This window comes from Nostoc sp. ChiQUE02, from assembly GCF_034531305.2.
Taxonomy (GTDB): Bacteria; Cyanobacteriota; Cyanobacteriia; order Cyanobacteriales; family Nostocaceae; genus Nostoc.
On sequence record NZ_JAVRBN020000005.1, the window covers coordinates 230,686 to 288,356 of the forward strand.

Here is a 57,671-nt window from a genome sequence, read left to right on the forward strand (position 1 = left end):
TGCCATCTGGGCTGAAACTAAATCTTGAATAACCGCTAGATTCTTCTAGGTTTACCCTCTGACTACGAACTTGTATTGTTCTGATTGGCGTACCATAACGATTAACGAGTTTTACTTTATTAGTTCCTTCCACTGTCACCAAAGTTTGGAAATCAGGGCTATAAGCTTGTATAGTTGCTTTATCAAAAGTTGAAATTAGTTTGCCTTCACGACTCCAGAATTGCACTTTGTTTTGCTCGTTATAATAAGTAACTATTGTCTGACTATCACGCGTGAAACCTACGATATAAATTGATTTGTTCGCATCCTGTATTTGAAAGGTTGTGATCAAATTACCGCTCATCCGCCTGAGTTCTATTTTTTGTGTATCGCCATCTGTTTTGCGGATGGCTAATATTTCTCCGTCGGGACTGAATGTGACTGAATCATGATCATCAACCTTGAGAGTTCTTGATTTACCGTTTTGCTGCAAAAATTTTAAAGTTTGATTATCTTCGTTATCTTGATCCGAAACAACTAGTGTTTCGCCATGAAAACTGAACTCAATATTATTTATCGGTCTACTATAACCCTCAAGGGTTTTGATGAGGTCGCCATTCCGTCGCCAAATTTTGATAGTTTTATCATTACTGGCTGTGGCGAGAGTTTCTCCATCTGGACTAAATCTGATCAGATAGATTTCATCCTTATGACCGAGGAGATTTTTAATATGCTTGCCATCACTTGTTAATAGTTCTACACTGTTGTCATCTTTGACTAAAGCAATAGTTCGCCCATCAGTGCTAAAGCTTCCATCAATATATTTACCTTTAAGAGTAGTGATAAAACTACCATTGCTCCGCCATAGTTGAAGTGTACTATCCTGACTAGCGGAGGCTAACATTTGACTATTACCGCTAAAATTGAATTCTGAATTACTCCCTAGTATAGTTGTTCTCAAAGTACCGTCACTTTGCCAAAGGTGGAGCTTGTTATTATTACTAACAGAAGCAACTAGCTGACCATCTGGGCTAAAACTTAAGTTACTGACCCCACTATTATCAGAATTTGTAAAATTCCTAATTTTGAGACTCCAAAGTTTCACAGTTTGATCCTCACTTCCAGAAGCGATCATCTGGCCATCTGGGCTAATGCTGATGCTAGTTACCTTATCTTTATGCCCTTTGAGTTCAAAGTCAGTTGTGTATTTTGTTTGTAGATCGTAAAGCTTTGCAGATACGATATTTCTATTTTCGTTGTATGGATTATTATCAGATGAATTCGTTAATGTTATGGTATTACCAACAGGGCTGAAACTTATAAGCTCATCCCTCTGAGCAATTCTTTGCAACCTATAACCGTCACGACGCCACAATATAGTACCTTCTTCACTAGAAATTCCAGTTGCAGCAATTGTCTGACCATCAGGGCTGAAACTGACACTAGAAAAATAACAGTTACAATTAAATTTTTTAATCTCTTGAGTATCAAGATCCCACAGTTTCACGGTGGAATCTGCACTACTATAAACTATTGTTTTACCATCAGGGCTGAAACTGGCACTAATGATTGTATCTTTATGTCCTTTAAAAGTTTTGACTTCTTGAGTATTAAGACTCCAGAGTTTCATAATACCGTCTGCGCTGCCAGTAAGTAGCTTTTGACTATTGGGACTAAAGGCGACTGTAGTAATCTCAATATTTTGCTCTTTAAAAGCGGTAATTTCTTTTAAAGAGTTAATTTTTTTATCTTTTAAAGTCCATAGTTTCAGAGTTTTGTCCTCACTAACTGAAACTATCTTCTGACTATCAGGGCTGATACTAACGCTAGTTATCTTCCGCTCATGGGCTTTGAATGTGCTGATTTCTCTGCCATCGCTACTCCAGATTTTTACGGTGCCATCTGCTGTGCCAGAAGCTAGCATTTTCCCATCAGGGCTAAAACTCACACTGGTGACAGCATCGCTATAACCCTCTAATCTGTTACGCTCTTTTATGGTATAAACTGCATCTTGTAATACAGTCTTTACTTGCATTTCGGTTTCGGGCTTTACTCCAACTGACCACCACTGTTGCAGTCGTTTACCTGCTTTTATACTTTCGACCAGCGCCTCTAAATCTTGATTAGATTTCAGAAGATTGATTGATCTAGCACTTGTAGAAGCTAGTTGAAAATTATTTTGATTGATCCATACCAACGGTAATAATATTGCCAATCCTCCAGTAATAGTTCCTAATGCTACTTTCCAAACTAAGCCTCTACGTGTCTCTAAAAGTTGCTGTTGCAGAACCTCATTCAGCTTCGCTTCTGTTAACTTTCGTTGTTCTCTCTCCTTTTCTAACTCAGCAATTAATCTGGCTGATTGTTGCTGACGAACGAACGGCACTAAATAATCATGTACTAGTTGATAGCGGTCAGCAGGTGATGCTGGCACTCTTAACACTAATCCTGATTTGATTAATATTTCTAAAACTAAGTCTAGTTTTTGAGACTTTACATCTAACTCTAATTCCAAATCAGCACGAGTTTTTAAAGGGCGAGTATTGTTTTCATCGGTGAGTAAGTACAAAACTAGTTTGGCTATTTGTTCATTATCAGAACCACAGTCTTTGACAATTTCTTCTAGAAATCGCCCAACAAAGTTTTCTTTAGGTCCATGTTGCTGATATTGTTCTAGGTTTGTTATTTTTTCTGTTTGTAGTTGCGCTCCTACTACTTGCAATTCAATGGGGCGGACTTCCCCTAAATCTCTAGCTAAATCATTTACCAATTCATCAATTAATGATGTTTCTAGAACTAACTGGCTTTTTTGAGTTAATGTTTGAATAATTTGTTTAGTATCTTCTACTGAAAAGTTATCCAAATGGTAGAGAATATCCTTGTCTAAAATATTGTTATTAATTACTTCAAAGTTAGCAAGGCGATTGTTACATTCCAATAGATAATAAACATAATCTTCACGTAAAGACAAGATAACTTTTACGAAAGGTATATCCAGACATTCACGTAAAAATTCATAAAAAGGTTTTCTACTAGTTGGGTCTTTGTAAATGAAGAAAAATTCTTCAAATTGATCAAATATTAAAACTGTTAGCAGGTTGTAATCATCATGTTTTGCTAATTGCTTGAGGATAGCCCTTTGCCCTAAACCTTCTTCTAACAGAGGAGGAGAGTATGCTTCCCCCCTGACTTCGGAGCTTAGGTAACAGAGAGCATCTCTTAGCCGATTATTCAATTCTCCAATCCAATCTGGATAAACTTGTTGCAAAACAGGTACAACATCACGAGTTGCAATTGATTTTTGTTTCAATGCTGGGATTAATCCAGCCTGTAAAATTGAACTTTTGCCAACCCCTGATTGTCCATGAATTATTGTTAGTTTACGGTCAGATTGACCCATGCGTTCAATCAGGCGAATAATATCTTGCTGTCTTCCGGAAGCAGCAATTTCTGTAGCTACTGTTGCTTGTTGTTCAACTGCTGGTAAACCTGGGTTATTTACCATTTGTTGTGGCTGTAATCTACCTGCACCAATGAAAGCACGTAAACCATACTGCTGTTCAATTGAGCGCTGTTCTTGTTTAAGATGAAATGCAGTGAGATATTCACCTTTTTGAAAGTAGCTTGCTCGTAAGTCTGCCAAAATGTGAATGTAAAGCTCTGGATCGTATTGGGGTTTGGTTTGTGTTTTGGCAGTTTCTAAGGTTTCGAGTGCTGCTTCTGGTAGATTGAGTGCAGATTGCGATCGCGCTAACGCAAACAAATACCAACCCCGATGATACGACCTTTCCCAATCTAAATCTGCTTTCATCTCCTCTGAGATTGGGTTAGATGTATCTATTGAAACGCTATCCAGCAGAAAAAGCGCTTGTTGTGCCGTTTCCTTTGCCTTATGCCAAGCTGATTTGGCTATTGCCACTTCAGCCATAAAGCTATAAGCTCTGGCTAATTTAAACTGATCGGGATAGGTTTGATGCAAAGCCAATGCTTTGTTAGCAACAACCTCCAATTCCTCCCAACGCTGGAGACTTTGCAATACAGAACCCAAAGCGTTGATAAATTTAGCTACCAAGTCTTGGCGGTTAGCTTGCTCGAATACCTCAATAGATTGCTGAAAATAATCTTTGGCATGACTACGAGCCTGATCTCGTTCAGGATGATGCAATACTGCGTAGGTTCGCCACCATAATCCCATAGAGTAGAGTAAACAAGCGCGTTTCTCTAGGAACTGGGGAGATAGGGATTCCTGACCGAAAAGTGCTAAACTACGCTCGTAATGTTGCCCTGACAGTTCCAGTGAACTAGAAGTAGCTCGACCTAGCATAAATTCTAAACTCGCCTCTAGCTCTGGATTCAGGCTCAAACGACGATTTTGCAAATCATGCCATGCAGACTCCAATTCAACGCGACGCGGAGAGCCAATTTGTAAATTAAGCGCACTGTTGTCGAGATATCTGCCTGCACCAGCAGCTAAAACTTTGTCAAAAACTTCATTAGCAGTTTGCTGGATAAAATCGATTAAATCATCAGTGGCGATCGCAAATTCAACAGTTGTACTCCAACTGTGTAAATCTGGTGCTAATCGCATGAGTTTATGCAGTACCTCATCCGTTACCCACAGTACCAACGGAAAGTGGAAATTTTTTCTCAACTCTTCCCTTACCTGATTAGCCGCACTCAGAACTAGCTCAAGCTTAGTAACCGCCTCTAAACCAGACACGACTAACGCCTGGGGATGCTCCAAGCCTAGTGAGTCTTGAATAGTCTGAAAAAATGTCTTAATTGACTTATCCAAAACTATTTCCCGAATTTCTAAATCGCTGGATGCTTGCAAACTTTGCACCAAACGTTTTCGCAAATTAGCTGCATTACAAAGTGCCAAAATCAGGGAAAATTCTCCTTGAGAAGTAGCGATCGCCCATGCTAATTCTTGTAAAGAATTTTCGTTGTCGATTGCGAGTGGCTGTAAATCACTCATGACTAGACCTCGCTTGATAGATGGGGGGGAGCAGGGGGAGATTAAAAACTATTGTAGAGACGCGATTAATCGCGTCTCTACTGCAATCCTGGCGCTTCTGCCAAAATCGGATTAATTTCAAACCAAGACCCCTGAGTGTCTCGGTACTCATAGACGAACCGACTGTGTACCAAAACTCGGTATCCATTATCGCCGCTCACCCATTTTCGTTGTTGTACCTGACGCAGCAAGTCCCACTCATCATCTGTGATTGCTAAAGTCATTTGATTGGAATAGGCTCTAATTACAGTTTCTAACCCCGCACGAGATAGAGGCAGTCTTCTTTCCTTTTTGATCCAATCATTGAGCAGTCTGAGTAATTCTCGGACATGACCGCCACTGATTCGGCACAGTCGATTTAAGGTTTCCTGGGTATCAAAAATCTCTGTAATCAGGGCGAGGCGATCGCCTGGCTGTATATCAGGGTAAGCTCTTGCTAATACCATCTGTCGCAATAGTGCCATTCCTTCAGCACATTCACTGCCATCTCGTAACTGCGCTGGCACCATTGGCAACACTTTTGGATCTACCATAAATCGCTGTGTCAACCGACTCAAGTCATTGGAAAACATCAACTCTAAAGGCATGGTGTAAACCACATGGCACTTGAGTTGAGTTAATTGTTCCCCTCGGTCTACAAATAGATATTCTGGCTGGGGCCGTCCCCAAGACTTGGCAGCAGTTTCGACGCGATCGAGATTATCGACAATTACCACTAGTCCTTTTTTGCCCAGTTCTTTCAGTTTAACTATGGCAGGTTCAAGTAGTTCCTCGTTAATTACATCTATAATGCCTTTTGTGCGCGGCCCTAAATATTCTCTTAACTTGTTGCGAAGTTCAGGGCTATTTTTGGCTCTGGCTGTAATCTTGCCAATGCCTAGCGCCACCACTGATACACCTTCTTTTTCACTCGCTTTCAGTTCTCCAATACCTGGAATTTTCGCTTCAGCAGCAAACTTGCCCTCAGTACTAGCGGAAACTTTACCAATGCCAGGAATTAATGCTTCCGCAGAAACTTCAACTTCTGTCATCAACAGTTTAGCGGCTCCTTGAAGTATTTTTTTCAGACCTTGGGGTTCAGGGATTTCTAGTTTTTCTAAGCTATCGAGACTTTCACTAACTCGACGAGCTACGCTCAATAAAATATCACCGATATCGACATCACCCATTTCTAGGTCTTGACTGGACTCAAAATATACCACATGGAAGCCTGCTTGCTCTAATTCTGCTTTTAGTCTGAGCAATTCTGTAGATTTACCGCAGCCGATGTGTCCTGTAAATAATTCGCAGGTAGGGCCTTCAGGTGAAAAAAATGTAATATTTTCTTTTAACTCCTCAATGATCCTGCCACCGCGCACTGAGGAAAAATCAATATAGTATTTTCGATCCTCGGCATTTTCCACAGCCAAGGTCTTGCTAGGGTTGCAAGCCTGGTAAAACTTCTGTAAATCCAGTTTCATTAACTATTTCCCAACAAGGCTTTTCTTTATTGTCAACACAAAGCCTGTTACATATTCCGCAAAATTTTTCAGTAATTTCTGTAATTACAGCAATTTTTAGGTATTTAGAGACTGAGAGGGGGAGTGGGAAGTGGGGACTGGGGAGTAGTGTAGTTCAATTACTTAGCCTCCCCTAACTTCCCAACATCTGCAAGTTATGCAAAGTGGCATAAAGCCCTCCTTGTTGCAATAGTTGATCGTGACTTCCCTGTTCGATTAATTCGCCGCGCTTGAGAACAAAAATCCGGTCTACATTGCGAATCGTAGACAGGCGGTGAGCGATAATAATGGCGGTACGTCTGAGCAAAAGCTGGTTTAATGCCTCTTGAACCAAAGCTTCTGTGCCAACATCCAAACTCGCGGTAGCCTCATCTAATACCAAAATTTGGGGATTGCGAATGGCAGCCCGCGCAAAGGCTAAAAGTTGCTTTTGACCACTAGAAATATTTGTGCCCCGTTCTCGAAGTTGAGTATCATAACCTTGGGGTAGTTCTTCTATAAACTGGGCAATATTGGTTTCCTCGGCTGCTTGTTGAATCTGTTCAACGGTATAGCCATCTCCTAAAGAAATGTTGCTTTTAACATCGCCAGCAAACAAAAAGCCTTCTTGTAAAATTACTGCCATGTAGCGCCGCAGTTCTACTTGTGGTACTTCCCGAATATCGACGCCATCGATGAGAATGCGTCCTTGGGTGGGTTCGTAGAGGCGGCACAAAAGCCGGATAATTGAAGTTTTTCCCGCACCTGTGGGGCCGACTAATGCCACTTTTTCACCAGGATGAATGGTGAAATCTAAGTCTTTAATTACGTAATCATCATTTTTGTAAGCAAACCAGACGTGATCGAAACGAATTTCTCCCAGTTCTGGCGGGGAAGTGAGGTCTGGGGATTCTAGATTTGCAACTATCTCGTCTATGTAGCCGAATTTAGCATCAAATATTGAGAAGCGCACATTGGCGCGATCGCGGATTTCTATCGGTTCATCTAATATATCCCCGACGCGTTCAATGGCAGTAAAACCAGCTTGAATTACTGTAAATTTTTCGGCAAAGTCCCGTAAAGGGTCGAATAATTGCTGGGCATACAAAATAAATGTAGATAATATCCCAAAAGTCAAGTTTTTTCCCAATAGCAACCAACCACCCATTAGCAAAACACCTGCGATCGCAATCAGACCAATCCATTCTAAGGTTGCTGAAACAGCTGCATCGTAAAAGATGGTTTTATCCATTTGCTGAGTGTAGCGGCTGTTCGTGGCGCGAAACAATTCGGCATTAAATCTTTCTCTGCGGAACAACTGCACTACGTTAATGCCAAGGACATTTTCTTGTAGCTGTGAGTTCAGTATGGAAAGTTCTTCCCGACCTTTGTAATTGGCTTTGCGGTACTGTTTCTGCAAGTAGACAATTACCCAGCTAACTGGTACCAGCATTAATAGCAGTAAGCAAGCGAGTTGCCATTGGATAGAAAACATTAAAACCAAAGTCACCAGCATGGAAAACAAATTGGACACAATGCCAATCGCCCCAGTTGAAAAGACATCGCCTAACACTTCCACATCACTGGTGATTCTGGTGATTAATTTTCCTACGGGCGTGCGGTCAAAAAAGCGTACTGCTAGAGATGTCACATGCTGGAATAAGTCTTGGCGAATTGCTGCGGTGATTTGTTGCCCTAGCTTCTGTACTACATAACCCTGGAAACCTGTCAAAATCAATCGGATTGCGATCGCAATTACCAATAATCCCTCTAGGATATTTAGCCCTTGCGAAAAGGGACGATTCCTGAAAAATTCGTAAGCGCTTGGTTCATTGCGAATCAGGGAAATCACTTGACCGATCAAGAACGGTTGTACGGCACTAGCTAGTGCGATCGGTACAAGTAGGCACATCGACAGCGCCAATAGCCGTCCGCTACGACGGGCATAGGGCACTAGACGCAAAAACAACCGCCAGTCATTTTCACGCCGACGGTCTTGCGTATAAGATTTTTTCAGAGATTGATAGATGCTCATAGTAAGAGCATTATATTAATGTTTGTAAAAAAATACGCTTGTTTAAAGTAGCGTTTGGCCTGCTACTCTGATACCATGCCTGAGATAGAAACCGCAAGACTGCTACTAAAACCCTATATTCCTCAAGATTTAGATGAACTTGCTCCCATTTTGAGCAACCCAGCAGTTATGAGGTATTCACCCAGAGGGCCTATACCTAAAAATCAAGTCAAAGAAGTAACGCAGCAAACATTACAATTTTTTATTAGACACTGGCAACAACACCGTTTTGGTCTATGGGCTGTAGTGGAAAAAGCCAGCGCCAAATTAATTGGTCATTGTGGGCTGAATTTTTTACCGAATAGCCCGGAAGTCGAAGTTCTTTATCGGTTAGACGAAGCTTATTGGAATCAAGGAATTGCCAGCGAAGCCGCAAAGGCAAGTTTGAGGTATGGCTTTGAGGAAGTGAAGCTAGATCGCATTGTCGCTATTACTGCACCAGAACATACTGCTTCACGTCATGTAATGGAAAAATGCGGGTTGAAATACGAAAAAAATGCTCAATTTTACAACTTGGATATAGTGTATTATGCTCTGGCTCGTTCAGAATGGCGATCGGATGATTTTCTTTACATTTTGCAATCTTAAAACTATCAGTCCTCAACTTAGAAATTTTGCCACTGATTGATGCTGAGTTTGGCTTGCCTAATTTAATTTGGTGGATCAAAACGATTCGCAACCGCAGCCTACAGAATCATAGACGAACCAACTGCTAAACATCAAAACCACTGCTGCAAACTCAATGGAGCCGTAGAGAATACATGGTTTAGGTCTTTGGTAGGAGCGTATACCTGTGCGCTTCTACTAGGGAATTTGTATCAATTGCTTCATAAATATCACTGTAAGTATGAAACAATACCATACTTCTCTCTTTACGTCTTATATCTAAAGGTAGAAGATATAGATTAACTAAATTTTTGGGAAACCTATCCTAAGAAGGGTTCATTCCCAAGAGATGTCCTGCCTACTTATCGCAGAATGCAACTGAGGTCAGATGACGCAACCTTTAAATCAAGTCAAAGAGTGGGAACAACGTCGTGACGAAGCAAACCGCTATTACCAACGGGGAAAATTCCAAGAGTCTCTCGATCTGGCAATCAAGAATTTACACTTGGCTAGAGCAATTCCAGATCGAGCCAGAGAAGGTTATACATTAAACGACCTTGGTTTAGCTCACCTCAGTTGCTGGCAACCTCAAAGTGCATTAGAGCGCTTTCATCAGGCGCTTTCGGTTGCTGTTGAAATTGGCAACGTGCCAGCACAAGCAACTGCACTTAGCAATCTGGGTTCTACCTACAGCCGTCTTGGACGCTTTTCGCAAGCGTTGGAATATTTTGACAAAGCACTGCCAATCTTTAGGCGATCGCAAGATACTCAAAGTGAAGTTTCTACTCTTAATGATGTAGCCCTAATTTATACCCGCTTAGGAGAACCGAAACGGGCACTGTTGCTACAACACCAAATTTTGAGGATGCGGCGATTGCTAGGTGACTTTTCTGGTGAAGCAACAACGCTAAATGGCATTGGGTTTGCCTACAACGTCTTAGGCAAGTTTGAGGAAGCGCTAGAATTTTTTCAAGCAGCACTTCCAATTCAACGAGCTGTCAAGAATGTGCTTGGAGAAGCAACCACCTTGAACAATATTGCTTCTGTTTATCATGATTTAGGAAAACCTAAACAAGCACTGTTGCTCTACTATCAAGTTCTTTTGACACGTCAGGCAATTAGCGATCGCTCTGGGGAGGCAACAACCCTTCACAACATTGGTTTTACCTACAGCACCTTGGCACACCATCGGCAAGCAATGAAGTTTTACAAGCAAGCCATTGCAATTTATCAACATCTAGGCGATTCTCTGGGGGAAATTTCAACTTTGCTGAATATGGGAAGTCTTTACGCCATAACCAAACGCAAAAAAATGGCGCGATCGTGCTACCAAAATGCCCAAGAGTTAGCAAAGCAAATCGAACATCAGCCACTCATGGAAAAAGTACAGCAGTTTATAGATTCTCTGTAGCGTTAAAAACCGCCACGAGCCTTTACCCGCCAATGTAGGGGCGCACAGCTAGCTGTGTGCCCCTACCCTATGGTTTAATTACCTGTATTGTTAATGCATACTTAAGATTTACTCTTTGCGTCCCCGCACTCGTGGTTTTCGTACTGGATAATTGACGATAGCCTAGTCTTGTACCGTGGCGTTTAAAAGAAATTCTATGAAAGCTTACGAAATTCAAAGCAACGCCGGAATTGATGCCCTCGCATTAGTCGATCGCCCTGAACCAAAACCCGCAGATGGAAAAGTTCTGATTCAAATCAAAGCAACATCCTTAAATTACCGCGATTTGCTTGTCATTGAAGGAGCTTACGGGGCTGGACAGAAATATCCCTTAATTCCCCTATCTGACGGTGCGGGAGAAGTCGTGGCGGTGGGGGAAGGTGTGACACGGGTGAAAATAGGCGATCGCGTTGCTGGTATTTTCTTCCAAGATTGGATTTATGGCTCTTTAACCAAAGAGAAAATGAAATCCGATTTAGGAGGTGGTATTGATGGAATGCTGGCTGAGTATGTCGTATTACACCAAGATGGTTTAGTAATATTACCTGACCACCTATCCTACATTGAAGGCGCAACTTTACCCTGTGCAGCAGTCACAGCTTGGCATGGACTGATTACAAAAGGCAATATTGGCGCAGGTGATAGTGTTTTATTACTCGGTACTGGAGGAGTTTCAATTTTCGCTCTCCAGTTCGCCAAGATACATGGTGCAAGAGCGATTATTACTTCCAGCAGTGATGAAAAGTTGGCACGAGCGAAACAGCTTGGTGCTGACAAAACAATCAACTACAAAACAACGCCAGATTGGGAAAAGCAAGTTTACCAATTAACCAATCGCACGGGTGTAGATCATGTAGTTGAGGTAGGCGGTGCAGGTACTCTGCCAAAATCACTACAAGCAGTCCGCATTGGAGGACGTATTAGTTTGATTGGTGTATTATCAGGCAGAGGAAATGAAATTGACCCCATGCCAATACTTTTTAAGAGTTTAACAGTTCAGGGAATTTATGTTGGCAGTCGGGAAATGTTTGAGGCGATGAATCAGGCGATGCAACAGCATCAAATTAAACCGATTATTGATCGAGTTTTCCCCTTCACTGAAGCACGAGAAGCTTATCATTACCTCAAAAGTGCGGCTCACTTTGGTAAAGTCGTAATTAGTAATTCGTAATTTTAAAAAATTTAATTCTATGTTTCAAGTGGGAATTTAAACCCCACTTGAAACATAGTTATGAATTACGTTTAAACAGCAGCGAGAGTAGGTGCAGCGAATTTAGCATATCGCTCGATATAGAATTCCTTAGAATGAGCGATCGCTTTTACAGACTCACGCTCTTTCAAAGCATGTTTCCACTGGCGTAGACGAGTAAATTCCTCTGGTATTCCAAAACCGCGATACTGCTTCAGTGCAGCCCAGCGCTCAAACCAGGGAAAATAAGTAAAATCCACCAGACTGATGGATTCACCAAACCAGTAAGGACCTTCCCCAGATAACTTTGCTAAACCTTCGTTTTCAATAAATTCTAGGTGTTTGTATAGTTCCTGTTTAACTTCTTCTTGTTTTTGGGGATCTGAACTCCGCAGAAGGGTAGAAAAAGCAGGAACGAACCTGGTGTTAGCAAAATCGATCCAGATACGAGCTTGTGCCCTAGCAGTGGGACTGCTGGGTAACAGTGGTGGATTGGGGAATACCTCATCTAGATACTCATTAATTACTGCTGACTCCCAAACTCGCTCATTGCCGTGAGTTAGTGCAGGCACTTTCCCATAGGGAGAAACTTTGGTAAACCCTTCAGGCTTATTCTGCAAATCAATTTCAATCAAATCGAAGTCGATGCCCTTCTCTTGGAGTACCAAGCGGGTACGGTGAGCATAAGGACAAACAACTGCACTGTATACTTTGATTTCAGCCATGTTTAAGTTCCTTGGTAAATAGGACTTGTTAATCTGCATTGGGAATTGAATTTGAATCCAAAATCCCAAATCTTAAATTGTTAGTGTCACAAAACCTTTTTGAAGTGGGTGTAGCGTAAAAAATTCTCGACACTAACCAAACTTTTAAATTTGACTACTAGGTAAAGTTGGGGAATTAGGAAGAGGCAGAGGGGGACTTAGCAGGGAGCAGAGGGTAAAGAGGTAATTTTTTTTGTATTCTCCCCCCTGCCCCCTGCCCCCTGTCTCCCCTGCTCCCCTCCCTTCTCCTAAAGCCAGGGCACTTCTTCAGGTGCATAGCGAAAGGCGCGGAAGACTGTATTTTGCTCGCCACGAGTTACGGGCGACTTCTCACCTGGAATATTCCGAGATGCAAAGTGGGGATTGATGTATTCCCAAACAATCTCTCCTGCAACTGTCACCTCGAATATCCGGCCGTAAGCACCTTCTGTAATCAAGGTATTGCCATTGGCCAGACGTTGCGCTCCTGATATGTAGGAACTAAAGAAATTTTGGGGCGGGTTGTCGGTGTATTCCCAAACTATCTCTTTCGTTTGACGGTTTACCTCAATCACACGGGAAAAATTGAGAGCAATGTTACGGCGATGTGCGCCATTGTCGAAAATCAGGATATTACCGTTAGCTAGTTCGTTCGGGAAGTGCTGCTGTGCTAGCACGTCATCGCCCAACGTCCAGATGATTTCTCCGGTTTTGCGATCGATAATGACAACTGTGGAGATATTACGAAAGCTTACTATGATGTTGCTATCGGCGAGTTCCCCTACGGTATTCCCATGAGTCCATTCGTGCCGATGATCCTGGGGAGTAATCGTAAATATATCTGGATCAAGGTGTTCGTGGGCGTGCCAAGTCCAAACAATTTCACCTGCTGGAGTCACTTCATAAAGCACATCAGCATAGATATCACCATCTGGTTCTGTACCTGGTACGCCACCTTTGATCCGAGGAACCAAAGACTGAGGTATCTTTTCAATGGCTAGTAGAATTGTGTTGCCATTGGCTAGTCTGCGTCCATCGTGATGGTGGTCTGGATGCTTATACTCCCAGATAATATTTCCTTTAGGATCTGCTTCTAAAACAACGCCACTTTTGAATGCAGCCCACAAAGCAAAACGTAGTGGTTCTTCTGGTGGAGTCTTACCATTATAAAAAAGGTTGCCATTGGGCAAGAGATAACCATATAACCCTGGTGGATATGGCAAATTCCACTGGTGTACTACTTCTCCTTCTAGGTTCAGGAGGTAGACTTCACCTTGACCTGTCAGGGGTGTGAAAAGTGTATATCCTTTGAATGCTTTTTCGGGATTGTAAGCTCTTAAACCAGTACCCCGACGACGAATAGTATTCTGGTCAACCGATGTTGCTGTAAAAGTCATATTTTTCCTACTAAATATTTAGTTTTGAATCTAAGAGCTGGGACAGAGCGTATCGCACACTTCTACTCTGATAATGAGAGCCAGAGGTTCTAGGGAGGCATTACCAGGCTGGAGCCTGGTAACGAGGCGAACTGTCTTTAATTTTTAATTGTTTAAGGTGCTGGGTTTGGAGACTGAGCATGAACTATATCCAACTCTTCCAAAATGTCTTTGTTAAGAACTACATTCACACTTTCCAAATTCTCTTTGAGTTGTTCAAGTGTCGTCGCACCAATAATTGTGCTAGGCACAAACCAACGACTCCGCACAAATGCTAAAGCTAGATGCGCTGGACTCAGTTGATGGCGCTTGGCAATTTCTACATAAGCTGCTACTGCTTGACTTACTTTTGGCTTGAGATAGCGCTGACCAAAATTTTCAAACAAACTGACTCTTGCTTTCTCTGGTTTGCCATTTAGGTATTTGCCAGTCAAGAAGCCAAATGCCAAAGGACTATAAGCTAGTAATCCAATTTCTTCGTGATAAACAACTTCTGCTAAGGCTCCGTCAAATACTCGATTCAGCAAGTTATAAGCATTTTGAATCGAAACAACTTTGGGTAATCCTAACTGTTTAGCAGCGTTACTAAACTGGGCGACTCCCCAAGGTGTTTCATTACTCAAACCGATATAGCGAATTTTCCCTGCCTTAATTACGTCGTCAAAAACTGCTAACTGTTCGGCAATGGGAACCGTTTCTCCCACTTGAGTCGGATCGAATACCGTTTGTCCAAACCGTGGCACGTAACGATCAGGCCAGTGGATTTGGTACAGATCAATATAATCTGTTTGTAATCTTTTTAGACTATCATCTACAGCTTGTTTGATATTATCACGGTCAATTGCTTTGGCTCCACCACGTACCCATTTAAAGCCTCGACCAGGTCCAGCAATTTTTGTTGCTATAATAAGTTGATCTCTTTGTTGACGCTTTAACCAGTCGCCAATGTAAGTTTCAGTTAATCCATAAGTTTCGCCGCTTGTTGGAACTGGGTACATCTCCGCTGCATCAATAAAGTTGACTCCTTGGGCAATAGAATAATCTAACTGAGCATGGGCTTCTTCAATAGTATTTTGCTGTCCATAAGTCATAGTGCCCAGACAAATTTCAGAAACTTTTAAGTCACTCTTACCAAGCTGGTTATACTTCATGTTTTCGCGTTGTTATTCTGTTTAATTTAACAGTGATATTTTTATTGGGAATTTTACATTTTGTCAAGTCTGCTATTATTTTTAATTAACTTAGCTTCAAACACCACTTAGTTTGGCACCAAGCCAATATAAATTTTTCAGCAAAATAATATTCTGCCGGTACTATTAAAAGTCGATAGATAAATCGTAGTTAATGCATGCAGTTGCTTATTATTGTATAAAGCAACCCGATAAGTAAGCTAGCTTGTGGAGTCATAAAAATCTAAAGTTGTAGTACAAAGTACTTGCTTTTATTGGGTTTTTGTGGAATGGACTATTTTAGCTTTAGTATATACTACGATAAATCAGTTAACTTACCGTAGTATACCAAAAATCTTAAGATTATTCTGGAATTAAGTCTTAATAAATGTTCATATTAAGATGCTTCTGAAAAAGTATATTATTTTCGTGAACAATCAAAATATACCGAGTTTATCGGGAAAGGTCACAATATCCGATCGCAACGACAAAGACTTAGGGTTGTAAGAGCTTGCTTGTGTAACCAAGAATTTTTTGCTGCGATCGCTGACAAAGATGCTCGTGTCTATATGATTAATGAACACAATTTGACTTAACTATGCGATCGCAAATGCAATTCCAGTGGAATTTAACAATTATAATTGTTGGGATTGCTTACCTTTTAACCAACACTACTGATTTTTTCCTACTTCCTAATGAACCTTGCTAAAGTCAGGATTTAACAACGCCAATATAGTTGTTTCCTGTGGCTTATACTTAATAGTTTACTATTGATTGTATTATTTTATTGTCAGCCTTGATATACATACTTGAGACACTTGTACCAAGTTTTTTGGTTTATATTTGGATTTTTTTGTTCCTATAAATAACTATTTTAGTTATGTTATATTATAAATATAAGTATAAAAAGCTCAATTTCCTATTATAACTTTTTTAGGGAATACACCTTTTGACATTTAGGATGAGACTCTTGATTTTCTCCCTATGCCGCAAGTTGCCTTTTCTAAAGACGGCTACATTCAGGAGAATCCCAATGTCATTAAACAAAAATACTCTTGAGAAACCAGCGAATAAGCTGCTTGCATCTCTACCAGCCAATGATTATGAGCGTCTTGTTCCCCACCTGAAGCTGGTTCCGCTCCCACTTCGGAAAGTGCTTTACGAACCAGGCGAAGCGATCGCACAGGTCTATTTTCCTAATAAGGCAGTGGTTTCTATAATCACCACTATGAAAGATGGCTCGACTGTAGAAGCTGGTTTAGTGAGCAATGAAGGTATGGTGGGTATCTCAGTAATTTTAGGAGACAACATCACAACCACAACAGCATTAGTGCAGATTCCAGACAGTGCTATGCAGATGGATGCGGATATACTTAGAAACGAGTTCAATCGGGGTACAGCCCTTCAGAGCGTGTTGCTGCGCTACGTGCAAGGTATGTACACTCAAATAGCACAAGGATCTGCCTGCAACCGTCTTCATAAGCTAGAAAGGCGGCTGGCTCGGTGGCTGCTAACAGTTTCTGACCGTCTGGAATCAGAGGAATTTCCACTCACGCAAGAATTTATCTCACAGATGCTGGGTGTACGTCGCGCTGGTGTCACCGAAGCAGCTAACATCCTGAGCGAAGCCGGAATCATCACCTACCACCGTGGTCAGATTAACATCTTGAATCGAGAGGCTTTAGAAAAAACCTCTTGCGAATGTTATCAGATTATAGAAGATGAATATGTCCGTTTATTGGGCAAATTGCCCAATAAACGGTCAAAATAATTTTTTTTGAAGCTGCTACGTACGAAACCGTACAGACTTTATGAAGTTTATTCATTTAAGATTTATTTAGATTGCCCCCGTGTTTCTTTAGCGAATACACCTTTTGACATTAGGATCAGAACCTTAATCCTTTCCTTGTGCCCTGAGTTGGCTTTTCTAAAGTCACCTACCTTTAAGGAGAGTGACTTTTAATGTCATTAGATAAAAGCCTTTTTCAGCAACCACCAAATAAGCTGCTGGCAAGTTTGCCAGCCAGTGATTATGAACGTCTTGTCCCCCATTTAAAGCTAGTTCCGCTCCCACTTCATCAAATTCTTTACGAAGCAGCCGAACCCATCGCACAGGTCTATTTTCCTGATAAGGCAGTGGTTTCTATAGTCACCACTATGGAAGATGGCTCAACGGCGGAAGTTGGGATAGTAAGCAATGAAGGTATGGTGGGTATCCCGGTAATTTTAGGAGACAACACCACAACCACAACAGGCTTTGTGCAAATTTCGGGCGCTGCTATGCAAATCAATGCAGATGTACTTAAAGCCGAGTTCAATCGGGGCGGAGCTATTCAAAGCGTGCTGCTGCGCTACGTACAAGCTGTATACTCTGAACTGGCGCAAGGAGCAGCCTGCAACCGTCTCCATACATTGGAAGAACGGCTGGCTCGCTGGCTACTGACAGTTTCTGACCGTTTGGAATCAGAAGATTTTCCACTCACGCAAGAATTTATCTCCCAGATGCTAGGTGTACGTCGTTCCGGCGTGACAGTAGCGGCTAGCACCCTCAGCCGAGCCGGAATGATCAGCTACCAACGTGGTCATATTAGCATCCTGAACCGAGAGGATTTGGAAGCAACTTCTTGTGAGTGTCATCAAGTCATCCAAAAGGAATTTGCTCGGTTACTGGGCTTCATGCCCAGTAACCGAGCCAGAAAATTTTTTTGAGTTAGGTGTACGAAACCGAACAGACTCGCAAAAGTAACTTAAATTAAAATATCATAAGCAAATTTCTCATTTAATGTTCAGTGAGCGACAACCCTCTTAAGCCGCAAGTAAATAAGTTACTCGCGGCTTTGCCAACTAGTGATTATGAGCGCCTTATTCCGAACCTGAAGTTAGTTCCGCTTCCGACTCGGCAAGTCCTTTACGAACCAGGAGAACCCATCACACACGTCTATTTTCCCCAACACGCAGTGGTTTCTATAGTCACTAGTATGAAAGATGGATCGACGGTGGAAGTTGGGATAGTGAGTAATGAAGGCATGGTGGGTATCCCAGTAATTTTAGGAGGCAAGACAACAACCACAAAAGCGTTTGTCCAAATTGCGGGCGCTGGAATGCAAATGGATGCAGATGTTTTGAGAACCGAGTTCAATCGGGGTGGAGCTATTCAAAAGCTGCTGCTGCGCTATCTACGAGGTATATATACCGAACTTACACAATCATGTGCCTGCAACCGTCTTCATACACTAGAAGAACGGCTGGCTCGTTGGCTTCTGACAGTATCTGACCGTTTGGAATCAGAAGAATTTCCGTTGACGCAAGAATTTATTTCCCAGATGCTGGGTGTACGGCGCTCCGGTGTGACAGTAGCTGCTAGCAGCCTCAGCCGAGCGGGGATGATTCGTTATCAGCGTGGTCAAATTAACATCCTCAACCGAGAGGATTTGGAAGCAACTTCCTGCGAGTGTTATCGAGTCATCCAAAAAGAATTTGCTCGGTTGCTGGGGAATTAGCTAAGGCGCGTAGGCGTAGCCCGTCGTAGACATCGCTAGTGGATAATTTTAACCTACTATGTCTGAAACCGGACAGACGCTTGCTAGTTAGTTCCATTAAGATTTAGTAAAGTAGGCATCAAATGGCATTTACAAATACATCCCATTTGATGCATTTGCAATTCAAAGTGTTCTAGCTACACGGCGGTGAGAATAATGTCTAATCAGTCGATGTCTTTTAAAGGTCTGCGATTGCTCGTTGTGGATGACGACGCTGATACGAGAACCTTACTTACCTTCCTATTTGAATTAGACGGAGCAGAAATTATTACAGCTGCTTCGGCAGGTGATGCTTTAGAAATAATCTCATTTTTTAAACCAGACATCCTGATTAGTGACATTTATTTACCAGATGATAACGGCTGTTCACTGCTGATAAAGCTCAGAAAGCTGGAAGCAATGCGAGGGAGAAGGATTCCAGCTATTGCTCTAACAGCATCTGCTTTCGACGAAGACCGGAATCGCGCATTATTAGCAGGTTATGATATATACCGATGCAAGCCGATAGACTTAGATGATTTATCTTCTACAGTTGCTAGTCTAGTTATGCTCAAAGAATACGCTTGACACATTTGGATGCTTAAAGTAAGAGCCACTAAGCAATAAAGCTTTAACTAAATTTAATTTATTTTGAAAATGCGATGTCTACCGAGGATTATACCAACGCCTGGTGATTTTTATACTAAATCAGCGCGTTGGCGTAATCCTTCGTAGACATCGCATTTTTTTTAGGAATCTTTTGACTAATTTTATTCTTTCTTAATTCCGCTACCAGCAAAAACCTTTTAAAGAGCAGGGATATAAAATATACTAAGAATAAATACAGAGAAGGCTAAAGTAATTCTCTGTGAATACTCATTTTTTCATATAAAGGGGTGCATTATGGAATATCTTGCTTATTCTCACATGTTTATTGCTCAAGAAGAGGCATCTGGAAACACTAAATATAATCCGCCTAAATCCCAATTAAATGGAAAAAAACCTCTTAAATTTTCTGACATATTTATTACTAAAAAAGGGGCATTTGGAAATAACAAATATAAATTCAATTGGCAAAAACTTCTTAAATCTTCAGCTTGGTTAGCTTTCGCTGGTGTTGGTGTATTACTTATTGCTGCTGCCCAAATTCAAATGAGTTCGGCTGCGTATGTAAAAACTAACGGCAGTTGTTTACGTATCCGTTCAGGCCCAAGCACTAACTACTCGTATGTGGATTGTGTACCAAATGGCGCAACACTTCCAGCGATTGAAAGGTATGAAAACGGTTTTGCTAGACTTTCTACGGGTAGATATGTTTATGCCCGATGGGTTGCTGATAGACCTAACAACCCTCCTGTGACTAGTAGACCTGGTGGCGTTGGCGGTTCAGTCATTCTTACCCGTGGTTCTAGAGGTCAGCTTGTAAGAGACGTTCAGACAGCTTTAGGTAATCTCAGAGTTGATGGAATTTACGGTCAAGAAACTGTTAACCAAGTCCGAAGCTTTCAGGCAAGTAAAGGCCTACTTGTAGATGGTACGGTGGGGCCCGAAACTAGAGCAGCTCTGGGTATTTAGAAGTTATGGGGAATTTCATCAACAAGCCACCCTTGAAAAATCTCTTTTCCAGGTTATACCTGTTTTGTTGTGGTATGGAGAGAAATCTAAGCTAAGGAAGTCTTAGATTAAATCTTCGGAACATCTCGTCCGTCTTAAGGCGGGCAAGATGCCCACCTTACAAGATTATGAGAAAGGCTAAAAAAAAGAAAAACTGGGATAAAAGTCAGTTTTATGCATCCTGAAAAACAGAAATGTTGCATTTTGTTGAATCTAAATTCCTAAGCTGATATAGGACTAGTATTTGTTTTTTGAAATACACGTAGGTTGTGTTAGTGCAGAAAGTATGGCACTATTCTAATTTTGTGGTGCGTTATGCTTTGCTAACACACCTTACAAGACTACTGAGATTTTTTCAAAAACAATTTACGATTCCTATATTTCTGATGAAACACCCAAGTAATTTTGCACAATCTGCAAAATGCGCTCTGCTGCATGACCATCTCCAAAGGGATTAATTGCATTTGCCATTGCTTCATAGGCATCTGGATCGCTCAGTAACTCAGCAGCAGCAGTAAAAATGTTCTCAGTTGTAGTGCCTACAAGTTTGGCTGTACCGGCTGCAACAGCTTCTGGTCTTTCGGTAGTATCTCTCAAAACTAGTACTGGTTTTCCCAAACTGGGGGCTTCTTCTTGCAAACCACCAGAGTCAGTGAGCAACAGATGCGATCGCCCAATTGCTCCCACCAATTCCCCATAATCTAGAGGATCTGTCAAGAAAATTCGGGGATGATTCCCTAAAAGCTCTTGTAATGGGACTCGCACTGTCGGATTGCGGTGCAATGGTAAGAGCAAAGCTGTATCAGGAAACTTATCTAAAATTTTTAAAAAACCCTGAGCGATCGCTAACAGAGGTTCTCCCCAATTCTCCCGACGATGAACTGTTGCTAACAGAACGCGATACGATTCCCAGTTTAAGCCTGGGACATTACAAACTACTTGGGTTGCAGCTACATTTAACAATGCATCAATTACCGTGTTACCCGTCATGTGAATTTCACCCAAAACACCAGAACGATGCAAGTTTTCCACAGCCCAAGGAGTTGGCGCAAAGTGCAACTGAGTAATTTGAGAAATCAACCGCCGATTAGCTTCTTCAGGGTAAGGATTGAAGATATCATCAGTTCTTAACCCTGCTTCTACATGACCGATGGGAATTTTTTGATAAAAAGCTGCCAAAGCTGCGGCAAAAGCCGTGGTAGTGTCTCCCTGCACCAGCACTAAATCTGGCTTTTTCTCTTGGAATAACGCTTCTAACCCTTGTAAACTACGGCAGGTAATATCATTTAGAGATTGCTTAACTTGCATAATTTCCAAGTCATAATCTGCTTTGATATTGAACAGCTGCATAACTTGCTCAACCATCTCCCGATGCTGTCCAGTTAGAATTACTTGCAACTCAAAACCCGAATACTTCTGGAAAACCTGAATCACTGGAGCTAGTTTAATCGCTTCTGGACGAGTACCTAAGATAATGCAAACGCGTTTTTGATTAGTCATTAGTCATTAGCCATATGTAATTTGCCAATGGTTATAGTCAATGGTCTATGGTCAAATAGTCAATACTTGGCGGTCAATCATCACATAAACCATAAATATAAATGCATAAATCACACAAAATATAAAAAAAACCCGGCTTAACCGGGCAAATGCACTGTTTGTCAAATTCAACTGTAATAACGACATCTTGATCTCACAAGTTCCAATCATAAAGAGCATGAAAAAACCCGGCTTAACCGGGCAGACGCACTGTTTGTCGAATTTACCTGTAAAGACTACTTAATCTCACAAGTTAAAGGGCAAGCAGCGTAAACACTAGTTTGCATTTGGTCTGCCTCTCCATGCAGCCAGCTTAACCATTTAATTTCATTGGGATGAACTCCTTTAACAGTTAGCACACCCGCAGCCAATACAACTGCCATGATATTAAACATTATTAAAGCACCTGCTACAAGCAGAACCGCACTAACAGGCATCACAGATTGCAGGATAATCGACAACAGACATCCGACCGTAGCCATCAACACAACTAGTGGAAAACCCACAACCAACAAGCATACTGCTAATGTAAAAGTCCATATTAAAAAGCTTTTAATCATCAACAAGGAGTAGGTCTTTCCTAGATTAGAGCTTTGAGCAGAAACCATGACTTTTCCTCCTAAAATACACAACATATTTTAATTTCAGTCATATCTCGCTTTTTGCGAGTAAACTGAATTGTTTCAGTGAAATTCAGTATATAAAAACTAATCGGGAAAATGAGCATTTATTTACTAAAGTTTACAGTTTATTTTTTGTAATTATGAATATAAAGTCAACTTTCTATCTATTAAAAAAACTTCTTTTCTGCATCTACCTTCAGGCATATAACCTAAAAGGTATGAGCTTTTAACCTTGATCCCCAGGACATTACTCCTATTCAACTTAACATTTCTTATAAAAACTAGCAGTACTTCTCATAATTCATAGAATGGGCTGAAGAAATGAGCTGCTAATATTTGTACTGTTAATTGCTGGCAATTCTTATCCATGTCTAGAACAAATTTCTCATCTAAGGATATAAAATATTTATTTTATATTTGCTGAATTAATAATTACTTTGTAATCTATGTATAATTTCTGAGGTGTTTTGACTCGGTGCGTGTGTTAAACCAGTTTAGGTAGGTTAAATAATCTATCTACATTTTCTGAGTAGTGTAATTTCAGGAAAAAAAGATACCAATTGAGGTAGATGAAATGGATTGACCGTGGTTCTAGAGTTTCAATCGCCTCCCATCACTGCTAGGGCTTACAGACAAGCATTCCCCAAAAGTCATCGAAGCAAATGACTTGACTTCTCGTTAATTCAACTTTTTAACTGCCAAATGTAAAGATATATGACAGAATCACAGTCTCCATTAACTTCTAACTCTGTTACCGAACGCAACCTGCCACCAATGCCGCCGCCACCACCAACCTTTAGTACGCAGCGGCAGATGACACAAACATTGGATATGTCAACCAACCCACCTGTTGCAGGTCATCGTCCGGGTAGTCCACCGCCAATACCTACTTCAGTTCGCCCTCAAAACAGCAGTCCAGAACTCACTTTAGCGAAGTTAATTAGAGAAGCTTACGATCAGGGATATTCTGACTTGCACTTGGGTGTAGGTGAAGTACCCCGCTTCCGCAGCCGAGGAGAAATTCAATCAACGGATTACCCAGAAACCGATAAAGAAGTTTTTATGAATTGGTTGCGGGAGGTAATGAGTGAGGGAGAAATTCAGCGCTTTGAAGAACACTTAGAATTTGACGGAGCAACCCAATACGACTTTGCTCGCGTGCGGATTAATGTTTTTGGCTCCCTCAAAGGGTCTGCAATGGTGTTGCGGTTGATTCCGTTGAAAATCTTAACTATGGAACAGTTGAGATTACCCCCAGTTTTTAGGGATATTTGTCATCACCACAAAGGTTTAATTTTGGTGACTGGGCCCACTGGTTCTGGTAAGTCCACCACAATGGCAGCGATGGTTGACTATATCAACAAGGAGATGGCCAAGCATATCATCACCATTGAAGACCCGATAGAATTTGTCCATCAAAGCCGCAAGTCTTTAGTCAAACAGCGGGAAGTGGGAATGCACACCCGAAAATTTGACAACGCTTTGAAAGCAGCTTTGCGGGAAGACCCAGATTTGATTCTGGTTGGAGAAATGCGGGATAAAGAAACAGTCAACACCGCTTTAAAAGCTGCTCAGACTGGTCACTTAGTCATGGGAACCTTGCACACCAATAGCGCTGTCAAAACCATCGAGCGGATTCTCAATCTCTACTCTGGTGACGAACAGGATGCAATGCGGGTGGCAATTTCCGAGTCTTTAGTGGCAGTGATTGCCCAAGGTTTGTGTCGCACAACTGACGGTAAGCGGGCTGCTTTCCATGATGTGCTGATCAATACTGAGGCTATTAAAGAATGGATCAAAGACGGTAAGTATGATGAAATTGGCGAGTTGATGAAACAAGCTGGCTTTGACGGCATGATTACGATGAATCAGTCATTGCTAAATCTCTATCAAGACGGTCGCATCACTGAAGAAACTGCTTTGGAAATGTCACCAACTCCTAACGAAATGGCACAGTTTCTCCGAGGTCGAGTTTAAGATTTGGGCATGGGGCATTGGGAAGAGGACAAGGGGCAGGGAGCAGGGAGCAGAGGGGAAAGAGGTAATTTTTATTCTCCCCCTGCCCCCTGCTCCCCTGCCTCCCCTGCTCCCTCATCCCCCAATCCCAAATATCTTTCTGATCCTGGTTGTGGTTATAGCTAAGGTAAAAGGTAAAAGAGAGAATTTTTTACTTTTAGCTTCCTAACCTCTGTGAATAACTTGACGACAAACAAACTATCTACACCCCAGTTGTTTAAAGGCATTGCGCTATTTACACCTGGAGGAGATTTAATTTATTGCATCGACCCTAGCAAGCAAGGTCGATGGCATTTGCATTTGTGCTCGGCTTTGCAAGAAATCCTCGATTTGCCAGAGCCGCCACACTTTTTAGTGCCTTGTTATACTGCAACTATTGATAACTGGTTAGATCCGCGTACTCAACAAGTGCGAACTTTTGCTGAAGCTTATCCGGCTGTAATTAGACATCAAGCTTTGCTTAATGCGATTTTTGGCACTGGGGAATTAGTATGGCAAGCAGCTCCTTGGCAAGAGGGGTTGTGCGATCGCATGGTGTTAACTAGTTATCGTTCCTCATTTGGGCAACTTTGGGAAGATCATGACTTAATTGTTCGTCTAGACCTTTCTGAACCTGTGCCAAAATACCACCAACCAGTTATAGTCCAAAAAAAAGAAGCGATCGCACAAGGCTATGTTCTCCGCTTGTTTGTTGCAGGACATAGCAGTACCACCGAACGCATTCTGCAAAATTTACACGAATTGTTAGAGCGATCGCTCGGACATCCTTATACTCTGAAAGTGATTGATGTTTTAAGCCATCCAGAACAAGCAGAACTCAATCAGGTTTCTGCAACTCCTACCCTTGTCAAAGTTTGGCCTCACCCAATTCGGCGAATCGTTGGCGAGTTGGATCATGTAGAAAAGATTTTACAGATGTTAGCTGCTAAGGAAAAATTTTAAATAATTCAGACTAGTTTTTTTGCCAAGTGCGCGAGTGGGTAGGTGTTGGAGAAGAGGTGACTAAAAAAATGGCTAGATTGCCGTATATGCAAGGATTTGAGGGCTTTAGCATCTTGAAACCATTGGCGCACCTTATGTAGACTGACTTTCAGCTATTTACAGCTAGTACAATTGCCACTCCTTATGTTATGATTCTTGGGTTGCCGCTATTGAACCTTGAAAACCAAATAACACCTGGCTTTCAGATGCCAGCGATCGCAATCAACTAAAATCCCTATTAGGGATTGAAACTAGATGCCTCTGGATTTGAACTCCCATTAAGAGCTATCGCAATCAACTAAAATCCCTATTAGGGATTGAAACAAAATTGATGTTTCTGATGTAAGAGCTAAAGGTGAATCGCAATCAACTAAAATCCCTATTAGGGATTGAAACCTATACAAGGCACAAAAGGAGCCTCTAAAATTAACATCGCAATCAACTAAAATCCCTATTAGGGATTGAAACTACCCAAAGATTCAACTTTAATCAAATAAGTAGAATCGCAATCAACTAAAATCCCTATTAGGGATTGAAACATCTAAAAAGCTTTCAGTGGCAATCGCAAACGACCACATCGCAATCAACTAAAATCCCTATTAGGGATTGAAACGGGGTGCATCGCCAAAGTGGGTAGGATTCCAAGAATCGCAATCAACTAAAATCCCTATTAGGGATTGAAACATGGGAGATTTTTCTCTACCTGTGCTGCCCTCTCAATCGCAATCAACTAAAATCCCTATTAGGGATTGAAACATTCGAATGCATCCGCCCAACTGGGTGATCGCCACATCGCAATCAACTAAAATCCCTATTAGGGATTGAAACGAGAAGCATAAAAGTAGTGATTTAGTTGTTTGCTATCGCAATCAACTAAAATCCATATTAGGGATTGAAACTTAAACAAGCCAACAAAAACCCAAAACTTTATTAGATCGCAATCAACTAAAATCCCTATTAGGGATTGAAACAAATGTTGCTCCAAAATTGCCAAATTACGAATATTGGATTATCGCAATCAACTAAAATCCTTATTAGGGATTGAAACTTAACCGCGATAACGCGAGTGTTGGTGGTAATACCAAGTGCAATGAACTTAAATTCCTATTAGGGATTGAAACGAACTATGGTAAAAGGTTGGCTTCTTAATTACTAGGTATCCAAGGATACAGGCAATAGCTGTAAAGGTCATTCCACATCCAGCTTAAGGGCTGTGATATTATGGGAGACTGCTACATACATTTAGAAAAACTAGAAACTGAATCGATCATGGCTCTGACGCAACTGCGGAAACAAGAAATAATCTCCAATTACCAAGTTCACGAAACCGACACTGGTTCGGCCGATGTTCAAGTTGCCATGTTAACTGAGCGCATTAACCGCCTCAGCGAACATCTCCAGGCAAATAAAAAAGACCATTCTTCCCGGCGGGGACTGTTGAAGCTAATTGGTCAGCGCAAGCGTCTTCTAGCTTATATATCGCAGGAAAGCCGGGAAAAGTATCAAGCTTTGATTGCTCGTCTCGGTATTCGTGGATAGGGACTACCGCTTATGTCTGCTGAAGAATCTGAACGCAGTCGCTTGCCCTTTGAACCAAACAAAAAGCGCCAAAAACCCGCAAAAACTCAAAGTAAACCAGCAGCACAGCCACAAGAATCTGCCAAAAAGGCTGATAGAAAAGTGCCTTACACAAAACAAGAGATGGCAATTCCCCAGGTAGTCAGCCAGCGGATGATCCGACGGGTAGCTGGATTTTGTGGTGTACCAACAGTTTTGGGCATTAGCACCCTTGTTGTCAGCTATCTGCTTGCTAGCTATTCTGACATCCAACTACCTCCCATCGCCGTGTTATTGGTGAACATGGGATTATTTGGTTTGGGGGTCTTAGGGATAACTTATGGCGTTCTCTCTGCCTCTTGGGATGAAGAAAAAGTCGGAAGTTTGCTGGGGTTGGGTGAATTTAACACCAATTGGGGACGAATGGTGGCGGTTTGGCGCGAAACTCGGCAAAAAAACTCATAATGAACGGCGCTCAGGTATTACATAACTCCGGTATTGGGTAAATGAAGAAGTGAGGCACTCCGTTGGGCGGGTTTCCCGACTTAAAGGAAGTGCCGAACCCATGAATGTTGAAGTTGAAATTTTATAACTTCAACATCGCTAATTAAAAATATATAATCTTTTTTATACCCTATATCCAGTTATTTAGTAGTAAAACTACTGACTGAGCGCTATATTTTGTCTATTTATTTTGTAAACAAATTTTATTTTTAACTACTCGTAATTAGGCTAATAGGCAACAATAAAGTTAGCCAAGTTACAAAAAACTTTACTCAATTAATCAGGAACTTTCACATGATTATAGTAATGAAAAGTGGTTCCCCAGAGGCGGAAATAAACCGCATTGATGAGGAACTAAGTAGCTGGGGGCTAACTCCAGAAAAAATTATTGGTCAACACAAAGTAGTTATTGGTCTAGTAGGTGAAACCGCCAACTTAGATCCACTACAAATTCAGGAACTTAGCCCCTGGATTGAGCAGGTATTGCGGGTAGAGCAGCCTTACAAACGAGCCAGCCGCCAGTACCGTCACGGCGAAGCTTCGGAAGTGGTGGTTAATACTCCCAATGGAGCGGTGATATTTGGTGAACATCACCCCTTAGTAGTCGTTGCCGGCCCTTGCTCTGTAGAAAATGAAGAAATGATTGTGGAGACAGCGCGGCGCGTCAAGACGGCTGGAGCCGCATTTTTGCGCGGAGGGGCATACAAACCCCGAACTTCACCTTACGCCTTCCAAGGACACGGTGAGAGTGCTTTGGATTTATTGGTAAGGGCGCAGGAAGTCAGCGGACTAGGAATTATTACAGAAGTGATGGATGCAGCTGACCTGGATAAAATTGGCGAAATTGCTGACGTTATCCAGGTAGGAGCAAGAAATATGCAAAATTTCTCCTTGCTCAAAAAAGTGGGAGCGCAGCCGAAACCAGTTCTTTTGAAGCGGGGAATGGCGGCTACTATTGAAGATTGGTTGATGGCGGCCGAGTATATTTTGGCATCTGGTAATCCCAATGTCATCTTGTGTGAAAGGGGAATACGCACCTTTGACCGCCAGTATACGCGAAATACGCTGGATTTATCGGTTGTGCCAGTGTTGCGAAAGCTGACTCACTTGCCAATCATGATTGACCCCAGCCACGGCGTAGGTTGGTCTGAGTTTGTGCCTTCAATGGCAATGGCTGCGATCGCAGCTGGCACAGATTCCCTGATGATAGAGGTTCACCCCAATCCTGCCAAAGCCTTATCCGACGGGCCCCAATCTCTCACACCAGACCGTTTCGATAACTTGATGCAAGAATTAGCAGTAATTGGTAAGGCGGTGGGACGCTGGCAGCAACCAGCTGTGGCTCTGGCTTAAAATTTAATTGCAACTTCTTGCTAGGCATAAATAAATTAGGCGTTGCAGAACAGTGGGATGAATTGTGGCAAGCAGGGAAGGCAGGGGAGGCAGAGGAAGCGTGTGGGGAATTTAAAAGTTGCCAAATCATCCGTAAATATGCAACTCCGGATTTTTTTGTATATTGTAATCATGCCTACCTGTTTATTGTAAATATGAAATAAATCCCCTTTAGAAATATTCTAAAGGGGATTTTTTAACACAAACTAAAGCTATGAAAAAAGAACTCTGCAATCAATATTAATGGGTAATATTTTTTTGCGGTTGTAGACTTTTTTATCTATATACATAGCGAGCAGGTATCCACTGCCGACCACGATTTGTTTGCACCCAACGTCCAGGAACCAATATCCTCCTTCTCGCTTGAACAGGGGTATAAACCCTAACTGGCGCTGGTTTTTTGATTATTCTAACTGGAGTATGCCGCCTAACTGGTGGTCTGATTTGAGCATCAGCTTGGGAAGGGATAAAGGTAACAGCAATTGGTAAAATCAGTGCTGCGCTAGCAAGAATTCGCTTAATATTCATTGTCAAATCTTCCTTCTATGATTTAGACATCAAATAGATTAAATTCAATTCAAAGTTTTATCTATTTGATAACCAAATAATAGAACTTGAAATAGCTATTCACTAGTGAAAAAGGTAACTAGCTTAACCCTGACTAATGTCATGATTAAAAAAATTAAAAATGACTAGTCTATGAGTTTTGATAGAATATTTAGTCTCAATATCTAATTTAAAATTCAAAGATTTCGATGTTTGTGGTAGTGCATAATCTATGGTTATTGCAACTCAACTTTGCCACCTGAAAAAAAAGGACGGGCACAATACCCATCCCAGAAAATTCCCTGTTAATCAATTGATAGTCAAACTTTTATTGCACTTGCGTGGGGAAAGCACCAGGTTGCACAGCTATGTTAAGATTCTGCCCATTGCGACGTAATTCCATACGTAAATCGCCCCCAACTTGGCTATTTTCGACTGCCTTTTGGACACTGCTGGCATCTGTGACTGCTTGCCCACCAAGCCTTTGGATCACATCACCAGCACGTATCCCTGCTTTAGCAGCTGGTGAATTTGGCACAACTTTCACAACTAATACACCTTTATCTTCATCCACGCTCAAACCGCTATTTGGATCTGAGTTGATATTTTGTTTTAGCTGAGGCGTTAACCCTACCATCTGAATTCCCAGATAAGGATGTTCTACTTTGCCTGTAGCTATTAGTTGACTGGAAATGCGTTGTGCTGTGTTGATGGGAATAGCAAAACCTAATCCTTGTGCCCCTTGGATTATCGCTGTATTCATGGCAATCACCTCGCCACGGGAATTTAGCAGGGGCCCGCCGGAGTTACCGGGATTAATCGCTGCGTCGGTTTGAATATACTCTACTCGCTTATCGGGAGCACCAATTTGATTGCTACTGCGTCCGGTAGCACTAATGATTCCGGTAGTTACTGTATTATCTAGTCCAAGGGGGTTACCGATCGCGATCGCCCATTCTCCCGGTTGCAGTTGATCTGAATTACCCAAGGCTACTAACGGTAAATTATCTGCTTGAATCTTGACAACAGCAACATCGGTCAACTCGTCTTTTCCTAAAACCTTACCTTTAAAGCTACGCCCATCTTTGAGTGTTACTGTTACCGTATCAGCACCATCGACTACGTGGGCATTGGTGAGAATACGACCATCAGCACTAATAATAAAACCTGAACCAGTACCCCGTTCTACCCGATTCTGTTGTTGATCTGGTAGTTGAGAACCAAAGAAGCGGCGGAAAAGTGGATCGTTAAATTCATCTGGGATCTGGGTTTTTACGGTTCGCGAAGAGTCAATTCGTACCACAGCTGGCCCGACCTTTTGCACCACTTGTATAACAAAGTTAGGATCTGTAGTGGCTGGTAATGGAGGAGCAGCATTGACTCGACTTACTGCCAAATTAGATGCACTTTCAGACACCTGCTGAGGATGTCTAGCCATATAGCCGCCGGCAAATGTCATACCTGATCCCAGCAGCACCAGCGATAGAGAGGCAGCAGCCTTTTTCCAGGGTGCTCGATTATGGGATTTGGCATCAGCAGTGTTATGTGAAATGCTATTTAATGGGTATTCTCTGTCGCGAGATTCGTTTTGCATTTGCTGTCTGGAAGGATATTTAGATGTATTTACTAATGTAGATACGATTTGTGACAGTTTTGTTGCGGAGGTATTGCGTTGTTGTGAAAGGTTTGATATTTTACTTATCGCATCCCACATTAACTGAACTGTATTGGAATATAGTCATTCGTAGGGGTGCACAGATGTGTGCCCCAATTGCGTGTTCTATCCATGTCTGAAGGAATAAAATGGCACAGGGTAAAATCTTACTTAAGCCTGGAACTTTATGGACAAGTGTCAAAGAACAGACTGAACACGCTTTACAATGTGGGGCGCTGCTGTCAATTCCAACGGAATTTGAATTTGTCGAATACGATAACGTGCGCTTTTTAGTGCGGATTTTGTCTAACCTGAATCGCAAAAAAGCAGCCAAGGAGAAACAGGAAAAACAATCTGCTACATCTGGTCAAGAGTTTAATCCTTTCTTGCCTTATGAAAAGGATTTATTTGTGGCGGATATCTCCGATACCCATGTATGTATTTTAAATAAATTCAATGTTGTTGATTATCATTTGTTAATCATCACCCGTGCTTTCGAGGAACAGGAAAGCTTACTTACCCTGGAAGATTTTACGGCTATGTGGGCATGTCTGGCTGATTTTGATGGTTTAGCATTTTACAACAGTGGCAAAACCGCAGGTGCTAGTCAGCGACACAAGCACTTGCAATTAGTGCCACTACCACTTGCACCTTCAGGGCCACAGATACCTATTGAATCTTTGCTAACATCAGCACTATTTCAGGACTCAAACGTAATACCAAGACTTCCTTTTATACACGCTTTCGCATCCCTAGATCCTCATTGGATGCAATCGCCATTAGCAGGGGCCCAAGCAACACTGGAAATTTATCGCACTTTGCGTCATGCTGTGGGTTTAGATGCAAGGCAATCTGGTGCTTACAATTTGCTAGCGACACGAGAATGGATGTTGATCGTACCGCGATCGCAGGAGCATTTTCAGTCTATCTCTGTGAATTCATTAGGATTCGCTGGTGCTTTGCTAGTTCGGAATGCAGCAGAAATGCAGCTTCTCAAAGCCCAAGGGCCGATGACCATCCTCAAAAAGGTTGCTCTATCCTAATTAAGTTAGTGCGATGTCTGTCTTGAAAAGTGATGACGCTACGCACAGTCGCTAACGCTGCGCTAATGGTAGTGGCGGTATTAACCTTGCTGTGGCGAGACGTGACAGTAATCAATGAAATAACAATAATGTTAACCAAAGAAGGTTTTCTGTGGTATCAATTTAAAGTTATTATCCAGGCTTGTAAAGGTATAAAACATTTCCCGATTCTTGTTGCTTTTTGATTTTTTTTAGAGTGCGGGAGAGTGAAAAACTACAACAAATTAAATTCTATGTGGTGAGTCCAATTAGGCTTTAATTTAGGATGTTTTGCTATTATTTTATTAAATACTAGATTTATGGATTCTTCTCAGCTTGAAACAGGTGCGTCTCTTTCTATAGAAATTGCTCAGATTGCATCACCACCAACAATACTCTCTCCTACCTCAACACTCAGCCCTCCTATTTCTAAAGATGCTATTCGCACCAGTTTGAGGGCTTCCACTGTTGATGGTGTTTTCGCAGCAGTTTTCTCTATTGGCACGGGCGGAATTTTGCTAGGTAATTTCTTGGTGGAGTTGGATGCCACTCCGGTAATATTTGGCATGGTGAGTTCTATTCCCATGGTGGTGAATCTCTTTCAGCCGATGGGTGCTTATTTGTCTGAACGCAGCACTAGCCGCTTTCTGTATTCCCTTTGCACTTATGGGATTGCTAGGCTACTGTGGCTGATTTTAGTAATTGGCATTGTTAGCTTTAATGTGGGAGGGCTTAATTCCAACCAATTAGTCATATTGTCGCTCTTGATTCTCGTATGCAGCCATTTTTTAGGAGGACTAGGAGCTGCATCGTGGTTAAGTTGGATAGCAATGTTAGTGCCACGGCAATTGCGAGGTAGATATTTTGGGCTACGTAATAGTATTGCCAACTTAACCGAGTTGGTCAGCTTACCAATAGCCGGTCTAGCTGTATCACATTGGTATGGGGGATCTATCCAAGGTTATGGGGTGATTTTGCTCTTAGGCATTTTCTTTGGAATTGTGAGCTTGGGGTGTCAGTATTTTCAGGTAGATATAAATCCCCAATTACAAAATACTTATTATGCTAACTCATCTCAAACAACTGAGATTCAGTCAGACTCGGTACTAAATGAACCTGATGAGATATCTGAAGCAATCAGTCTGCCGCAAATGCCAACTCCTCCAAAGCAGATAGATAGCAGCATTTGGAAAAACTCTAACTTTTTGGTGTTTCTACTTTATTTCGGCTCATGGACATTTGCTGTTAACCTGAGTGCCCCGTTTTTTAACCTCTACTTGCTAGATACGCTGAACCTGGATGTGAGTTGGGTAACTTTCTACAACAGCCTGCGAGCAGGAGCACACATGCTGATGCTCATCGTGTGGGGTAGATTAGCGGATAAAATAGGCAATCGTCCGATTCTAATTTCTACTGGAATTCTAATTGCAGTCATACCCTGGCTGTGGCTGAAGATGGGTTCTAGTCCTCTCGACCTCTGGTTGTGGTTGCCGCTGTTACACATTTTCATTGGGGCTAATTGGGGAGGAGTTGACTTGTGTAACAACAATCTCCAGATAGAGATTGCACCAGTTAAAAATCAGTCTATCTATTTTGCCACAGCAGCAGCGGTTGCTGGGGCAAGTGGTGCTTTAGGAGCAACTATAGGTGGCTTCATTGCTCAATTTGCTGGATCTTTTGGCATCGCTGAAGTGTTTGTTGTATCTGGTATATTAAGATTAGCATCACTTGTTCCACTCATTGTTAAAAAAGATTTGGGTAGTTAGAGTGAAATTTGTTGGTTGCAAATGTGAATAAACAATGTCGCACTCAGATTGGAGATTTCTCCACCTATTAGGGAGATTTCTCCGCCTATAGAAAGAACTGCTAACTTATATCTTTACTCTATACTGAAAAAGTTTTGTGACATAGTGATAAAGTTCATGTCAGTCAAGCAGGTTCTAGAAATCTGTTATTACATAAGCTGATATGCGTTTAGTTTGCATTCTGGTCGTAGCTTCTGTTTCAATATGCAATTTGAATGCCAATTAATTTATCTGATCCAAAACAGTTAAATTTCAAAATCTGAAAAAGTTACGATGCTCAAGGTAAACACATCAAAAATCAGCCTCCAACAAGTTGAAGCTTTCGAGCGAGACGGTGTTATATGCGTCAAAAATGTTTTAGATAACATTTGGGTAGAACGGATGCGAACAGCCGTTGATAAGAATGTATTAATCCCCGGCCCTTTAGAAGCTAAGGGCATCCCCAAATCAGAAGGTCATGTGGAACATAGCAGTAGCTTATGGCTCACCGATGCTGATTTCCGTGCTTTGGCTTTTGAATCTCCGCTAGCAACGCTTGCTGCTCAAGTCTTGAAATCGGAAAAACTGAACTTTTTGACTGACGGTTTCTTTGTTAAAAAACCAAAAACAAAAAGCCGTGTTGGGTGGCATAACGACCTACCTTACTGGCCTATACAAGGCTGGCAGTGTTGTAAAATTTGGTTGGCTTTAGATAGTGTCAACCAAGAAAATGGTCGATTAGAGTATATCAAAGCCTCTCACCGATGGGGCAAAGAGTTACGTGAGGGATCAAACCCCTTGTGGTTTGTAGAGCCAAATCCGCAGGAAATTTTATCTTGGGATATGGAGCCTGGAGATTGCTTGGTTCATCATTTTCTAACAATTCATCATTCTGCAACCAATATATCTTTAACACAACGACGTGCAGTGGTGACAAATTGGACTGGCGATGATATTACTTACTATGACCGTCCGAAAGCATGGCCTTTCAGACCTGTTGAAGAAATTGATCTACCAGAATTAAATTCATTCAAAACCAAAAAAACTGGTGAGCCGATAGATTGCGATATATTTCCGAGAGTTGAACCACATTGTTAATTGGTGCAAATCAATAATTTGATCGAATTGAAAAATGATTTGTACTAATATTTAACATCTTTGATCCTGCTTAGTTAGCCTTAAGTTTCTGTTAGTAAATAAACAGTTAAATCAACAATGATTAAGCCTCTATTAGTTAACACTTACGATCCCAAGGGAGGAGCAGGAGCTGCTCGTGCTGCTTATCGGCTACATCAGGAACTATTGAGGTTAGAAATTGATTCTCAGATGCTAATTCAAGATAAAAGAATAGCTGACCCTACTCTGGTCAGTTCTTCTAATAAGATAGCCAAAGCAATGTGGAAATATCGTCCAATTATAAATGATTTACCATTAAAATTTTATAAAAATAGGCAACGTAACCCTGTATTTTTTCGCCTCCAATGGCTCCCTAATACAGTTACGTCGCAAATTGCTGGACTTGAGCCAGATATCATTAACCTGAATTGGATATGTGACGGATTTATACCAATTGAAGCACTGGCAAAATTTAAGAAGCCTATTGTTTGGACATTTCATGATATGTGGGCATTCACAGGTGGATGCTGCTATTCTTTAGGGTGCGATCGCTATACAAAATCTTGTGGAAATTGCCCTCAACTCGGTAGCAAGCATAGCTGGGATTTATCTCGCTGGGTTTGGCAACGTAAAACTAAAGCATGGCAAAATCTCAAGCTTACTATTGTTACTCCTAGTAATTGGCTGGCTGAATGTGCTAAATCCAGTTCACTATTTTCAAATAGTGATATCAGAGTTATTCCTTACGGATTAAATCTCAGCATTTATAAACCAACAAATAGTCAAATAGCCAGAAATTTACTGAGCCTGCCACAAAATAAGCAACTAATTCTATTCGGAGCAATCAACGCAACTAGCAATTTCAGAAAAGGATTTGATCTATTGCAATCAGCTTTGCAAAAATTGAGTCAGTCTGAGTGGAAAGATAAGATTGAACTGATTGTTTTTGGTTCATCTCAACCTCAAGATCCAGTTTATTTAGGTTTTAAGGTACACTATTTAGGCCAAATTGATGATGAAAATAAGCTAGCCCTTCTCTATGCATCTGCGGATGTGATGATTGTGCCATCAATTGAAGAAGCTTATGGACTAACTGCTTCTGAATCCATGTCCTGCGGTACACCTGTGGTTTCTTTTGATTCAACGGGACTCAAAGATATCGTTGAACATCAAAAAAATGGATATCGAGCGCAATGTTTTAGTTGTGATGACTTAGCAAATGGTATTGTCTGGGTAATAGAGAACAAAGAACGGCATCAAAAACTTCGCGATCGCGCTCGTGAGAAAGCCGAACAAGAATTTGCACTCGAACTACAAGCACATCGTTACTTATCCCTCTTTGAGGAAATGGTTACGCATTAATTTAACAATCACTGACTAGAAATTAAAAACCTTTTGAAAGCGTTGCCCTATATACGTTAACGTGAGTTCGACAGCAGGCGTTGACAAAGCGATCGCTGCCTCAACCGACTCTGAATTAGCGATCGCTCTCTTACACGCTATAAGGAGAATAACCTATGCTAAAAAATTCACTAGCAATTCTGCAACACCTTTTTATTACTACCCAACGTTTCATTGATAGCCGTAATTAATAACTCATTTAGAGGAATTCCCGCTGCTTTCGCCATAGAGGAAATAACACTTTTGGGGGCAAAAGAACAATACAACCCGGCTTCTAAGAACCAAGGTTCTCCTTTTGGGTCGATCCGGAAGTCAAATAAACTGTAGTGACGACAACCCAAAGCCTGATGGCACTTCTTAGCCACTTGCTGAACCTTTTGGGTAATTGGGTCGTTCGGGTCTACGATCCAAGACTTCTTATTATCTTTAGCAGCAAAACCCAAGTTGCCATCGTCCGTTTGTTTGAGTTTATCAGCATGGTTGCGGATGGGTTTTTCGTGGGAGTCTAACAGATACTCTTCAAGGGGTAAATCCACTAGCTCCCCATCTTTGACAATGATGCCGCATCTGACTTCTCGACCTAGTTCGATGAATGCTTCTACGATCACCTCATCTGCATATTCAAATGCTTTCTTCAGAGCAGCATCATAGTCAGTAGCCTCTTTGACTAAGGTCACCCCTAAAGAGTTGTCGGAACTTACGGGTTTAATGATTGCTGGAGGTGTAATTGTTGGAACATCTCCTTGGCGAAGCAGTTCTCCACGAGGCACTTTCACCCCTGCTGCTTCGACAATTGCTTTGGTTCTGGCTTTATGGGCCGTTATTGCCATGATATCTGGAGTATTGCCTATGTAAGGGATCTGGAGCAGATCGAATAAAGCGCGGTATTCAGTCATTCCAGGGATACAAAACATTTGTGGTAACACGAGGTCAATGTTTTGCGCTGTTATAAACTGTATGGCATCAGACAGAGGAATCGGTTTGGTAACAGCAATATCTTCTCGACTGAGGGAAGGAGGAAATCGCCAGTGGCGATCGGGTGTGATGTATGCAATCTGGAAGTCATAACGCGATCGATCTACTGTTCCTGCTAGACAGTCTTGGGCGTAAAGGCGTGACAAATCACAGTAAAAATTATTATGTGCAGACCCAACTAAATGAAGGATACGAAGTACTGGCATGATTCATCTTCCTATGTATTGTTAAAATTTATATAGGGATTCTCGGTTGAGTGGGCTACAAGAACCCCACCCGCCTCTTCGAGCTACGGTGTAGACACATCTTGGTAATGAAGCCCAAACCCTGGATTTCCCCCCTTGGCAAGGGGGGAAATCATCCGGTTCTCCCCCTTGCCAAGAGGGAGTTAGAGGGGGTCAGGAGAAGTTGTGTGTACACCGTAGGCAAGCGAGGAGGGGGCTATGATGTACTGAATTCTTCTTTAATTTACGAATTATTTTAATCGCCACCTAATTCAACTAGTTTGCCAATGTTGAAGTCTATTTTTACCCAGCCTTTGAGTTGTTGCAGATTCTTCAGCAAAAGCAAGGGAATCTGCCAGTGATGCAAAGTCAAAAATGGCACGGGGTCATCAAGGCAGTAGATAGCATCAGTGCCTCGCACTATGGTCTTAACCGATGTTTGCAATTGTTCCCAGGAGCGGAAACCAGTTAGTCGCCAGATTTCGTGATATATCCAGTAGGTGGGCTTACTACTTGTTAGGGGTTCCAGGGGTGCATCTAGGGGAGTTTTTCCAAAATAGGCGTTTGCAACACCAGGATGATTGTAGAACATTGTGATCGCTGAATGCGTGCGGGGATTGCATTCAATAGCGTAAGCTGTACCGTCTTCAGCTTGGATAAAGTCGAAAGATACTTGTCCAGTCAGTCCCAAACTCTTGACGAAGTGTTGCACCCATTCACGGATTTGAGGATTTTCGACATTTTCATAGTTAATCTGAAAGGCAGAAGAGTTTGAACAGCAATGCAATCTTAATTCCCCGTCCCGCACTGTACTATGAGTGCATAATTCTTTGCCAGGAATAAACTCTTGCATAATCCAAGGTTTTTCTGGACTGATAGGTAAACTGTTGACAAAAGCTGCTGTCTCTTCTGGAGTGTCGCAAGGAAGTTTGGTTAAATCTAAACGGCGAACGGAGTCGTAAGATATACTTTTAAGAATATATTTGCGGGTTTCTTGACTGAAGTCAAATTTAATAACTTGTTGAGGATCTGTAATTTTAAATGACTTGGGGACAGATAAACCAAGCGATCGCGCTCGATCGGTGAAGGCAAATTTATCATCCAACATCTTGGTTATATCTGCATCAAAATGGAAAACTTCGCAGTATTCTGATAGTGCAGGCTTTGCTAAAGAGTCATAATAGCTAGCTACGGGACTGCATACAGGTACGTAAACGTCAACCTTTTCTTGCTTGACAATTTCTACTAGCGCCTGAATATAGCCTTCTGGATCTTCTTGCGGAGCCGGAACTGTGTAAAAACGACTCACCGCCTTTGAGAATCTATGGCCAGACAACCAGTATTTGTGACCTTCAATCAAAATAACTCTGTGTCCTGCTGCATGGAAGGAGCGGGCAAGTTGCAATGCTTTAGTCATCTTGGCTCCACTTACCAAGATAGTCTGAGGATGAGCAGCTACGACAGCTTTTTTCGTAAACGGCGATCGCCCAATGCTCCACAGCAAAGATATCAATACTATAAAAGCATTGAGCGGCAAGGCTATTAGTAATAATGTCAGAGTACCGAGAGTCTTGAATAGAGCCACTGCCTTTACCCTGACACCTGTTGAGGGCGTTGTAGATTGAGGCAGAGATAAGGAGATTGATTGTGCCATAAGTTTTTGGAAGTAGAAGGAGCAGGGGAGGCAGGGGGGCAGGGGAGCAGGGGAGGCAGGGGGGCAGGGAGCAGGGGGCAGGGGGAGAAAGAATTATTTCCTTGTCCCCTTGTCCGTTTGTCCCCTGATTACGCCACGCGTCTAATCAAGGTCACACCATCTCGTATGGGTAACAGAACTTGCTCTACACGAGGATCGGCGGCGACAACACGGTTGAACTGAGCGATCGCTTCACCATTGGCGGTACGTTGTTCGGGTGGTAGGTAAACTTGTCCCTGCAACAAAGTGTTATCCACGCAGATTAAGCCGTCGGGAGCCAGCAACTCACTATCCAAGATAGTCTGGAAGTACTCTACATACTCCTTTTTATCGGCATCGATGAAGATTAAATCAAATGATTCTTTTCTTGCTGCGAGCTTGTGGAGTGTTTCTAGGGCAGGTGCTACTTCCACAACGATTTTGCTGCCGTGGGGAGACTCACTAAAGCAAGCTTGAGCAAATTGAGCTACATAGGAGTCAACTTCACAACCTATGAGTTGCCCATCGCTTGGTAGTGCCTCTGCCATTGCCAAGGCTGAATATCCTGTGAACATTCCTACTTCTAGGATGCGCTTTGCCTTGGTCATGTGAACAAACATTTTCAATGTCTGTCCTTCTAGATGTCCTGACAGCATCTCCTGTTCTAGTTGACGCACTGTTTCACCATCGCTGAAACGTTTGCTCCAGTCTTCTTTACTGGTTTTTTGCGCCAATGCTGTCAATGCACTAGATTCTGGGGTGGTGTAATCATCCAGATAGGGATCTAAACCTGCGGCTAATTGAACTCCCTGACGCAGAGAATCTAATATTTCTACGGGAATGTTGCTCTCTTCTGCTAATTTGAGAGTTTGCTGTAGCTGGGCTACTAAGATGCTGTGTGGGGTTATTGGTCTAGCTGTTTCTCGTCCTAAAACACTGGTCATGTTTTCACACCCCCAAGAGCTTGGCTTCTTGACTTTCAATGTATGCGTCAACGCCTTCTCCGCCACGAGGGTATTTAGCACAAAGACGTTTATGTTCAGCTAAGGCCGCATCTAGTTCTTCACGAGTCAGATCGTTGACAAAGAAGCACTCACCAATAGGACAAGGCATAGCTGCACGTAGTTTACCGTCTCGCGTCAAGCTTATAGACTGGGTAGCGTACCACAATAAATCTCCATCTAGTAGAGGATGATCGAGTGATAAACCTATACGACTCATCAAGTCTAGGATGCGATCGCGCTCCTCTGTTGGAATATAGCCTCGTTGTGCTGCAATGGTTGCAGATAAAGCCATATCTATATTGACGGCATGACCATGATATAGAGGTGTATGAGGCGCTAATTCTAGGGTAGGACTCCAAGTGTGACCGTAGGCAATGACGCGATCGAGGTCTATTTCATGCAAGTTTGGAGTCTCTAACTCCAGCATGGTTTTGATTGCCTCATAGTTGAGTTTATGGGCAATTTCTTTGAGTTCCGGTGTCCCATTCACGTGTCCAAAGTGAGTGGAAAGCAGTTCTTCGCCATATTCGTATAGCAGTTCAAAGACTTCAGAGTTAGAAACTACAGCGATTTTCACCAACTCTGCCATTCCATTGCGGACTTGAGCCGTTGGCAAGGTTTTCAAAAATGAGAAATCGAGGATCACTTTCAAAGGTGCATGATATGCTCCCAAGCGATTTTTCAACTTGCGATGATTAACTGCTACCTTAATTGCTACACCTGCATCGATTAAACCAATCAATGTGGTAGGAATGCGAATGAAATTACTCTTGCGACGGTAAGCAGCGCAAGCAAACCCAGCCACATCAGTAATTAGACCACCACCGACAACTAAGACTGGTTCCTTACGAACTAAGCCAAAGTCCGAAAAAGCGTCAATAATTTTCTCAAAGCTTGCAAGGGTTTTAGCTGGCTCTGTAATGATGATCGGAAATACTGTGAGATCAATGTCATAGTGTCTAAAATATGACTTGATCTGCTTGCCATAAAGTTCATAGACATTTGCATCAATTACAGTCAGACAGCGACCAAATTTCGCATAGCTATCTGCAATCTCTCTATTTTTAATATCAAATGCACCGTTTACATAGACAAGGCTAAAATCGATTTTTTCGTAACCTTGCACGTGAAACGCAGCTTCCGTAGCTTCAAAGGATGCTTGAACCTTATTCATGTCTGTTGACCTTTATTTATTGCGACTAAAAAGTTGGGAGATTTCGGTAATAATTGCCATTTACCCTAATGCACGCCAGCAAGAAATTATGCTCTTTATCCTTTCAGATTAAAGGCACTATAAAATAAGCTTTAAATAAAAAAGCTTACTTGTACTGCTGACTGGCAATGTTATTAAACAACACCATTCATTTGAGTAAATTCTGTAGGTGGGTTAACCTTTAATTTAATTCGGCTTAACCTCAAGCTAGTCAACTAGCCCTACTAGCAAGATATTGGCATAATACTTGCCTGGTTCTTTCGAGATTGTTGACTTTAATTTTGTGAAATTTATCTTAATTAAGAAAGATTTATTTCACCATGTTTAACTCTAATGGCTTTCCAACTGTACGATTCCGCAAAAATTCTACCCGATAAAACTGTTCGTATCGTTGATCTCCAAGCTTGAATTTAAGATTAGAACCCTGATTAATCGTTAGATCGCTGTTCTTTAGCATTAGTATCAAACCTTATATCACTAAACTCGCTACATTTTATTTGGTTCAGAATGAGAGTAGACTTTTAGGAAGCTTATCTGAATTTTCGTTAACTCCACTATGTTTGTCTCTACCAACTTTCTGACCGTTAGACTTTCCAAAACTCTTATCTTAGTAAACTATTCATAGTTGTCTATTATTGTCTATCTCCAGGCTGACATTTTAGATTAGAGGAATAATTAATCCTCAGCTAGCTGTTTTTTAGCATTAGTCTCAAACCATAAAATGGCTAAAAACAAATATGAATTACTACACTCTATGCAGAATGACAGTAGAATCTCTCTTCCATTTCATCAAGTTAATTGCTCAGTATTTAACATACCTACCTCAGTAACTCTTGAAAATTCAGAATTTAAGTATATCTGAATTACTGGTAACAAAACTTTAACATTATTAAGGAACGGTTGTGTATTAAAAAATTTCTAAGTTTGCTTGAATTGGCTTTCTAGTTCTATCTAAATTAGGTTAATTTAGCTTAAACCAGCAAATATTTACTGGTTAGTAACTTAAAAGCTTAATACAAATCATAACATTAGAACTATACAAATCATAATATATGTAAATATATTTAAGTCAATCCACCATATGAAGTGTAATAAGCAAGCAGATATTTTTAATAAAGTATGTCTAAAGATAGATATTTTATATAGCAGCCATATTTAGGGTGCTTATTAGTAATATAATACTCCACCGTCGATGAAAAGCTTCTCTTGCGAAAGCGTTAAAGCATAACAGAGTAAGATTCTTTTTGCTCAAAGGGGCGGTTTCTGGCTGCCGCTTGCCGTTTTTTCATTTGTGTCGGGGTTTCATCTTTTGGTAGCTTCTGTTTTGACTCTCGATTCCAAAGCTTTTGCCACAGCAGACCTAACAGATTTATCTTTTTCAGCTTCTATAGCTGGAAAGGTCAGGTAATAAAACCTGAGAATTACCTCCACAATTCACAGTCAACGTGATAATTTGGGCATCTTGTAAATTGTCGCTACTTATGGCTGCACCGTTTCCAGAATTCATCGCATAGGCTGGAAAGCACGCTGCACTTAAACTTAGACGCAAGGCGTTACCTTTAGCAATTCGCGCACAAGTCGGTTGCAGTTGAATTGTTGTAGAGACCTTACTTGCACCGTCTCTACAATGTACATAACCTTGGGTCAAATTATACACGCACCCATCAGAATGTACTTCTGATAGCACCGCGCATAAATCATAACTAGGTTGGTCGGCAGTACATGAGATTTTTACCACCACATCTCCTGCCAAATGTAAATTTTCTACCAAGGGTTCACTAGTGTAAGTTAAGACATCGGAACGGCAATCAATATGCGATCGCTCAAATACACCCGCAGGAATCGCCGCATGACCACCCAAAGCCGGAACTGGTCGCCAAGGGTCATGAACTAATACATCTAAGGATATGGGGCATGGGTCATTGGAAAGGGTTCCGGAGTCTTCGCGGATGCTGGCAAGTCCAGTTGTTGATAAAAAATAGGATTTGTGGGTTGGTGTTGGTAAATTGGGGAAAGTGCGCCACAAATTACTTCCCATCTCGAATAAGCAAACAGGTGACTCATCCAATAAACCTGTATTTTCGTCTTTGAGAAACTGATCGAACCAGCGGACTTGCATCTGATCTACGGGACTTGCCGCTTTGACACCAAAGTCAATTTCACCAACTTTGCGACCCCAAGGCAAATGTGCCCAAGGCCCAACTAACAAATGTTGGGGTTTAGGGCTACGAACTGCCATATCCTTATATAAATGCAAAGTGCCGCGCAGGTAGGTATCAAACCATCCTCCGATGTGGAACATGGGCAAATCAACAGCTTGCAAGTGCTGTTTTGGCGAAAGTTTTTCCCAGTATGCATCTGGTTGGGAATGTGCCAGCCACCCATGATAAAACGAATCAGGGGCAAGTTGTTGGAGAAGTTCTGGATTAGTCAAAGGCAGATTCCGAGACGCGGCAAATAAAGCTTGATAAGCTGTTTTATCTCCTCGCAAACGGGCGCTTTCTGTAGCTAATTGAAATGCCCAAGCGAGATTAGTTTGTAAACAGAATGCACCTCCTTCATAAGCCCAATCTGTGTACAAATCATAGCCAATCATCGCAGGGCAAATCGTTGTCAGGGCATCGGGCTGATTAACTGCCGCATATAGCTGAGTCATTCCTTGATAGGAAAAGCCATACATACCAACTTTGCCATTGCTAGAGGGTAGACTTGCTGCCCAATTTACGGCATCTTCGCCATCTGTAATTTCGTGAGTAAATAGCTGAAATTCACCTTCAGAAGTGCCGCGTCCTCGGACATCTTGAATTACTACGATGTAACCGTGGGCAGCATACCAAGTAGGATGGGCATAAACAACAGTGGATGCGATCGCTCGTCCGTAGGGTTGTCGCATCAATAATACAGGAAATTCCCCATCGGCATCGGGACGATAGATGTCTGCATCCAAGCGGACTCCATCACGTGTTTGCATGGAGGCGGTTTGTTTGGGAAGGACTTTGAGCATGGATACGATCGGGGAAATTTAAAAACACGTATATGTAGCGATCGCTATTGCTTAGGCACACTACTCGGATAAGCGTTTTTCCAGCATTGCAGAGAAAGCGGGATGATTTGGCAACTTCTAAAATTCCCCCCCTGCTTCCTCTGCTCCCCCTGCTTCCCCTGCTCTCCTAAACAGATAAATTTCTTAAACGAGCTTATCTAGTTAATGGCTGTTAATTTTCTCTCTAAATCAAATAAAAAGCCGTGGATATATTCCTCAGTCCATTCGGTACCATAGAAGCGTTTGAACATCCCTCGCGCTGGGTCTTTTTCAGCCCGATATCGCAGGTATCGCAGTTGGGCTTGCTCAATGGCTGCTAAATTTTGGGAATCTGTTACAGCTTCTGCCTGCTCCACGAAATCTAGATAAGCTTTCAAATAGTCTTTAAAAGCGGCAAATACCTGAGTTTCTACTACAGCCGTTTCTTGGGGACGAGTCCACAAAAAAGCGGGAGAGAAAAAGGGTCGTGCTTCTTCTGGAAAATCTCCTCCCCAAGACAGATGCTGTTGATGGGCATGGAAAATGGGCAGAATTGGTTCAGTATATTTTGCCTGATATGCTGGCTCATCGCGAAATAAGGGCTGCATATCCAAAGCAATTAGATGTCCTCCTGGCAATGTCACCAAATCTGCCCCAAAAAAGGGTAAATCGTAGTTGAGACGGGGGAAAATCACAAAATTCAGTACTTGCAGTGAATTGCCACCCTGCACGTGAGCTGCACGAATTTGCCGCAATTTTGCGGTTTGAAAACCATAACTAGTGGTGACAACCTCTTCCTGATTCTTTCCCTTGCCCACAACAGCACTCTTGGACTCAAACCCAGCGGGGATAGGATAGGGTTGTAAATCCAAGCGCGATCGCATGTAGGCGATCGCATAATCGAGAAATGGTTGATAGAGTGTCACGTCGCTTCGCTCCGAATTCAAAATTCAAAATTCAAAATTAATAATCCCCAAAGCCCAATGCCGATTATCTTTTGCTAGCACCGACTGCTAAAGGAACAGCATCTTCAAATAAGAATTCATGGAGAAAGCGCTCTGCCCATTCGTGACCAAAGTAACTGCTAAACAAACCAGATGCTGGATCGCGGTCTGCACTATATTGGTCATAGTCTTTTTGGGCTTTGACAATCCGCTGGATATCTTCAGGGTCATCGAGCGGTTCGGCATCTGCTAACATTTGCCAATACAAGTTTAAATAATCCTGAAAAGCTTCAAAGACTCGCGTTGCTACTGTTTCAGGATCGGTTTTGGCAAACAATAGGTATTTAGAAAAATACTGGTTGGCATCGTAAAACTTCATTTCTAAGTTTTGCGCCAAATCAGGGTATTTATCATGAAGAGATTTCAGCGGAACTATATATTTTTTCTGATAATCTTCATCCTGAAATAAAGGCTGAAAGTCAAGCACAATCAGATTTTTGACTTTACCAAAGGATAAAAAATCAATCCCTAACAGAGGTAAATCGTAGTGATGACTAGGATAAACCACGCTGTTAAAAATTTGGGCACTCTCCCCGGCGTCTATATAGGTATAGCGAATTTTCCGCAACTCTTGACATTGGTGACACCAACTGCGAATAGTTGCTGGGTTTCTGCCGCGATCGCTAACTTTGAATTCCAAACCAGGGGGAATGTCCCTACTTTGTAAATCAAACCGCTGAAATAGCTCTTTTTCTAAAAATTCCAGGAAAGGCTTATACATGGAGCATGATTTGTTAACCCTTGCATGAAAATAAGTGATGTCAATCATGCACGTCTCATTTATGAGAAACAAAGCAACATTCCTTAATGGGGCATTGGGAATTGGGAAGAAGCAGGGGAGCAGGGGGCAGGGGGGAGAATAAAAATTACCTCTTTCACCTCTGCTCCCTGCTCCCTGCCCCTCTGCCTCTTCCCCACTCCCGACTAACGCCTAGCATGATTCTGGCTGATCATTTGCTCCAGGAGTTCTTGGGAAACACAACGACGCTCAGAACAATAAGTCATTAAGTTGATTCCGTTCATCATTCGTACGGTACTGACCCTGACACGAAAATCATTCGTAACAAACCAACAACGTTCCTGACCTTGATTATTGTCATAGTCAGTATCAATTGTCAGCACTCCATCATCGGCAAACCGATATCGGCTCACAACCGGAATGCTCTCAACATAGCCTTGGTTGCGGATCAGTTTTCCAGAACGTCTCGTTTCGTCGGGAACATCAACCAAAATGGCAGCATTATCGGTATTCGGTAGCCTGGTATCTAGGTTAGCCTGCCATGCAAAGCTAGCAGCGCCTGTTGCTTTAGTAGGGTCTATCCCTTGGGCTGTACAGACTTCTTGGACTTTCGGATCATCCTTTTCCATAACTTTAATGATCAAATTCGACTCCCCCGACTCATCCGCCGCCGAGTCAAAATGATGAACGGAGCGTTCCGTAAACCATGTTCCCTCACTTTTACGGAAGAAGTCGATCATTGTCAAGGGCGGTATTAAATGCATCTGTTTTGAAACCTCTTTTATCAAATTTTGGCGTTATTGAATACTGAGTGATGAGATGAAGTCCCGATTTAGCTAAAGTGTAGAATAACTCCAAAAGTTATATTTTAATCAGCTGATGACAAATAGTGAAATTCAACTTATTACTAGGGAACGTCCCAGTCCAACTCCAGAAATCTTAACAGCCCTTAAAAAAGGAATCGCTGTGGATTGGGTCGATTTGTACCAGTTCAATCTGAAGGAAGTCGATTTACAACAAGCCAACTTGAGCAAAGCCAAGCTACTAGGAGCCGACCTCAGTGAGGTGGTCTTGAGTAATGCCGATTTGAGTGGGGCAGATTTGCGAGGCGCTAATCTGCGTGGAGCCGATTTGAGTGGGGCTAATTTGCAGGGAGCCTATTTAAACCGTGCTGACCTCCAACAAGCTAATCTCAGTGGCGCAAATTTGGAGGGAGCCAAACTACAAGTAGCGCGTTATGATACACAAACGAAATGGCCGCAAGAATATAACTACAAAGCTTCAGGAGCAGTGGGGCCGGGTGCTAATCTCAATGGTGCTTTTCTCAACACAGCTTCTTTACGAAACGCAGATTTACAAGGCGCTAATCTGCGTGGAGCCTATCTGAGTGGTGCTGACTTGACAGGAGCCAATTTGCAAGGTGCGGCTTTAAGTGGTGCTGACTTGACGAAAGCTTATTTGACAGGGGCTAGCTTGCGAAATGCTCGATTGACTGGAGCCGATTTGCGGGATACAGACTTGCGAGCAACTGACCTCAGTGATGCAGAGATGGAGCATCTTCAAAGTATCGCTGGGGCAGATTTTACTCTTGCTCAAGGACTTACAGAAGCAACTAAAGCCATGCTTTCCAGCCGTCCACATTCAGAACTTGATGTTTGGAATGCCTACACCCGCACAACAACTCGTGAGAGTTTGAGTGCTTGACCGTGCCAATTTTAGATTTTAGATTTTAGGTGCAGCCACGTTCCTTGTGGGCGAAATAAATCCAAAATCCAAGTTGCACTGGAAGCGCACCAAAGGTGCAACCCAACATCCAAAATTGTTTGACCAGTTGTTCTGTAGTGAGTTTACAAGGGCTGCCAGTTCTTTTTCAGGAGCGCTAAAAATGTAGCGTATCCTTCAGAAAAACCGGGCGGATCGGGTACAACATATTGGGGAAATTCTTTATACGATCGCCAAGGTTCCGAAGCATTATGCCGCAAATGTAAGGCAGATTCTGAGGAACCTGGTAGTCGCCAAGTCATTTGACCAGTTGGTATATCAGTCACAAATGCCTCCTCATCTCGAAAAAGTTGATCTTTTATTCCAGATTTTGGCAGATTAACCGGATATTTTTGTCAAATTTAAGGTAAAATAATATATTAGCTATTTCTCTGATGAGTTTTCTCACAATATTGCGAACAAACCCATACCGCTATTGTGGCAACAAGTCTTCTAAAGCAGCTCCGACAACTCGGTGATCCTCATCCTGTCTGAGTTGGTTCAGGGCTGCTTTTGCTTCCGGCTCGTCAAATCGTTTGAGGGCATAGCTAACTCGCACGCGCATCCGCCAAGATTCATCATTCACCAACGTTAGTATCTGGGATAATGCCGCAGCATGTTGCTTAGAATCAGCTAGTAAACCAAGTGCATCAACAGAAGATTCCTGAACTGTGAAATCTTCATCTTTTAAACCCTGAACGCATATATCAAATAGTTCTTCAGGGCAATCCATTTCGGCGATCGCAGCTAAAATGCTCCGCTTAACTAGCCAGTGGTCATCCTGATAAAATGCCAGAACTAGATGAGAAACTGCGACTCTACCAAATAACGATAAAGAATTTGCCGCTTCAGCTCGCACGTTGGGGGTATCGTCGAACTTCATAATTTGCATCAAAGCAGCAAAGGATTCCGCTGATTGTTGCTTACCCAAACCCCTGGCCACAAAAGAACGCACCAAAAATTCTGAGTCATGAAGTTTACTCGTTAAGAGAGGAACTGCAACTTCTGATTCATAATCATTGAGGGCTGCGATCGCCTTCAGCCGATAGTGAAAATCTGGGTTCTTCAGTTCAGCTTGGATTTTATCGATTTCCATAGGTGCATTTGGTAGAGCTATTCTTTACTTTATTTTACAGATGTCAAAAAATGGCGATCGCATTCTAAGAAGATTAAATTAAGGGCATTGGGCATGGGTTATCCTCCTTGTCTCCCTCATCCCCCTCATCCCCCAATGCCCCATGCCCTATCCCCTAAACCAATGACTCAATTAACTGAAGCCGTCAAAGAATTAATAGCCAAAGCTAGAATTGTCAGCTTTGCTGAGTGGGAACAGTCCCATCCACAAGCAGCAATCGCTATTTTCCAAGCTGCGGATGATGCTTTTCGCTACCTAAGCGACGAAGATTTATCGCAGATTAAAACCTTGTCACCCGATAATTCTGAGTTGATTCCTGTTGCTCAGTTGTTACGCGATCGTGCAGCCGAAATCGTTGATGAAGCTAGAGAGCAGGTTTTAGCGACTTATCCGGAAATCACCCAGATTGGAGGCGGTCTTTATCCACCTGAACGCGCCCAAGCTTGCTGGCGAGATTTCTGGCATTTTCTCCGCTGTATAACCTATGGGATAGCAGGTGGTCACACTGAGTATACAAATCCCACAGGACTGCACTATATGAATCTGCTCTATCAGGAATTGCAAGTTCCTTTGAATGCAATGGTCTTAGGCTTAAAAAGCATTAAGGCTGCTAGTTTAAAACGTTGCCAAGCCAATCAGCAGGAAACTCTTGCTCCCTATTTTGACCATTTAATCACCCAGCTAGCTACTTTCCAAATTCGGTAAGAAGTGGGCGTGAATAATTAAATTGGCTCTTAGTATGGGTTGGAGCCGCTTACTACGAGCCAATTTAATTAATCTTACATTACTTAATATAGTTTGATTTATTCTTGCCCACTTACCAAGATGAACTTCTCCCAAGGGCGAACGGTGACTCCGCACGATTAAGACTCTCAAGGGAAAAGCACAATACCATCACTTGTATCCCAATCGCAAATCAAATACTAAAAAAAAGCTGAAATTTCTCTAAACTATATATCTAACTTAACAAATTTTAATAAATATAGCTTCAGCATCGTATCAGAATGTGTAAAGGCATAATGATGCAAAAACTTAAATCATCAAGACTAATAAGGATTTAAAGTCTCTATGGCCTCTCCTTTGTCATAATGATGTAAAGTTTTTTAACATCTGCTGAATATCCTTCTCATAAAATTTAGTTGTTAACTGGGAGATAGTTTGAATGGCTTTCGGACCAGCATCACGATTAGGGGTCGCTCTGTTTGAAGATACCGATCCTATTGATCTGTGGCCAAGTCGCTCTAATGAGGAAATTGAAACCGTAATTAGATCCGTCTACAAGCAAGTTCTAGGCAATGCTTATGTAATGGAGAGTGAAAGGCTTACCGTTCCTGAATCCCAACTCAAACGGGGTGAAATTAGCGTTCGCGAGTTTGTGCGTCAAGTTGGGAAGTCGGAACTTTACCGTTCGCGGTTTTTTGATAGCGCCCCCCGCTATCGAGCGATTGAATTAAATTTCAGACATTTTCTTGGTCGTGCGCCATTGGATCTAGAAGAAACGCGTGCACACAGCACAATTCTGGATACAAAAGGCTTTGAAGCTGAGATTGATTCCTATCTAGATAGTGACGAATACCAAGAAACCTTTGGGGAAAACATTGTGCCTTATATTCGGGGCTACAAAACCGAAGCTATCCAGGGTTTGGTTCAGTTTACCCATTTGTTCCAACTGGTACGTGGTTCCTCTAGCAGCAGTCTCAAAGGTGACTTAGCTGGCAAACAACCAAAATTGAATAGCCTGGTAATTCAAAATACGGCTACCCCCGTAGTTTCACCAGCCAGCAAAGGTGCTGCATTCCGCAACCCAACATCTACTCCTCGCACTCGTCAAGGCGTGGGAGCCGGTGACGATGGTAAGGTTTACCGGGTTGAAGTCACAGGCTACAAGGCAAATGTGGTAAATAGTATTTCCAAATTTCGTCGCAGTAACCAGGTCTTTTTCGTGCCATACAATCAGCTTTCACAAGAGTATCAACGGATTCACAAGCAGGGCGGTGTAATTGCCAGTATTACTCCTGTCAACTAGAGAATCTATTCACAAACTAAGCTTGGGAAAAAGGTAAATGGGAAGCATAGTTATAAATTCCCCAAAGGTGGAGCTATGGCAGACTAGCTCTAATGAAGAAGTGGAAGTGGTGATTCGAGCCGTCTATAAGCAGGTTTTGGGTAACGCTCACTTGTTAGAAAGTGAGCGACTCGTGAGTGGTGAATCGCAATTGCGCGATCGCAAAATCAGCGTCCGTGACTTTGTGCGAATCGTTGCTAAGTCTGAGATTTACCGGGCCCGGTTTTTTGAAACCACTGCTCCGTATCGATTCATTGAACTAAACTTTAAGCATCTGCTCGGTCGTGCTCCCCTAGATCAAACAGAGGTTTCTGAGCATATCCGTCGTACCGTTGAAAGCGGCTATGACGCCGATATCGACTCTTACATTGATAGCGCTGAGTACGAAGCGAACTTTGGCGAAAACACTGTACCCTACTATCAGGGAAACAGTAGCCAGGTAGGGCAAAAGCAGGTAGGCTATAACCGGATTTTTGGTCTTGTCCGTGGTGTAGCTGAAACCTCAAGTGCCGTCAAATCCTCTCAGTTGGTGTATGCAGTAGCAACCAACAGCGCTAGCAAGATTACCTCAACCTCTGCGGTTGGTAGTACTGAAAAGAGGTTTAAAATCCTCGTTCAAGGTGGAAGTGGAAAATTTGACAATCCTCGCCGTCGTGCTACAACCGAGTACATCGTTCCTGCTAGCAACATAACACCGCAAATTCAGCGGATTAATCGCACTAATGGGAAGATTGTAAGCATCACAGAGATTGTTTAAATAATAGAAATTGGGGATTAGAGATTAGGGATTGGGAAAGAATTTCCGCCGTACTCAGACTCTAGTCTTTAATCCCCAGTGTCGATCGTTCATCAAAAAGTTAGCCTGGGGTTTGAGCAATTCTTTCGTCAGTTGTCATATACGAAGATATTTAACGCACTTTCACAAACTAAAGTTTTACAAATGCTAGTCAGTAGCAAAAAAAACTGACAACTGATGCGAAATTCCACCTCTATAAGGGGTAGGATGCTCGGAAATTTAATTTAATTCACGTTTTTCAGGAGAGATTTCAATGTCACTTTGGGCTATTGATTCACCTAAGGTTGAGCTGCGTCCGAACACCAGCGAAAGTGAATTACAAACACTGATTCGAGCAGTTTACAAACAGGTTTTGGGCAATGCTCACTTGTTGGAAAGTGAGCGCCTAGCCACTGCTGAATCGCAATTGCGCGATCGCAAAATCAGTGTCCGTGAATTCGTCAACACTATTGCGAAATCAGAGTATTATCAATCCCTGTTTTTCAACTCCTCTTCCCAGTATCGGTTCATTGAACTGAACTTCAAACACCTGCTAGGACGGCCTCCTGCCGATCAGGCAGAAATTTCCGAACACGTCCGCATCTACAACGAACAGGGCTATGATGCTGAGATCGAATCCTATATCGATAGCGACGAGTATCAGCAGAATTTTGGCGAGAATATTGTTCCCTATGTTCGCACCACTAGTTCCCAAATCGGAATTAAGAATGTTAGCTTTAACCGCACCTTTACCTTGCTCAGAGGAGTAGCTAGCAGCGATAGCGATCGCAAAGCCAAACTGATTAGCGATGTCGGTTCCAATTTGCCCACATCCATCAAGGCTCCCGCTGCTGGTTCTAGTGTAAGCAGCACCGACAAACGCTTCTTGATTAAGGCGGTAAAAGGTTCAGCTAATCTCCGTACTCGTCTGGGCAACCTCGAATATGTAGTTAACTACAACCAACTGTCTGGGCAAGTGCAAAACATTCATAGAACGGGCGGCAAAATTATTAGTATCACTGAAGTTGCTTAGATTTGTCTAAGTAGGGGGCTGGGGACTGGAGAGAGAATAATAACTCCTAACTCTTGTACAGACGCGATTAATGAGCCAGTGCGTTGCGGGGGTTCCCACGCCACTTCCTTCAAGTCGGCAAAGCCGCCCAACGGAGTGGCTCCCCGTTGTAGCGACTGGCGTCGCGTCTCTCCCAACTCCTAACTCAGCACTCTTAAATCCAGTTGTAATCGAGGAGGCTAGTATATAGACTGGGAGAATAACTCTTTAGCCAAGATATCTCTTGGATTGTAAGCTACTTTTTAAGATCGCTTTTCTAATGGAAATTACTGAATTTTTTGAACTTTCAATTGGACGATGGCGATCGCAGCGTAGCGGTCATCATTTAGCATTCGCCCACTTTGAACAAGTGCTGTCTGACATTGACATTAAGTCTCTATCCACCGATGATCCGGCTGTGCTAGCAATCTGTAAATTGTATAACACTGACCCCGCCAGTATCACCCACCCCTTTCGGATGACTTGGGAAGGTGAGTCAGACTGGGACGATAAAGCAATCTCTGGTAGTACTGTGCTGGTGCCAATTCCCGATGTCGAAAATCCTTCTAGAGGCAAACTCCTGCGGGACAAGGGATACGCCGAAACAATCCCAGCAGTAGCTAAATATCATCTGAGTGACGATGGTATTTTTACCCTGCTGACAGAGTATGAACTCGCTGCTGCTGAAGAAAAAATTTGGTTTGCTACTCCAAATCTGCGATTTCGGGTAGCGACAATTAAAACCAGTGATGGTAAAGGCGTGACAACAGCTTCCTTTTCTTCAGAAATTCGTTCTTTGTCAAGTTCAACCAATTAGCAAATATCAGGTTAAAACATAAAAGGATACAAGCTCCTAAATTTATTTATGGGGATTGTTAATTTTGAATTTTGAATTCGGAGCGAAGCGACGTGACGATAGCGCCCAGTGAATCTAGCACCAACGCTAGCGATTTGCTCACCTTAGCCTGTTGGATGGCAGGAGATTTTAGCAACTACAAGCAATCTTTTGCAAATCCGCAACTTTACGCCCACATTCACATTTTTTTTCGCCCTTTACCGATAGAATTTTTTTCTGCCATCGGTTTTTATTCTGAACAAGCTTATGACCATGATTTATGGACACCCTATCGCCAGGGAGTACATAGACTAGTCGATTTAGGCGATCGCATTTATATCGAAAATTACAGCTTAAAAGATCCTATGCTTTATGCAGGTGCTGCTCGTGAATTAGATATCCTCAAAACCATCACCCCAGAGAGCATTGAACGGCGTTATCACTGTTCAATGGTTTTTCAACGAGAAGGTGAAATGTTTCGAGGCAGTGTGGAACCGGGCAATCAATGTCTGATTCAGCGCAATGGATGCCAGACATATCTTGTCAGCGAAGTAGAAGTAACCGAGCGTACTTGGATAAGTTTAGATAAAGGTATGGATATTGAAACCCACGAGCAAATATGGGGATCAACTGCTGGCCCATTGCGATTTGAAAAACGGGAAAGTTTTGCTGATGAATTACATGCGGTGACCGCATTATGTTGATTCAGCTTGAGTCTGTTAAAACCAAAATGTTGCCTCCACTGGCTGAAAAAAAAATGCGCTGCTGGATTCGCAGTCGTCACTTGATTTGTTCGGGTAACTTTTTTATATTCGAGACATTAGAATATACGACGATTGAAAGATTTTCTGAATGTGTAGCTTCTTTGGGAGGAACAGTAATATCCGTTGACCCCATTAATAAAATCTGGATGGGCGATCATCGCCAAGTATTTTTATATCAGGCAAAAGCCAGTTTACATACGCCTCATCATACTTTGAAACAATACTGGATAAAATACGGTGGTTTCTACACTAGATTTGATGAGCGTGCTTGAGACTTACTATCCTGCGGAAACCTTTCTGACAGGCGTTTAAACTCTAATTCAAAATTAAGTTTTGAATTTTGACTTTTAAATACTCCCCAAGGGGGTTGACGGCTAATTGTTAATGTCTAATTGCTAATTTTTTATGATGATTAGCTGTTAGTTATTAACAGTTAGCCGTCTAAGTTTGTTAGAAAATGTAACTAAAAAACTACCCAAAACTTGATAAATTAATCATGACTGTAAAGGTAATTAGTAAGCTTAGTAGTTAGTCGTTAGTGATTATTGGTAAAACTAAGCACTAAAAACTAATAACTAATAACTAACAACCATTTAGTATTGTTGGGCAAAAGTAACCAGCCAGATGAAAACAGGTTGAACAAGAGGGAAGGGAGCAGGGAGCAGGGGGAAAAGGGGAAAACTCTCCCCCTTGCCCCCCGCCCCCTGCCCCTATTCCTCTTTTCCCCCTGCCTCATAGTTGAAAGCTATAGGCAAAAAGGTTTTTAGACTTTTGACTTTTGAGAGCCAGTTTTTACTCTAAAGGTTCTCCAAAGGAGTATAAGTCTCTTAACTCAATGCACTGGCTCTTTTTGACTTCTGCGATCGCGCAGCGTCTCGTAAGAGAAGCGTTACTAGCTCCCATTACCTTTAAAAATAGCCATTAGTCATTCCTACCCACACGAACCCAAGTATGCAAACCTTCATAGACGACGAAACCAGACGACGCCAATATCAAGCATTTGCCCAAACAGAACCCATCGAACTGTGGACTACTGCTTCAGTTGATGACATTGAAATTGTAATTGGGGCAGTTTATCGGCAAGTGTTGGGTAATGCCTACATTATGGAAAGTGAGCGGCTGATCGTTCCAGAATCCCAACTCAAGCAAGGCATCATCGATGTTCGTGAGTTTGTGCGTCAGGTTGCCAAATCAGAGTTGTACCGCTCCAGATTTTTTGATAACGTTTACCGCTACCGAGCTATTGAACTGAACTTCAAGCACCTACTGGGTCGCGCTCCTGATGACTACTCCGAGACAATTTATCACAGCAACATTCTAGATGAGAAGGGTTTTGAGGCGGATATTGATTCCTATCTGGATAGCGACGAGTATTTAGATGCCTTTGGGGATAACATCGTGCCATATTACCGGGGTTATAAAACCCAAACAGGCAAAAAGATATTGGAATTTAGCAATATGCTGCAACTGCTGCGGAGCAATTCTAGCAGCGATAAGAACCTAGCAACGAATAATCAACCTCAACTGGTGCGATCGCTAATTACTAACACTCCTTACGGTAAACTTAAACCCACGGATGTTAGTGCAATACTTGCTGAAGTATTCAAGCCCAAGCCAGAAACTGCTGCTCCAGTGAATAATTTTATTGCAGCTTCCACAGCAGCCGAACAAGGCTTGCGGCAAAAGATTCAAGAGCAAGAAAGCCAGATTGCAACTTTGCAGCAACAACTAGCAGACTTAAGACCCTTTGCCAGCATCGGTGCAACAAAATTCAGTAGTAGTTGGCAGTCTTCCAGTTCCGTGGCCAGCACAGGTGAATATACATCTTTGCAACAGCAAGCTGACGCGCAAGCAAAACAGATTGCAGCTTTGCAAGAACAAGTTGCTGACGCCCGACGGTCTGCCACAATTGGAGAAGCCCGGTTGAATAAGTGGCGCAGTCGCGTTTTTAATGGTTAATTTCTCTACTGTTTAGTTTTGTAGGTTAGTTTTATGGGGTGGGTTAGGTAAGCTTAACTCACCCTATTTAACTGGTCGCGGCAATAGCACAGCTAATAAAAATATTAGTAGTAGGTTCAATCCCCTATGCTCATTTCTCGCCCAGTCCCCGGCGATGCACTGAGTTTCGACTGCGCTCAACTACCGCTTGTCGTTGGCGCAGCCTCTGGTAGAGAAGTGTCCCCAATCCCCAGCCCTTTTTTATTTCCTGATATTTTCTGAGTCAGCTTGAAACAACAAATAATCAGAAAGTGTCTGAATATTGTTTTAATAGGCTTGCAATTTATGAAAAAAGCTATCGTTTATCGATACCGTACTTATGGACTAATTGGGTTAATATCCTTAAGTGCTGTATTAAGTACAGCTACATCTGCCTTAACACAGTTAGCAGGTGATTCTCCAATTCAGCAAACTCCTATCCCTGCTTCTAACTTAATCTGGCCGACTCAAGGGTTTATTTCTCAAGGCTTCCGCAAATATCAACATGAAGGAATTGATATTGCAGGGGCATCTGGTACTCCTATTGTTGCTGCTGCATCCGGTACAGTTGTAAAAGCAGGTTGGGATAATTGGGGATTAGGAAATGCCATAACTATTAAACATCTCGACGGTAGCATTACTGTTTATGGTCACAATCGCCGTTTGTTGGTGAGCAAGGGTCAACAGGTCATTCAAGGTCAAATTATTGCCGAGATGGGATCTACAGGCAATAGTACAGCACCTCATCTGCACTTTGAAGTTCATCCAAATGGTCGAATAGCAGTTGACCCCCTTCGTCTGTTGACATCTTTAACTGCAAGCACTACCTCTGGTTCTAAAATTCAGCAAGTAGATAAGCCGAACCGCTCAGTCTCACCATCCCCAGTAGCAAAACAAGTTTCACCTTCACAGTCAATTCCAATAGATTTTGCACCTGTAAGTACTGATACTAAATGCAATGGAATTACCATCATTGAAGGTGAAACTGCAAGCATTCGGGTAAAAGTC

Annotated in this window: 49 protein-coding genes and 1 CRISPR repeat array (2 of these 50 only partly in view); of the genes, 28 read left to right on the plus strand and 21 right to left on the minus strand. The window is 42.2% G+C overall.

Features of this window, described 5'->3' with window-relative positions:
* The 3 genes from RM347_RS07545 to RM347_RS07555 form a co-directional block, all read right to left on the minus strand.
* A protein-coding gene (locus tag RM347_RS07545; protein ID WP_322719180.1) for an eIF2A-related protein crosses the window boundary here: on the minus strand, positions 1–4,957 show its 5' portion. It extends 1,091 nt beyond the left edge of the window; 4,957 of the gene's 6,048 nt are visible here — the first part of the coding sequence; it begins with the start codon at positions 4,955–4,957; its stop codon lies off the left edge, out of view.
* A gap of 77 nt (positions 4,958–5,034) precedes the next feature.
* Positions 5,035–6,456 carry an ATP-binding protein gene (locus RM347_RS07550; RefSeq protein WP_322719181.1) on the minus strand — a complete coding sequence of 474 codons (1,422 nt, stop codon included), beginning with the start codon at positions 6,454–6,456 and terminating at the stop codon, positions 5,035–5,037.
* A 172-nt stretch (positions 6,457–6,628) separates the two neighbouring features.
* Entirely contained in the window at positions 6,629–8,509 is a 1,881-nt protein-coding gene (locus RM347_RS07555) for an ABC transporter ATP-binding protein (RefSeq protein WP_322719182.1), read from the minus strand.
* A gap of 75 nt (positions 8,510–8,584) precedes the next feature.
* Here RM347_RS07555 and RM347_RS07560 point away from each other — a divergent pair, with 75 nt between their 5' ends.
* From RM347_RS07560 to RM347_RS07570, 3 genes are all read left to right on the plus strand, one after another.
* Positions 8,585–9,136, plus strand: coding sequence for a GNAT family N-acetyltransferase (locus tag RM347_RS07560; RefSeq protein ID WP_322719183.1), 552 nt, complete (start codon positions 8,585–8,587; stop codon positions 9,134–9,136).
* A gap of 406 nt (positions 9,137–9,542) precedes the next feature.
* Positions 9,543–10,565 carry a tetratricopeptide repeat protein gene (locus tag RM347_RS07565; protein ID WP_322719184.1) on the plus strand — a complete coding sequence of 341 codons (1,023 nt, stop codon included), beginning with the start codon at positions 9,543–9,545 and terminating at the stop codon, positions 10,563–10,565.
* 196 nt (positions 10,566–10,761) lie between these two features.
* Positions 10,762–11,775, plus strand: coding sequence for a zinc-dependent alcohol dehydrogenase family protein (locus tag RM347_RS07570; RefSeq protein ID WP_322719185.1), 1,014 nt, complete (start codon positions 10,762–10,764; stop codon positions 11,773–11,775).
* A gap of 71 nt (positions 11,776–11,846) precedes the next feature.
* Here the strand turns inward: RM347_RS07570 and RM347_RS07575 are convergent, their stop codons facing one another.
* The 3 genes from RM347_RS07575 to RM347_RS07585 all read right to left on the minus strand — a co-directional run bounded on the left by RM347_RS07575 (position 11,847) and on the right by RM347_RS07585 (position 15,123).
* Positions 11,847–12,518, minus strand: coding sequence for a glutathione S-transferase family protein (locus RM347_RS07575; RefSeq protein ID WP_322719186.1), 672 nt, complete (start codon positions 12,516–12,518; stop codon positions 11,847–11,849).
* Between the two features lie 287 nt (positions 12,519–12,805).
* Entirely contained in the window at positions 12,806–13,933 is a 1,128-nt protein-coding gene (locus tag RM347_RS07580) for an aryl-sulfate sulfotransferase (protein ID WP_322719187.1), read from the minus strand.
* 152 nt (positions 13,934–14,085) lie between these two features.
* A complete protein-coding gene (locus RM347_RS07585) occupies positions 14,086–15,123 on the minus strand; it encodes an NADP(H)-dependent aldo-keto reductase (RefSeq protein ID WP_322719188.1) in 1,038 nt (345 codons plus the stop codon).
* Positions 15,124–16,174: 1,051 nt separating this feature from the next.
* Here RM347_RS07585 and RM347_RS07590 point away from each other — a divergent pair.
* The 5 genes from RM347_RS07590 (at position 16,175) to RM347_RS07610 (ending at position 20,234) form a co-directional block, all read left to right on the plus strand.
* Positions 16,175–16,912: a Crp/Fnr family transcriptional regulator gene (locus RM347_RS07590; RefSeq protein ID WP_322719189.1), complete on the plus strand. Its 738-nt coding sequence runs from the start codon at positions 16,175–16,177 to the stop codon at positions 16,910–16,912.
* Positions 16,913–17,103: 191 nt separating this feature from the next.
* Positions 17,104–17,850: a Crp/Fnr family transcriptional regulator gene (locus RM347_RS07595; RefSeq protein ID WP_322719190.1), complete on the plus strand. Its 747-nt coding sequence runs from the start codon at positions 17,104–17,106 to the stop codon at positions 17,848–17,850.
* An 80-nt stretch (positions 17,851–17,930) separates the two neighbouring features.
* On the plus strand, positions 17,931–18,641 hold the full coding sequence (locus tag RM347_RS07600; protein ID WP_322719191.1) for a Crp/Fnr family transcriptional regulator: 711 nt from the start codon (positions 17,931–17,933) through the stop codon (positions 18,639–18,641).
* 195 nt (positions 18,642–18,836) lie between these two features.
* Complete coding sequence (locus RM347_RS07605) at positions 18,837–19,247, plus strand: response regulator (RefSeq protein WP_322719192.1); 411 nt, start codon at positions 18,837–18,839, stop codon at positions 19,245–19,247.
* A gap of 315 nt (positions 19,248–19,562) precedes the next feature.
* Positions 19,563–20,234 (plus strand): peptidoglycan-binding protein, encoded by a 672-nt coding sequence (locus tag RM347_RS07610; RefSeq protein WP_322719193.1) that lies wholly within the window; start codon positions 19,563–19,565, stop codon positions 20,232–20,234.
* 414 nt (positions 20,235–20,648) lie between these two features.
* Here the strand turns inward: RM347_RS07610 and wecB are convergent, their stop codons facing one another.
* Together wecB and RM347_RS07620 are read right to left on the minus strand one after the other, a co-directional pair.
* Positions 20,649–21,773, minus strand: coding sequence for a non-hydrolyzing UDP-N-acetylglucosamine 2-epimerase (gene wecB, locus RM347_RS07615; protein WP_322719194.1), 1,125 nt, complete (start codon positions 21,771–21,773; stop codon positions 20,649–20,651).
* Between the two features lie 275 nt (positions 21,774–22,048).
* On the minus strand, positions 22,049–22,420 hold the full coding sequence (locus RM347_RS07620) for a hypothetical protein (protein WP_322719195.1): 372 nt from the start codon (positions 22,418–22,420) through the stop codon (positions 22,049–22,051).
* 729 nt (positions 22,421–23,149) lie between these two features.
* Between RM347_RS07620 and RM347_RS07625 the strand changes: the two genes are divergently transcribed.
* The 5 genes from RM347_RS07625 to aroF all read left to right on the plus strand — a co-directional run bounded on the left by RM347_RS07625 (position 23,150) and on the right by aroF (position 28,846).
* Positions 23,150–24,412 (plus strand): type IV pilus twitching motility protein PilT, encoded by a 1,263-nt coding sequence (locus RM347_RS07625; RefSeq protein WP_322719196.1) that lies wholly within the window; start codon positions 23,150–23,152, stop codon positions 24,410–24,412.
* A 213-nt stretch (positions 24,413–24,625) separates the two neighbouring features.
* The gene (locus tag RM347_RS07630) at positions 24,626–25,393 is read left to right on the plus strand and encodes a circadian clock KaiB family protein (protein ID WP_322719197.1); all 768 of its coding nucleotides are present in this window, start codon (positions 24,626–24,628) and stop codon (positions 25,391–25,393) included.
* A 254-nt stretch (positions 25,394–25,647) separates the two neighbouring features.
* A CRISPR array of direct repeats spans positions 25,648–26,553; the repeat unit is 37 nt; unit sequence ATCGCAATCAACTAAAATCCCTATTAGGGATTGAAAC.
* Between the two features lie 148 nt (positions 26,554–26,701).
* Positions 26,702–26,971, plus strand: a complete 270-nt coding sequence (rpsO, locus tag RM347_RS07635) for a 30S ribosomal protein S15 (RefSeq protein WP_041565894.1) — start codon at positions 26,702–26,704, stop codon at positions 26,969–26,971.
* A 12-nt stretch (positions 26,972–26,983) separates the two neighbouring features.
* Entirely contained in the window at positions 26,984–27,454 is a 471-nt protein-coding gene (locus RM347_RS07640) for a PAM68 family protein (protein WP_322719198.1), read from the plus strand.
* Positions 27,455–27,787: 333 nt separating this feature from the next.
* The gene (aroF, locus tag RM347_RS07645) at positions 27,788–28,846 is read left to right on the plus strand and encodes a 3-deoxy-7-phosphoheptulonate synthase (RefSeq protein ID WP_322719199.1); all 1,059 of its coding nucleotides are present in this window, start codon (positions 27,788–27,790) and stop codon (positions 28,844–28,846) included.
* Between the two features lie 315 nt (positions 28,847–29,161).
* Here the strand turns inward: aroF and RM347_RS07650 are convergent, their stop codons facing one another.
* A complete protein-coding gene (locus tag RM347_RS07650; RefSeq protein WP_322719200.1) occupies positions 29,162–29,413 on the minus strand; it encodes a hypothetical protein in 252 nt (83 codons plus the stop codon).
* Positions 29,414–29,759: 346 nt separating this feature from the next.
* Positions 29,760–31,025: an HhoA/HhoB/HtrA family serine endopeptidase gene (locus RM347_RS07655; protein WP_322719201.1), complete on the minus strand. Its 1,266-nt coding sequence runs from the start codon at positions 31,023–31,025 to the stop codon at positions 29,760–29,762.
* Between the two features lie 209 nt (positions 31,026–31,234).
* Between RM347_RS07655 and RM347_RS07660 the strand changes: the two genes are divergently transcribed.
* From RM347_RS07660 to RM347_RS07680, 5 genes are all read left to right on the plus strand, one after another.
* A complete protein-coding gene (locus RM347_RS07660; RefSeq protein WP_322719202.1) occupies positions 31,235–32,128 on the plus strand; it encodes an ATP adenylyltransferase family protein in 894 nt (297 codons plus the stop codon).
* A gap of 32 nt (positions 32,129–32,160) precedes the next feature.
* Positions 32,161–32,352 carry a hypothetical protein gene (locus tag RM347_RS07665; RefSeq protein WP_322719252.1) on the plus strand — a complete coding sequence of 64 codons (192 nt, stop codon included), beginning with the start codon at positions 32,161–32,163 and terminating at the stop codon, positions 32,350–32,352.
* A gap of 114 nt (positions 32,353–32,466) precedes the next feature.
* Positions 32,467–33,912, plus strand: a complete 1,446-nt coding sequence (locus RM347_RS07670) for an MFS transporter (RefSeq protein WP_322719203.1) — start codon at positions 32,467–32,469, stop codon at positions 33,910–33,912.
* Positions 33,913–34,224: 312 nt separating this feature from the next.
* Complete coding sequence (locus RM347_RS07675) at positions 34,225–35,028, plus strand: phytanoyl-CoA dioxygenase family protein (RefSeq protein WP_322719204.1); 804 nt, start codon at positions 34,225–34,227, stop codon at positions 35,026–35,028.
* Positions 35,029–35,145: 117 nt separating this feature from the next.
* The gene (locus RM347_RS07680) at positions 35,146–36,408 is read left to right on the plus strand and encodes a glycosyltransferase family 4 protein (protein ID WP_322719205.1); all 1,263 of its coding nucleotides are present in this window, start codon (positions 35,146–35,148) and stop codon (positions 36,406–36,408) included.
* A 170-nt stretch (positions 36,409–36,578) separates the two neighbouring features.
* On the opposite strand, the gene RM347_RS07685 is transcribed toward RM347_RS07680, so the two are convergent.
* From RM347_RS07685 to RM347_RS07720, 8 genes are all read right to left on the minus strand, one after another.
* Entirely contained in the window at positions 36,579–37,628 is a 1,050-nt protein-coding gene (locus RM347_RS07685; RefSeq protein WP_322719206.1) for a D-alanine--D-alanine ligase family protein, read from the minus strand.
* Positions 37,629–37,902: 274 nt separating this feature from the next.
* Positions 37,903–39,300 carry an ATP-grasp domain-containing protein gene (locus RM347_RS07690; protein ID WP_322719207.1) on the minus strand — a complete coding sequence of 466 codons (1,398 nt, stop codon included), beginning with the start codon at positions 39,298–39,300 and terminating at the stop codon, positions 37,903–37,905.
* 128 nt (positions 39,301–39,428) lie between these two features.
* Positions 39,429–40,262 carry an O-methyltransferase gene (locus RM347_RS07695; RefSeq protein ID WP_322719208.1) on the minus strand — a complete coding sequence of 278 codons (834 nt, stop codon included), beginning with the start codon at positions 40,260–40,262 and terminating at the stop codon, positions 39,429–39,431.
* A 4-nt stretch (positions 40,263–40,266) separates the two neighbouring features.
* Entirely contained in the window at positions 40,267–41,496 is a 1,230-nt protein-coding gene (locus RM347_RS07700) for a sedoheptulose 7-phosphate cyclase (protein ID WP_322719209.1), read from the minus strand.
* Between the two features lie 1,417 nt (positions 41,497–42,913).
* Positions 42,914–44,539: a CocE/NonD family hydrolase gene (locus RM347_RS07705; protein WP_322719210.1), complete on the minus strand. Its 1,626-nt coding sequence runs from the start codon at positions 44,537–44,539 to the stop codon at positions 42,914–42,916.
* A gap of 197 nt (positions 44,540–44,736) precedes the next feature.
* Entirely contained in the window at positions 44,737–45,483 is a 747-nt protein-coding gene (locus RM347_RS07710) for a phycoerythrobilin:ferredoxin oxidoreductase (protein ID WP_322719211.1), read from the minus strand.
* 64 nt (positions 45,484–45,547) lie between these two features.
* A complete protein-coding gene (locus RM347_RS07715) occupies positions 45,548–46,282 on the minus strand; it encodes a 15,16-dihydrobiliverdin:ferredoxin oxidoreductase (RefSeq protein WP_322719212.1) in 735 nt (244 codons plus the stop codon).
* A 203-nt stretch (positions 46,283–46,485) separates the two neighbouring features.
* Positions 46,486–47,064 carry a phycobiliprotein lyase gene (locus tag RM347_RS07720; RefSeq protein ID WP_322719213.1) on the minus strand — a complete coding sequence of 193 codons (579 nt, stop codon included), beginning with the start codon at positions 47,062–47,064 and terminating at the stop codon, positions 46,486–46,488.
* Between the two features lie 115 nt (positions 47,065–47,179).
* Here RM347_RS07720 and RM347_RS07725 point away from each other — a divergent pair, with 115 nt between their 5' ends.
* Positions 47,180–48,004 (plus strand): pentapeptide repeat-containing protein, encoded by an 825-nt coding sequence (locus tag RM347_RS07725; protein WP_322719214.1) that lies wholly within the window; start codon positions 47,180–47,182, stop codon positions 48,002–48,004.
* A gap of 143 nt (positions 48,005–48,147) precedes the next feature.
* Here RM347_RS07725 and RM347_RS07730 read toward each other — a convergent pair whose 3' ends face one another.
* Together RM347_RS07730 and RM347_RS07735 are read right to left on the minus strand one after the other, a co-directional pair.
* Positions 48,148–48,348: a hypothetical protein gene (locus RM347_RS07730; RefSeq protein WP_322719215.1), complete on the minus strand. Its 201-nt coding sequence runs from the start codon at positions 48,346–48,348 to the stop codon at positions 48,148–48,150.
* 146 nt (positions 48,349–48,494) lie between these two features.
* Entirely contained in the window at positions 48,495–49,157 is a 663-nt protein-coding gene (locus tag RM347_RS07735; RefSeq protein WP_322719216.1) for a HEAT repeat domain-containing protein, read from the minus strand.
* A 162-nt stretch (positions 49,158–49,319) separates the two neighbouring features.
* On the opposite strand from RM347_RS07735, the gene RM347_RS07740 reads away from it, so the two are divergent.
* From RM347_RS07740 to RM347_RS07755, 4 genes are all read left to right on the plus strand, one after another.
* A complete protein-coding gene (locus RM347_RS07740) occupies positions 49,320–49,901 on the plus strand; it encodes a phycobilisome protein (protein ID WP_322719217.1) in 582 nt (193 codons plus the stop codon).
* 457 nt (positions 49,902–50,358) lie between these two features.
* Positions 50,359–51,222, plus strand: a complete 864-nt coding sequence (locus tag RM347_RS07745; protein ID WP_322719218.1) for a phycobilisome linker polypeptide — start codon at positions 50,359–50,361, stop codon at positions 51,220–51,222.
* Positions 51,223–51,259: 37 nt separating this feature from the next.
* Positions 51,260–52,018 carry a phycobilisome rod-core linker polypeptide gene (locus RM347_RS07750; RefSeq protein WP_322719219.1) on the plus strand — a complete coding sequence of 253 codons (759 nt, stop codon included), beginning with the start codon at positions 51,260–51,262 and terminating at the stop codon, positions 52,016–52,018.
* 292 nt (positions 52,019–52,310) lie between these two features.
* Positions 52,311–53,069: a phycobilisome rod-core linker polypeptide gene (locus RM347_RS07755; RefSeq protein WP_322719220.1), complete on the plus strand. Its 759-nt coding sequence runs from the start codon at positions 52,311–52,313 to the stop codon at positions 53,067–53,069.
* On the opposite strand, the gene RM347_RS07760 is transcribed toward RM347_RS07755, so the two are convergent.
* Positions 53,066–53,245 carry a hypothetical protein gene (locus RM347_RS07760; RefSeq protein WP_322719221.1) on the minus strand — a complete coding sequence of 60 codons (180 nt, stop codon included), beginning with the start codon at positions 53,243–53,245 and terminating at the stop codon, positions 53,066–53,068. The two genes, RM347_RS07755 and RM347_RS07760, sit on opposite strands and share 4 nt — an antisense overlap.
* A gap of 122 nt (positions 53,246–53,367) precedes the next feature.
* Here RM347_RS07760 and RM347_RS07765 point away from each other — a divergent pair, with 122 nt between their 5' ends.
* The 5 genes from RM347_RS07765 to RM347_RS07785 all read left to right on the plus strand — a co-directional run.
* Positions 53,368–53,904: a phycobiliprotein lyase gene (locus RM347_RS07765; RefSeq protein WP_322719222.1), complete on the plus strand. Its 537-nt coding sequence runs from the start codon at positions 53,368–53,370 to the stop codon at positions 53,902–53,904.
* A 92-nt stretch (positions 53,905–53,996) separates the two neighbouring features.
* Positions 53,997–54,626, plus strand: a complete 630-nt coding sequence (locus RM347_RS07770; RefSeq protein WP_322719223.1) for a chromophore lyase CpcT/CpeT — start codon at positions 53,997–53,999, stop codon at positions 54,624–54,626.
* Positions 54,620–54,958, plus strand: coding sequence for a CpeR family transcriptional regulator (locus RM347_RS07775; protein WP_322719224.1), 339 nt, complete (start codon positions 54,620–54,622; stop codon positions 54,956–54,958). The genes RM347_RS07770 and RM347_RS07775 overlap by 7 nt, the downstream gene beginning before the upstream one ends.
* 679 nt (positions 54,959–55,637) lie before the next feature.
* Positions 55,638–56,645, plus strand: a complete 1,008-nt coding sequence (locus RM347_RS07780; RefSeq protein WP_322719225.1) for a phycobilisome rod-core linker polypeptide — start codon at positions 55,638–55,640, stop codon at positions 56,643–56,645.
* A gap of 324 nt (positions 56,646–56,969) precedes the next feature.
* Positions 56,970–57,671, plus strand: the 5' portion of a protein-coding gene (locus RM347_RS07785; protein ID WP_322719226.1) for a M23 family metallopeptidase. 213 nt of this gene lie beyond the right edge of the window; the window shows 702 of its 915 coding nt (coding positions 1–702); it begins with the start codon at positions 56,970–56,972; its stop codon lies off the right edge, out of view.

What these genes read in the sequence shown, in the direction of transcription:
- rpsO (WP_041565894.1), top strand. Translation starts at nt 26,702, where the DNA reads ATGGCTCTGACGCAACTGCGGAAACAAGAAATAATCTCCAATTACCAA.
- RM347_RS07680 (WP_322719205.1), top strand. Translation starts at nt 35,146, where the DNA reads ATGATTAAGCCTCTATTAGTTAACACTTACGATCCCAAGGGAGGAGCA.
- RM347_RS07755 (WP_322719220.1), top strand. Translation starts at nt 52,311, where the DNA reads ATGTCACTTTGGGCTATTGATTCACCTAAGGTTGAGCTGCGTCCGAAC.
- RM347_RS07660 (WP_322719202.1), top strand. Translation starts at nt 31,235, where the DNA reads ATGGCACAGGGTAAAATCTTACTTAAGCCTGGAACTTTATGGACAAGT.
- RM347_RS07735 (WP_322719216.1), bottom strand. Translation starts at nt 49,157, where the DNA reads ATGGAAATCGATAAAATCCAAGCTGAACTGAAGAACCCAGATTTTCAC.
- RM347_RS07625 (WP_322719196.1), top strand. Translation starts at nt 23,150, where the DNA reads ATGACAGAATCACAGTCTCCATTAACTTCTAACTCTGTTACCGAACGC.
- RM347_RS07775 (WP_322719224.1), top strand. Translation starts at nt 54,620, where the DNA reads ATGTTGATTCAGCTTGAGTCTGTTAAAACCAAAATGTTGCCTCCACTG.
- RM347_RS07560 (WP_322719183.1), top strand. Translation starts at nt 8,585, where the DNA reads ATGCCTGAGATAGAAACCGCAAGACTGCTACTAAAACCCTATATTCCT.
- RM347_RS07670 (WP_322719203.1), top strand. Translation starts at nt 32,467, where the DNA reads ATGGATTCTTCTCAGCTTGAAACAGGTGCGTCTCTTTCTATAGAAATT.
- RM347_RS07550 (WP_322719181.1), bottom strand. Translation starts at nt 6,456, where the DNA reads ATGAAACTGGATTTACAGAAGTTTTACCAGGCTTGCAACCCTAGCAAG.
- RM347_RS07640 (WP_322719198.1), top strand. Translation starts at nt 26,984, where the DNA reads ATGTCTGCTGAAGAATCTGAACGCAGTCGCTTGCCCTTTGAACCAAAC.
- RM347_RS07590 (WP_322719189.1), top strand. Translation starts at nt 16,175, where the DNA reads ATGTCATTAAACAAAAATACTCTTGAGAAACCAGCGAATAAGCTGCTT.
- RM347_RS07740 (WP_322719217.1), top strand. Translation starts at nt 49,320, where the DNA reads ATGACTCAATTAACTGAAGCCGTCAAAGAATTAATAGCCAAAGCTAGA.
- RM347_RS07780 (WP_322719225.1), top strand. Translation starts at nt 55,638, where the DNA reads ATGCAAACCTTCATAGACGACGAAACCAGACGACGCCAATATCAAGCA.
- RM347_RS07665 (WP_322719252.1), top strand. Translation starts at nt 32,161, where the DNA reads ATGACGCTACGCACAGTCGCTAACGCTGCGCTAATGGTAGTGGCGGTA.
- RM347_RS07575 (WP_322719186.1), bottom strand. Translation starts at nt 12,518, where the DNA reads ATGGCTGAAATCAAAGTATACAGTGCAGTTGTTTGTCCTTATGCTCAC.
- RM347_RS07720 (WP_322719213.1), bottom strand. Translation starts at nt 47,064, where the DNA reads ATGCATTTAATACCGCCCTTGACAATGATCGACTTCTTCCGTAAAAGT.
- RM347_RS07690 (WP_322719207.1), bottom strand. Translation starts at nt 39,300, where the DNA reads ATGGCACAATCAATCTCCTTATCTCTGCCTCAATCTACAACGCCCTCA.
- RM347_RS07750 (WP_322719219.1), top strand. Translation starts at nt 51,260, where the DNA reads ATGGGAAGCATAGTTATAAATTCCCCAAAGGTGGAGCTATGGCAGACT.
- RM347_RS07655 (WP_322719201.1), bottom strand. Translation starts at nt 31,025, where the DNA reads ATGCAAAACGAATCTCGCGACAGAGAATACCCATTAAATAGCATTTCA.
- RM347_RS07745 (WP_322719218.1), top strand. Translation starts at nt 50,359, where the DNA reads ATGGCTTTCGGACCAGCATCACGATTAGGGGTCGCTCTGTTTGAAGAT.
- RM347_RS07650 (WP_322719200.1), bottom strand. Translation starts at nt 29,413, where the DNA reads ATGAATATTAAGCGAATTCTTGCTAGCGCAGCACTGATTTTACCAATT.
- RM347_RS07605 (WP_322719192.1), top strand. Translation starts at nt 18,837, where the DNA reads ATGTCTAATCAGTCGATGTCTTTTAAAGGTCTGCGATTGCTCGTTGTG.
- RM347_RS07695 (WP_322719208.1), bottom strand. Translation starts at nt 40,262, where the DNA reads ATGACCAGTGTTTTAGGACGAGAAACAGCTAGACCAATAACCCCACAC.
- RM347_RS07620 (WP_322719195.1), bottom strand. Translation starts at nt 22,420, where the DNA reads ATGGTTTCTGCTCAAAGCTCTAATCTAGGAAAGACCTACTCCTTGTTG.
- RM347_RS07765 (WP_322719222.1), top strand. Translation starts at nt 53,368, where the DNA reads ATGGAAATTACTGAATTTTTTGAACTTTCAATTGGACGATGGCGATCG.
- RM347_RS07595 (WP_322719190.1), top strand. Translation starts at nt 17,104, where the DNA reads ATGTCATTAGATAAAAGCCTTTTTCAGCAACCACCAAATAAGCTGCTG.
- aroF (WP_322719199.1), top strand. Translation starts at nt 27,788, where the DNA reads ATGATTATAGTAATGAAAAGTGGTTCCCCAGAGGCGGAAATAAACCGC.
- RM347_RS07565 (WP_322719184.1), top strand. Translation starts at nt 9,543, where the DNA reads ATGACGCAACCTTTAAATCAAGTCAAAGAGTGGGAACAACGTCGTGAC.
- RM347_RS07555 (WP_322719182.1), bottom strand. Translation starts at nt 8,509, where the DNA reads ATGAGCATCTATCAATCTCTGAAAAAATCTTATACGCAAGACCGTCGG.
- RM347_RS07585 (WP_322719188.1), bottom strand. Translation starts at nt 15,123, where the DNA reads ATGAAGTATAACCAGCTTGGTAAGAGTGACTTAAAAGTTTCTGAAATT.
- RM347_RS07570 (WP_322719185.1), top strand. Translation starts at nt 10,762, where the DNA reads ATGAAAGCTTACGAAATTCAAAGCAACGCCGGAATTGATGCCCTCGCA.
- RM347_RS07700 (WP_322719209.1), bottom strand. Translation starts at nt 41,496, where the DNA reads ATGAATAAGGTTCAAGCATCCTTTGAAGCTACGGAAGCTGCGTTTCAC.
- RM347_RS07685 (WP_322719206.1), bottom strand. Translation starts at nt 37,628, where the DNA reads ATGCCAGTACTTCGTATCCTTCATTTAGTTGGGTCTGCACATAATAAT.
- RM347_RS07725 (WP_322719214.1), top strand. Translation starts at nt 47,180, where the DNA reads ATGACAAATAGTGAAATTCAACTTATTACTAGGGAACGTCCCAGTCCA.
- wecB (WP_322719194.1), bottom strand. Translation starts at nt 21,773, where the DNA reads ATGACTAATCAAAAACGCGTTTGCATTATCTTAGGTACTCGTCCAGAA.
- RM347_RS07715 (WP_322719212.1), bottom strand. Translation starts at nt 46,282, where the DNA reads ATGTATAAGCCTTTCCTGGAATTTTTAGAAAAAGAGCTATTTCAGCGG.
- RM347_RS07675 (WP_322719204.1), top strand. Translation starts at nt 34,225, where the DNA reads ATGCTCAAGGTAAACACATCAAAAATCAGCCTCCAACAAGTTGAAGCT.
- RM347_RS07705 (WP_322719210.1), bottom strand. Translation starts at nt 44,539, where the DNA reads ATGCTCAAAGTCCTTCCCAAACAAACCGCCTCCATGCAAACACGTGAT.
- RM347_RS07580 (WP_322719187.1), bottom strand. Translation starts at nt 13,933, where the DNA reads ATGACTTTTACAGCAACATCGGTTGACCAGAATACTATTCGTCGTCGG.
- RM347_RS07610 (WP_322719193.1), top strand. Translation starts at nt 19,563, where the DNA reads ATGGAATATCTTGCTTATTCTCACATGTTTATTGCTCAAGAAGAGGCA.